The organism is Psychrobacter sp. WY6 (assembly GCF_018448495.1).
Taxonomy (GTDB): Bacteria; Pseudomonadota; Gammaproteobacteria; order Pseudomonadales; family Moraxellaceae; genus Psychrobacter.
The window spans coordinates 2,076,172-2,133,842 of sequence record NZ_CP049902.1; the positions used below are offsets into that span (position 1 = coordinate 2,076,172).

Annotated in this window: 41 protein-coding genes and 11 pseudogenes (2 of these 52 only partly in view); 16 read left to right on the forward strand and 36 right to left on the reverse strand. The window is 43.3% G+C overall.

What is annotated here, in order from left to right:
- Nucleotides 1-516 carry the 3' end of an amidophosphoribosyltransferase gene (gene purF / locus G7Y90_RS10370; protein WP_055124190.1) on the forward strand. 1,020 nt of this gene lie to the left of the window's left edge, so 516 of the gene's 1,536 nt are visible here — the last part of the coding sequence; its start codon lies off the left edge, out of view; it ends in the stop codon at nt 514-516.
- A 169-nt stretch (nt 517-685) separates the two neighbouring features.
- On the opposite strand, the gene G7Y90_RS10375 is transcribed toward purF, so the two are convergent.
- The 8 genes and pseudogenes from G7Y90_RS10375 to yajC form a co-directional block, all read right to left on the reverse strand.
- A complete protein-coding gene (locus G7Y90_RS10375; protein WP_087815638.1) occupies nt 686-1,051 on the reverse strand; it encodes an AzlD domain-containing protein in 366 nt (121 codons plus the stop codon).
- Entirely contained in the window at nt 1,041-1,772 is a 732-nt protein-coding gene (locus tag G7Y90_RS10380; protein ID WP_227675918.1) for an AzlC family ABC transporter permease, read from the reverse strand. Before G7Y90_RS10380 ends, G7Y90_RS10375 begins: the two co-directional genes overlap by 11 nt.
- 253 nt (nt 1,773-2,025) lie before the next feature.
- Nucleotides 2,026-2,475: an MATE family efflux transporter gene (locus G7Y90_RS10385; RefSeq protein ID WP_250162338.1), complete on the reverse strand. Its 450-nt coding sequence runs from the start codon at nt 2,473-2,475 to the stop codon at nt 2,026-2,028.
- Nucleotides 2,476-2,507: 32 nt separating this feature from the next.
- Nucleotides 2,508-2,723, reverse strand: coding sequence for a hypothetical protein (locus G7Y90_RS10390; protein WP_250162339.1), 216 nt, complete (start codon nt 2,721-2,723; stop codon nt 2,508-2,510).
- Nucleotides 2,724-2,725: 2 nt separating this feature from the next.
- Nucleotides 2,726-3,322 (reverse strand): MATE family efflux transporter, encoded by a 597-nt coding sequence (locus G7Y90_RS10395; protein WP_250162340.1) that lies wholly within the window; start codon nt 3,320-3,322, stop codon nt 2,726-2,728.
- Nucleotides 3,323-3,639: 317 nt separating this feature from the next.
- A pseudogene (gene secF, locus G7Y90_RS10400) lies at nt 3,640-4,902 on the reverse strand (protein translocase subunit SecF).
- Nucleotides 4,903-4,911: 9 nt separating this feature from the next.
- Entirely contained in the window at nt 4,912-6,789 is a 1,878-nt protein-coding gene (gene secD / locus G7Y90_RS10405) for a protein translocase subunit SecD (protein ID WP_055124186.1), read from the reverse strand.
- Nucleotides 6,790-7,373: 584 nt separating this feature from the next.
- The gene (gene yajC / locus G7Y90_RS10410; protein ID WP_045446152.1) at nt 7,374-7,703 is read right to left on the reverse strand and encodes a preprotein translocase subunit YajC; all 330 of its coding nucleotides are present in this window, start codon (nt 7,701-7,703) and stop codon (nt 7,374-7,376) included.
- Nucleotides 7,704-8,238: 535 nt separating this feature from the next.
- Here yajC and G7Y90_RS10415 point away from each other — a divergent pair.
- The 3 genes and pseudogenes from G7Y90_RS10415 to G7Y90_RS10425 all read left to right on the forward strand — a co-directional run bounded on the left by G7Y90_RS10415 (nt 8,239) and on the right by G7Y90_RS10425 (nt 13,793).
- Nucleotides 8,239-9,522 (forward strand): CNNM domain-containing protein, encoded by a 1,284-nt coding sequence (locus G7Y90_RS10415; protein ID WP_087815657.1) that lies wholly within the window; start codon nt 8,239-8,241, stop codon nt 9,520-9,522.
- A gap of 409 nt (nt 9,523-9,931) precedes the next feature.
- Nucleotides 9,932-10,342: a hypothetical protein gene (locus G7Y90_RS10420; protein WP_250162341.1), complete on the forward strand. Its 411-nt coding sequence runs from the start codon at nt 9,932-9,934 to the stop codon at nt 10,340-10,342.
- Nucleotides 10,343-10,794: 452 nt separating this feature from the next.
- Nucleotides 10,795-13,793, forward strand: a pseudogene (locus G7Y90_RS10425) (LysM peptidoglycan-binding domain-containing protein).
- Between the two features lie 127 nt (nt 13,794-13,920).
- Here G7Y90_RS10425 and G7Y90_RS10430 read toward each other — a convergent pair.
- Nucleotides 13,921-15,129 (reverse strand): transglycosylase SLT domain-containing protein, encoded by a 1,209-nt coding sequence (locus tag G7Y90_RS10430; protein ID WP_201501400.1) that lies wholly within the window; start codon nt 15,127-15,129, stop codon nt 13,921-13,923.
- Nucleotides 15,130-16,183: 1,054 nt separating this feature from the next.
- Nucleotides 16,184-17,017 carry a Nif3-like dinuclear metal center hexameric protein gene (locus G7Y90_RS10435; protein ID WP_087815627.1) on the reverse strand — a complete coding sequence of 278 codons (834 nt, stop codon included), beginning with the start codon at nt 17,015-17,017 and terminating at the stop codon, nt 16,184-16,186.
- A gap of 315 nt (nt 17,018-17,332) precedes the next feature.
- On the opposite strand from G7Y90_RS10435, the gene G7Y90_RS10440 reads away from it, so the two are divergent.
- On the forward strand, nt 17,333-18,658 hold the full coding sequence (locus G7Y90_RS10440) for a S1C family serine protease (protein ID WP_250162342.1): 1,326 nt from the start codon (nt 17,333-17,335) through the stop codon (nt 18,656-18,658).
- 141 nt (nt 18,659-18,799) lie between these two features.
- Here G7Y90_RS10440 and yfaE read toward each other — a convergent pair whose 3' ends face one another.
- The 18 genes and pseudogenes from yfaE to G7Y90_RS10545 form a co-directional block, all read right to left on the reverse strand.
- Nucleotides 18,800-19,066: a class I ribonucleotide reductase maintenance protein YfaE gene (yfaE, locus tag G7Y90_RS10445; RefSeq protein WP_045446158.1), complete on the reverse strand. Its 267-nt coding sequence runs from the start codon at nt 19,064-19,066 to the stop codon at nt 18,800-18,802.
- Between the two features lie 67 nt (nt 19,067-19,133).
- The gene (nrdB, locus tag G7Y90_RS10450) at nt 19,134-20,285 is read right to left on the reverse strand and encodes a class Ia ribonucleoside-diphosphate reductase subunit beta (protein WP_250162343.1); all 1,152 of its coding nucleotides are present in this window, start codon (nt 20,283-20,285) and stop codon (nt 19,134-19,136) included.
- 77 nt (nt 20,286-20,362) lie between these two features.
- Entirely contained in the window at nt 20,363-20,746 is a 384-nt protein-coding gene (locus G7Y90_RS10455; protein ID WP_087815623.1) for a hypothetical protein, read from the reverse strand.
- Nucleotides 20,747-20,785: 39 nt separating this feature from the next.
- Nucleotides 20,786-21,072: pseudogene (locus G7Y90_RS10460) on the reverse strand (type II toxin-antitoxin system RelE family toxin).
- Complete coding sequence (locus G7Y90_RS10465; RefSeq protein WP_109591377.1) at nt 21,062-21,313, reverse strand: type II toxin-antitoxin system Phd/YefM family antitoxin; 252 nt, start codon at nt 21,311-21,313, stop codon at nt 21,062-21,064. Before G7Y90_RS10465 ends, G7Y90_RS10460 begins: the two are co-directional and overlap by 11 nt.
- A 154-nt stretch (nt 21,314-21,467) precedes the next feature.
- Nucleotides 21,468-21,605, reverse strand: coding sequence for a hypothetical protein (locus G7Y90_RS10470; protein WP_250162345.1), 138 nt, complete (start codon nt 21,603-21,605; stop codon nt 21,468-21,470).
- A 795-nt stretch (nt 21,606-22,400) separates the two neighbouring features.
- Complete coding sequence (locus G7Y90_RS10475) at nt 22,401-22,682, reverse strand: hypothetical protein (protein ID WP_250162346.1); 282 nt, start codon at nt 22,680-22,682, stop codon at nt 22,401-22,403.
- 11 nt (nt 22,683-22,693) lie between these two features.
- A pseudogene (gene nrdA / locus G7Y90_RS10480) lies at nt 22,694-24,965 on the reverse strand (class 1a ribonucleoside-diphosphate reductase subunit alpha).
- Between the two features lie 537 nt (nt 24,966-25,502).
- Nucleotides 25,503-25,823, reverse strand: coding sequence for a YbeD family protein (locus tag G7Y90_RS10485; protein WP_045446256.1), 321 nt, complete (start codon nt 25,821-25,823; stop codon nt 25,503-25,505).
- Between the two features lie 256 nt (nt 25,824-26,079).
- Complete coding sequence (locus G7Y90_RS10490) at nt 26,080-26,271, reverse strand: hypothetical protein (protein ID WP_250162347.1); 192 nt, start codon at nt 26,269-26,271, stop codon at nt 26,080-26,082.
- On the reverse strand, nt 26,237-26,776 hold the full coding sequence (locus G7Y90_RS10495) for a class I SAM-dependent DNA methyltransferase (RefSeq protein ID WP_250162348.1): 540 nt from the start codon (nt 26,774-26,776) through the stop codon (nt 26,237-26,239). Before G7Y90_RS10495 ends, G7Y90_RS10490 begins: the two co-directional genes overlap by 35 nt.
- A 112-nt stretch (nt 26,777-26,888) precedes the next feature.
- Nucleotides 26,889-27,536, reverse strand: coding sequence for a thiaminase II (gene tenA, locus G7Y90_RS10500; RefSeq protein ID WP_087815180.1), 648 nt, complete (start codon nt 27,534-27,536; stop codon nt 26,889-26,891).
- Nucleotides 27,537-28,159: 623 nt separating this feature from the next.
- Complete coding sequence (locus G7Y90_RS10505; protein ID WP_349773335.1) at nt 28,160-29,107, reverse strand: bestrophin family protein; 948 nt, start codon at nt 29,105-29,107, stop codon at nt 28,160-28,162.
- Between the two features lie 204 nt (nt 29,108-29,311).
- Complete coding sequence (gene map / locus G7Y90_RS10510) at nt 29,312-30,085, reverse strand: type I methionyl aminopeptidase (RefSeq protein ID WP_201559801.1); 774 nt, start codon at nt 30,083-30,085, stop codon at nt 29,312-29,314.
- Nucleotides 30,078-30,284, reverse strand: coding sequence for a ParD-like family protein (locus G7Y90_RS10515; RefSeq protein ID WP_045446174.1), 207 nt, complete (start codon nt 30,282-30,284; stop codon nt 30,078-30,080). The genes map and G7Y90_RS10515 overlap by 8 nt, the downstream gene beginning before the upstream one ends.
- A gap of 178 nt (nt 30,285-30,462) precedes the next feature.
- A pseudogene (gene rpoD / locus G7Y90_RS18490) lies at nt 30,463-32,370 on the reverse strand (RNA polymerase sigma factor RpoD).
- 532 nt (nt 32,371-32,902) lie between these two features.
- Complete coding sequence (locus tag G7Y90_RS10540) at nt 32,903-35,065, reverse strand: DNA primase (RefSeq protein ID WP_201559802.1); 2,163 nt, start codon at nt 35,063-35,065, stop codon at nt 32,903-32,905.
- A gap of 207 nt (nt 35,066-35,272) precedes the next feature.
- On the reverse strand, nt 35,273-36,472 hold the full coding sequence (locus G7Y90_RS10545) for an outer membrane protein assembly factor BamD (RefSeq protein ID WP_087815188.1): 1,200 nt from the start codon (nt 36,470-36,472) through the stop codon (nt 35,273-35,275).
- A 779-nt stretch (nt 36,473-37,251) separates the two neighbouring features.
- Between G7Y90_RS10545 and G7Y90_RS10550 the strand changes: the two genes are divergently transcribed.
- The 4 genes from G7Y90_RS10550 (at nt 37,252) to G7Y90_RS10560 (ending at nt 40,246) form a co-directional block, all read left to right on the forward strand.
- The gene (locus tag G7Y90_RS10550) at nt 37,252-38,490 is read left to right on the forward strand and encodes an RluA family pseudouridine synthase (protein WP_201559803.1); all 1,239 of its coding nucleotides are present in this window, start codon (nt 37,252-37,254) and stop codon (nt 38,488-38,490) included.
- A gap of 106 nt (nt 38,491-38,596) precedes the next feature.
- Entirely contained in the window at nt 38,597-39,295 is a 699-nt protein-coding gene (locus tag G7Y90_RS10555) for a purine nucleoside phosphorylase YfiH/LACC1 family protein (protein WP_284143723.1), read from the forward strand.
- A gap of 70 nt (nt 39,296-39,365) precedes the next feature.
- Nucleotides 39,366-39,557: a laccase domain-containing protein gene (locus G7Y90_RS17950; protein WP_284143724.1), complete on the forward strand. Its 192-nt coding sequence runs from the start codon at nt 39,366-39,368 to the stop codon at nt 39,555-39,557.
- Between the two features lie 86 nt (nt 39,558-39,643).
- A complete protein-coding gene (locus tag G7Y90_RS10560) occupies nt 39,644-40,246 on the forward strand; it encodes a flavodoxin family protein (RefSeq protein WP_201559805.1) in 603 nt (200 codons plus the stop codon).
- 103 nt (nt 40,247-40,349) lie between these two features.
- On the opposite strand, the gene G7Y90_RS10565 is transcribed toward G7Y90_RS10560, so the two are convergent.
- On the reverse strand, nt 40,350-40,535 hold the full coding sequence (locus tag G7Y90_RS10565) for a hypothetical protein (RefSeq protein ID WP_193009190.1): 186 nt from the start codon (nt 40,533-40,535) through the stop codon (nt 40,350-40,352).
- 638 nt (nt 40,536-41,173) lie between these two features.
- Here G7Y90_RS10565 and G7Y90_RS10570 point away from each other — a divergent pair.
- The 3 genes and pseudogenes from G7Y90_RS10570 (at nt 41,174) to G7Y90_RS10585 (ending at nt 45,145) form a co-directional block, all read left to right on the forward strand.
- The gene (locus G7Y90_RS10570) at nt 41,174-42,643 is read left to right on the forward strand and encodes a cytochrome c (RefSeq protein ID WP_201559806.1); all 1,470 of its coding nucleotides are present in this window, start codon (nt 41,174-41,176) and stop codon (nt 42,641-42,643) included.
- Nucleotides 42,644-42,808: 165 nt separating this feature from the next.
- Nucleotides 42,809-44,409: pseudogene (locus tag G7Y90_RS18495) on the forward strand (flavin monoamine oxidase family protein).
- Between the two features lie 103 nt (nt 44,410-44,512).
- On the forward strand, nt 44,513-45,145 hold the full coding sequence (locus tag G7Y90_RS10585) for a c-type cytochrome (protein ID WP_201559835.1): 633 nt from the start codon (nt 44,513-44,515) through the stop codon (nt 45,143-45,145).
- A gap of 144 nt (nt 45,146-45,289) precedes the next feature.
- Here the strand turns inward: G7Y90_RS10585 and G7Y90_RS10590 are convergent, their stop codons facing one another.
- From G7Y90_RS10590 to tolQ, 5 genes and pseudogenes are all read right to left on the reverse strand, one after another.
- A complete protein-coding gene (locus G7Y90_RS10590) occupies nt 45,290-45,757 on the reverse strand; it encodes a beta-propeller domain-containing protein (RefSeq protein ID WP_250162355.1) in 468 nt (155 codons plus the stop codon).
- Nucleotides 45,754-46,590 (reverse strand): beta-propeller domain-containing protein, encoded by an 837-nt coding sequence (locus G7Y90_RS10595; protein ID WP_250162356.1) that lies wholly within the window; start codon nt 46,588-46,590, stop codon nt 45,754-45,756. Before G7Y90_RS10595 ends, G7Y90_RS10590 begins: the two co-directional genes overlap by 4 nt.
- Nucleotides 46,591-47,125: 535 nt before the next feature.
- The gene (locus G7Y90_RS10600; RefSeq protein ID WP_250162357.1) at nt 47,126-47,578 is read right to left on the reverse strand and encodes a hypothetical protein; all 453 of its coding nucleotides are present in this window, start codon (nt 47,576-47,578) and stop codon (nt 47,126-47,128) included.
- Nucleotides 47,579-47,708: 130 nt separating this feature from the next.
- A pseudogene (tolR, locus tag G7Y90_RS10605) lies at nt 47,709-48,166 on the reverse strand (protein TolR).
- A 4-nt stretch (nt 48,167-48,170) separates the two neighbouring features.
- A pseudogene (gene tolQ, locus G7Y90_RS10610) lies at nt 48,171-48,910 on the reverse strand (protein TolQ).
- Nucleotides 48,911-49,355: 445 nt separating this feature from the next.
- On the opposite strand from tolQ, the pseudogene G7Y90_RS10615 reads away from it, so the two are divergent.
- From G7Y90_RS10615 to G7Y90_RS10625, 3 genes and pseudogenes are all read left to right on the forward strand, one after another.
- Nucleotides 49,356-50,648, forward strand: a pseudogene (locus tag G7Y90_RS10615) (NCS2 family permease).
- 742 nt (nt 50,649-51,390) lie between these two features.
- Complete coding sequence (gene putA / locus G7Y90_RS10620) at nt 51,391-54,651, forward strand: bifunctional proline dehydrogenase/L-glutamate gamma-semialdehyde dehydrogenase PutA (RefSeq protein WP_250162358.1); 3,261 nt, start codon at nt 51,391-51,393, stop codon at nt 54,649-54,651.
- Nucleotides 54,652-54,662: 11 nt separating this feature from the next.
- Nucleotides 54,663-55,355, forward strand: a complete 693-nt coding sequence (locus G7Y90_RS10625; protein ID WP_045446201.1) for a 1-pyrroline-5-carboxylate dehydrogenase — start codon at nt 54,663-54,665, stop codon at nt 55,353-55,355.
- A 174-nt stretch (nt 55,356-55,529) separates the two neighbouring features.
- On the opposite strand, the pseudogene G7Y90_RS10630 reads toward G7Y90_RS10625, so the two are convergent.
- Nucleotides 55,530-56,696 (reverse strand): annotated as a pseudogene (locus G7Y90_RS10630) (JmjC domain-containing protein).
- A gap of 150 nt (nt 56,697-56,846) precedes the next feature.
- Here G7Y90_RS10630 and G7Y90_RS10635 point away from each other — a divergent pair.
- Nucleotides 56,847-57,038: an NF038104 family lipoprotein gene (locus tag G7Y90_RS10635; RefSeq protein ID WP_250162359.1), complete on the forward strand. Its 192-nt coding sequence runs from the start codon at nt 56,847-56,849 to the stop codon at nt 57,036-57,038.
- Between the two features lie 125 nt (nt 57,039-57,163).
- On the opposite strand, the pseudogene purB reads toward G7Y90_RS10635, so the two are convergent.
- A pseudogene (gene purB / locus G7Y90_RS10640) lies at nt 57,164-57,671 on the reverse strand (adenylosuccinate lyase); it runs 883 nt beyond the window's last position.

The following is a 57,671-nucleotide window of genomic DNA, read 5'->3' on the forward strand; positions in this document are numbered from 1 at the left end:
CAACAACGTAAAAAATCAGTTCGTCAAAAACTCAGCGCCGTACCACTTGAGTTCAAAGGTAAAAACGTCCTGTTGGTTGATGATTCTATCGTTCGTGGTACCACTTGCCATGAAATCATCCAAATGGCACGCGATGCTGGTGCGAATAAAGTGTTTTTTGCTAGTGCCGCGCCACCGGTTAAATATCCAAACGTCTATGGTATCGATATGCCAGTACGCAGTGAGCTTATTGCCTCAGGTCATACGGTAGAAGAAGTACGCGATATCATCGGTGCGGATAGATTGATTTTCCAAGATTTGGACGACTTGATTGATGCGGTAAAAGATACCAAGTACAGCAAAGTTGAAGGTTTTGATTGTGCCGTATTTAATGGTTGCTACATCACTGGGCAGATCAATGAAGCGTATCTTGAGCATCTACAAGAGCAGCGCAATGACACTGCCAAGACGGGCAAAAAAGGCGTACAGATAGTGGCTGATACCCCAGTTGATATGATGGGCGTCGAAGAGCTTTAAGCTATCAATTTCTTAAAAGTATCAGTTTTTTGCAGCACTTTTAGAAAGTAAAAGGCTGGATTCTCATAAGAATCCAGCCTTTTTTTATTTTAAATATAGTTCAATTACAGGGTTTAAAATTATTCATATGAACTATAAGCTGTTATCCATTCACGTGTTTATCAATTTTCTAGTAGCCACTTAAAAAATTAGTAAATACCCATAGTAAGCCATTAATGGCGGCGATGCCAACGACCATACTGACCAACAGCTGACGGCTGATATGATAAACGAACAACACCAAAATAAGGGCACCAATTTGCGCCATCAATAAATGCAGTTCAGCACTATCTAGCCCAGTCGTTGCTGATAAATTTTGATAAGAAAGGCTGGTCAAAATAAGTAATACCATGACTGATAGCGGCAAGCTCTCATTGAGCCGATGCAGCCAAGGTGTGTCTAACAACTTTCTGGGTATTAAGGCGGGTAGCGCACGGGTAATAAAGGTCACGGCGGCCATCGCAAAGGTTGCGAAAATAAGGTAACTACTGGTCATTGTTGGCTCCTGTCATATTGCGCTGCGTCCAAAACCCACGAGCTAAAATCAATAGCATACAAATGGTGATAGCTACCAATAACAACCAATTGCTAGTAAATAAGGAGGCCACCGCTAAAGAAATGATAGCAATAGCAATGGGGAAATAACGTTTGATACTTTGGAACTGCTCATAAGCTAAGATTGCAAACAGACAGACTAAGGCAAAATCCAAATGTGGTACCAAATCGCTCAGAGTACTGCCGATCATGACACCAACCGTGCTCGCCAGTACCCACCAGCTTTGATTAAATAAGCTCAATGGTAGTATCAACGCTTGTCTTGACTCATTAGGTAAACTGGTCATAACAGAGAAAGTTTCATCAGTCAGGGCAAATAGGCAATAGGTTTTGGCAAGCTTATGTTCTGGTAGGTATTGCAATAATGGCATACCATAAAATACATGACGTAGATTAATAGCGGCAATATTGGTTGCGATGCTACCAATCGGTAAACCAGCGCTCAGCATCGGCAAACAAGCATATTGAGCGGCGCCCGCATACAGTACAACACTCAACATAATCGTTGCCCACACAGGGATACCGGCAACTTGTGCCAGCACACCAAAGGCGATACCCGCAGGTAAATAGCCCATCGCCACAGGTAGGCTTTTTTTGAACCCCGCCGCCCAGTCGTAGCTGGTCTCATGCTGTTGATGTAATTCTTTTGAATGAGTAGTCACATGACATCCTAATTTTTGCTGTTTTTTGGTTATTATTAATATTTTACTGAAAGATTAATGTTAGAAAACTGGTTTTAAAATGAAGCCTAGTGCGAGCAATGGCAAAACACCCTAGAAAAAATACACTTAATCGAAGAACATTACACAGACGGCTGGAGCTTTTCATAGCTGGCTGTTTGATGAGCCCGGTACAAAGCCACCCAAAATAATCAGCCGAAGTAATAACAACACCACACGCTTAGCCAAATACCAGTCATATCCCACGTTGGTAGAGCACCCAGCTAAGTGGAAAAAAGATAGCGGCGAGTATCAATGCTGCGTTACGAATCACATTACCGGCAGTTAAGCCAAAAAATATACCATCTAGCCAATAGGCACCAACGCCAACGAGAGGTAGTAATACCGCATAAAGATGGTACTCATATGCCAACGTAAAAACGGACTCGATATTGGTCATAAATTGCAAATATGTTGGCATTGCCAGCCACCATATTGCACTCAACGTTATCGCTAGACCATAACTGACGATACCGGTGCGCTTGACGATAATACGAAAACGTGGCCAATCCCGTCGTCCTGCTGCTTGACCGCTTAACGTCTCAGCCGATACTGCCACGCCATCAAGAGCAAAGGCTGAGATACTTAATACTTGAAGCAAAATAGCATTGGCGGCTAGGATGACGTCACCACTTTGAGCCGACAAGCGGGTAATCCAAGCGAAACTCAACGTCAAGATTAGAGTACGGATAAAATATCTTTATTTAATGAAAATAGCCTAAGCATTTTTTCTTTAGAAAAATGTTGCTTGTCGGCAGTGAATAAGGCTTGCCAAGATATTTGCAAATGCTGACGGCTGAGCCACAATGCTAGTATCACGCCTAGCCAAAAGGCAATAGTGGTTCCTAACGCCACCCCAACCAAGCCCATCTGCATGCCGTAGACAAAAAACAAGGTTAGAATGATTTTAGCATAGCGATAAAGCCTTGCTGGTAAAGCATGTAGCGAGTCTTACCTTGACCAGCAAACCAGCCAATAAAGGCAAAGTTCATTAGCTCAGCGATGACGCCCCAAAAGCGTACATCCAAATAAGTCTTTGCCGCTTGCCCACTTTCAGGGTTAGCCGATAGGGCTTGCAAGCCAAAATCTATCAACCAAGGCTTTGCCAGTAACAGAATGCTACCGATAGCAAACGCTAATAACAAGGCACGTTGCAAGATTGATAGTAGGGGTGATGGGGTTGACGATTTTGTGGTATGAGTAGAATTATCAACATGATTGACCGATTGTCCGAGCGCTTGAGCCGATAGCCCAGAAGACGCATATTGCAAAAAGTTAAAACTCACGAGCAATAAAGACAATAACTGTATCGCCAAGCCCATCCCAGCAAGTTTAGCCGTGTCATTCATGTTACCCACGATCGCGGTATCGATGACGCTTTGTAGTGGCATGGCTAGGTTGGCCAATAACACGGGCAACGCAATAGCAACGATGCGCGCATATCGAGTATCAATCGGTGGCATAGCACTAGGTGGCGAGGTGGTCATTGGCATTTTTGGCTCGTTTATCGCTGAAAAACAAGAAGGGCGGAGTTAGTGTCATTAACGCTATGACATTACCGTATAGTCAATTCATTATAAAGGCGTTACGGCGTAACTTAACTTTACTTGAAGTATGGCTTATATATTTGTACTTTGTTGCCTGGACTCTGTTTTAAATGGAGTTAGCTCTAGCAAGTGTGATATTCAAGGCAAAAATAGCTACAAAGACAAAAGCACCTAGACTCATTATTCACGAGTCAGGTGCTTTTCTTGATGCTTGCTTAAATACTATCTTAGCTAGCGATTAGCTTGAGAAAGTATAAAATTTATTAAGCATTGTCTTGTTCAAACATTTTTGGATCATTGAAAGTGACAATTTCTTCTTCAAACTCAGGTTTTACTTTCACAATAAAGTCATCGCGTGATAGACCCATACGTAATGGAATCGAGCTTGCAATATACGTTGATGAGTAAGTACCGGCAAGCAGACCAATGAAGAGCGCTACTGAGAACCAGAACAGTCCATCGCCGCCTAAGAATAGCATGGCAAGTACGACGAGTAAAACAGTGGAAATGGTCATAATGGTACGGCGCAACGTTTCGGTCAAAGACAGGTCAACGGTCTGGCGAGGTGTGATACCACGGACACGACGAAAATTCTCACGAATACGGTCATACACAACAATTGTATCATTGATAGAATAACCAACCAGTGCCAAGACGGCCGCCAAGACGGTTAAGTCAAATGGGAAACCAAATAACGCAAAAACACCAATGGTCACGATAGCATCATGAAACAGCGATAATACCGCACCAAGAGCGAGTTTAAATTGGAAACGTAAGGCAACATAGCCCAACATACAGACCAATGCTAATACCAGTGACATGACTGAGTTTAGATAAATTTCATTACCAACTTGGCTGCCAATAATATTAACGTTACTGATTTCAACATTATTATTAGGCAGGGTTAATGCTTTAGTCAGGCTACTATTTAGGCCGTCTACGTTATCAGACTGTGGTGGCAAGCGTACGAGGAGTTCTTCTCGCGTACCAAGATATTGTACCACGGCATCATCAAAGCCATTATCGGCGGCAATGCTTGTACGACTTCAACTTGCTCAACAGGCTGCTCGTAACGCACATCTGCGGACACACCACCCGTAAAATCAAGTCCTAAGTTTAGACCGTTTACTGCAATTGCAATGATACTACCAATAACCATCAATAGAGATAAAAGTGCCATTGGCTTTTCTATCTTCATAAACGGAATAATACGCTGGTTGCCAACGGCTTTGATACCGCCTTCAGCGATTGCAGCCGCATCATCAGCGGCATCACCCGATTCTACATCAGGATTGGCTGCTTGGGTGGTCAGTGCTTGACTGTCTTTACCCGCATCCTTACTGCCGCTCAGAGCTTTGCCTTTTTTTGATTTAGCGGTAGTTGGGTTATTGGCTTTGGTATTACTACCTTTCCCATCACGGCGTGGTTTTTTACGGCGGTGTGTGCTTGCCTCAACATTTGAGCCACTTGAAATCTCGATCTGGATTATTCTGCTGTTCTAAAGGATTGTTCTTATCAATCGTCATAATGTTCTCCTAACCGATGCTCAAACGTTTGATAGATTTACGCTTACCATAAGCAATCTGTACCAGCGCACGTGTCACCATAATAGCGGTAAACAGTGAACTGACAATACCAATAGCCAATGTAACCGCAAAGCCTTTAATCGGACCCGTGCCAATTGCAAATAGAATAAAAGCAATCAATAGGGTGGTGATGTTGGCATCGAAAATACTACTAAAGGCTCGATCAAAACCTGCCACGATGGCGGATTTGGGCCGTACCCCGTTTGCTAGCTCTTCACGTATTCGCTCAAAGATCAGTACGTTGGCATCGACGGCCATACCGATGGTCAAAACGATACCAGCAATACCAGGCAAGGTAAGTGATGAGCCTAAGATTGACATAATAGCAATGATGATAATAACGTTCACGGCCAGCGCCACGTTGGCAATCACACCAAATAGACGATAGAATATAATCATAAACGCAAACACTAATAGATAACCGACTTGCGTAGAGAATAGACCTTTATCAATATTGTCTTGACCTAATGATGGACCAATGGTGCGTTCTTCTACAAAGTACATCGGTGCGGCAAGTGCGCCTGAGCGTAGTAGTAGTGCAAGCTCGGCAGCTTCAGCGCTACTATCTAGACCAGTAATACGGAAGGATGAGCCAAGGACCGCTTGAATATTGGCACGGTTAATGACTTTGGTCTCAGCATAAGGCGTTCTAACTTCGACAGTTTCGCCAGTTTCTGGATCTTCTTCGTAAGTGATTCTTTGCTTGTTTTCGATGAACAATACAGCCATCTGTTTGCCAACGGCGGTACGAGTGGCATTTTGCATGAGCTTACCACCAGCACTATCTAAAGTAATGCTGACTTCAGGAGAGCCGCTTTCATCCACACCAGTTTGAGCATTAGTGACTTTATCACCCGTGACAATCGCTTGACGTTCAAGCAGTACCGGCGGACCATCAAGCGTCTCAAACGGGAAAGCTTCGGTACCCGCTGGAGGGATGCCGCCCGTATAGTTTTCGCTGTCTTCAGCAACCATACGGAACTCAAGGTTTGCAGTGCGCCCTAAGACACGTTTTGCCTCAGCAGTATCTTGTACGCCAGGAAGCTCGACGACGATACGGCTAGCACCTTGAGACTGTACTAAAGCTTCAGTCACACCAAGCTCAGCAATACGATTGCGAAGGGTGGTCAAGTTTTGATTGACCGCATAGCTATTGATTTCATCAAGCGTTGCATCGTTGTACGCTAAAATCAGTGCAGGACCTTGCTCATCAATAGAGGATTGCAAGCTAAAGGTATTGCCCATTGAGCCTTGCAGAACATTCTGTGCACGGTTACGAGCATCTGTATCAGCGAAATGTAATACCACACTTCGATCTTCTGTCTTAATGCCTTTGATCGCAATTCGCTCAGCACGTAGCTCGCGACGCATGTCACGACTGGCACTGGTCAAACGCTGTTCAAGCGCCTTGTCCATATCGACTTCTAGTACAAAACGCACACCGCCACGCAAATCAAGGCCGAGTTTCATCGGTTTTGCCCCGATATCACGTAGCCACTGCGGCGTCGTTTGCGCCAAGTTAAGCGCGACGACATAGTCTTCGCCCAAGTTTTGACGCAGTACTTCCTGAGCTTTGAGCTGATCGACTGGATTGTCAAGACGTACCAGTGCACTGTTGCCCTCAAAGGTTCCATCATGGTTATTGATGCCAGCCTCTTCAAGCAAGCTTTGAGACTCAGTCAAGATACCTTCAGACAGCTGTGTACCTGCAGCGGCGCTTGTAATCTGCACGGCAGGTTCATCAGGATAGAGGTTAGGAGCAGCATATAGACCGGCAATGATTAGCACGACGGCAATAAGTAAGTATTTCCAAGCGGGATATTGCATAATCACTTCTTTAGGTTGATAAACGACTGGCGACGTAGGCCACAAGTTAGCAGATGGGAAGTTAGCGATAGCAATGGTTGAGTGCTGTATCTAGCAGTCGTCATCATGCACCATTGCGATCATCCGCGATGATAGTAAAACAGTAGAGCAAATAATACAGACGTATCTTTATATAGTCATCAAAAATATATAGTCAGCAAAATATCACTGATAAAATCAATAAAGACAGCATGGTCAAAAGCATAAACATAAATTGTCTATACTCTATGAGACTGTTTTTACATCATTGCTCTATAGCGAAAAATGACCGTAAATAAGGTACGGTCATTCTTAGGCACTGTATTAATCACTATATTTATTAACGAAAGATTAGGGCGTGTCCTCAATTCAATCGATTATCCTCTAAATGGGCTAAAAATGGCTAAATTTTGCCAAACATCGTCAAATAGCTTATTAATATCTCGATATTATTTGCGCTACTTTCCTTGTTTGACGGCAATTTATTTCATTTTTACCCCTATTTTTAAAATGAGGACACGCCCTAGTAATCATTAATAAAACGCGACTAATATTTCAATCAATCATTAAACGCTTTCGATTGTGCCAGCAGGTAACACTGAAATAACAGAAGCACGTTGTACTTTGACATCAGTATTATTGTTTAGGCTGACCACTGCATAGTCACCTTCAATGGCTTTGATACGACCCATCAAACCACCAGCAAAAATGATTTCGCTACCGACAGTCAATGCATTGACCATGGCACGATGTTCTTTGGTACGCTTAGACTGTGGACGAATGACTAAGAAGTAAAAAATCGCAAAAAAAGCAACAGGCAATAGTATTTGACTAAATAGTGACATCGCACCAGCAGCTTCTGGTGCAGCATGGGCAGCTTGGATAAATAACAACATAATTTCTCTCAGTAAGTCATAGATAATAATAAATTAAACGCATAGTAACAAAAAATCCCAGACTTGGTAACTGTTAATCATAGGCTGAGTATGTTTTTCTTAAGGTAATGGCATGCTAGCGGTCATTACTTTTTGCGGCAATATTTTGCCACCTCATATAAGTGACGCCAAAGCGCTGAGAGTATAACAAAATTCAAGCAGCGAATGGATGCTAGGTAGTAGTAGCGTAGCAAAAGGTATGATCAAGGATACCAAAAAACAAAGACTTAACAATAGCGTCTTATTGTGAAATGACATCATCAATGCTACTATCAAATGGCAATAATTCCCTGCATTTAGCGCACAGTTTATTAGTATATATATATCCTATTATCTGCTGCTAAATCAGTTTTGAGCAGCGAGTTACCATCGTTTTAGCAGATAACTAATAGCTAATTAATCATGTTTGTTTTTAATGATTTAGTATCGTTTGCTCATTATATTTTATCCCTTTTACTTTTTTCTGTTTAGGTTACCTAACTTGTTTACCACTTTTATGTTTGTACCTCGTTTGTGTCGTCCGCGCGCTTGTAAAGAAGCGTCTGCTAAACCTCCTCCGACATCACGCTATTCAAAGCGTCTTAGTCGTACCAATTCAATTGCTGGATTATCAGCACTGACGGCGATGCTGCTATTGCCATATCCAGCTTTTGCCGCTGATGCTTTAGCAGAGCCGACCGCGATCAGTGTGCTATTACTCATACTTTTTGTGGTTGTCGCTATCGGTATCTCGTTTGTCTGTTCATTGGCTGAGTCTGCATTACTGAGCATGACGCCGTCTTATATCGCTGATGTTCAAGAAAGCAATCCGAAAAAAGCAAATATGCTAAGACGCTTAAAGGTTGATAATATCGATCAGTCATTGGCGGCTATTTTGACTTTGAATACAGTGGCTCATACATTAGGTTCTATCGGTGCTGGTGCCCAAGCCACGATTGTGTTTGGTAGTGCTTGGTTTGGACTGTTTTCTGCCATTATGACCTTGGCGATTTTGTTTTTATCTGAAATTATTCCAAAAACGCTTGGGACACTATACTGGCGTCAACTAAGCGGTATGGTCGCTTACTTCGTGCGAGGCATTATCCTGCTGTTGTATCCACTTATTTGGATCTCAGAAAAGTTAACCAAATTGCTAGTACGTGGCAAAGAACCCCAAGCATTCAGTCGTCGTGAATTTGCGGCACTTGCCAGTATCGGTGAAGAGTCAGGACAGATTGACCCATTAGAATCGCGCATTATTCGCAATTTACTAGCATTTGGTGCGATCAAAGTCGAAGATATCATGACCCCGCGTTCGGTGATGTTGGCGTTTGAAGAAAACAAAACAGTCGCTGAATTATTGGTTGATCGCCCAAAATTGACGTTTTCACGACTGCCAATTTATGATGGTGACTTGGATAACATCACAGGTTTTGTATTAAAAACAGACATGTTATTAGCAAAAGTAAACCATGCGATGCACAAGCCGTTGACTCAGTTTAAACGTGACATTACTTTTGTTTTTTCAAAAATGAAACTGTTTGATTTGTTAGAGCTGATGCTAAAAAACCGTATACATATTGCGATTACAGTCGGTGAGTATGGTGAAGTCAAAGGTTTGGTTACTTTAGAAGATGTGTTTGAGACGCTATTGGGACTTGAGATTGTGGATGAAATAGACCGCGTCGAAGACATGCAAGCACTGGCTCGACAAATGATGGACAGACGAGTAGAGCGATTGGGCATGAAGCTTAGTGATGATGAACAACAATACGAAGATAATAGTACGGACGCTAAGTAAGCTTCCATTTGGCTTATTAAATTGAGATTGGATTGACAGAAAGCGACCTAAAATTAGAGCGAAAACTGAGCTGTGTACTGCGTAAGTGGTTCAGTTAATATATCTAGTATTTATGATAACGATGGGCAGTGACTCATATTTCCAGAAATAATTGTGCCATATGGTTGGTATTTTAGTATTCGCAATAATTACACAGGGTGTCACATAGCTGTGAGAATTGAATGATAGTCTCACTCTATGGTAAAAGTACGCTGTCATCATTAATAAGTAGGTGATGATTAAACAGATATTTTTCACAAGTAGAATGAAGAGGGCACACGCTAGCCAGTGCTCGCTTCATTTATCATGATGTTAATGAGTAATAAACGACTACTATATTTAATCAATAAAAAACGTTAGTCATCAAAAGATGGCAACAACGATAACAGCATTGCTAAGGATTATGATGAAACGATTATGGGGAAAAGGGCTTTTGGCATTATTGCTAAAAAGTGCCAGCGTGGCGGCGGTAGTGACCGTTGTAAGTACTGTGAGTATCAGTGCACAAGCGGCAGCCATGACCGAAGCTTTGGTGCAGAACTATATAGCAGCAATGAAGTCATCAGCGAATAGCCAAAATGTCAATCAGGTCGCGCGTCTTGTCTCTGACGATGCACTGATTTCATTATCTAGAAAAGGTAAGTCTACCAGTTTAGATAAAGATGCTTATTTAAAGTTGTTGCAAATAGTTGGAATAACACCTCTAATTACCGTTATGATATTTCTGTGGAAACATCGTTATTACGGGCGATCAGGCCAAAGCCAATGTCACGACCAATGAGAGCTGGGTAAAAGATGGTAAAAATGTCTCATTTGTCACTACCTCAAGAGTGACGCTGACGTTATCGACTGGTAATGCGGTGCTGCTACGTGCCGTATCACAAGTAACGATTAATTAATCGTTACTCGACTAATAACTCAGTACTGGCTAGTCAGCAATTAGACATTATCAACAATTAGGTATTAATGGATAAGCATTGATTAAGAAACGTCTTTATCAGTGGATAATCAAAGACAATAGTGCATTAATCAGGCTCTTCGAAAGCTAAGCATTCCATCATAGCCATACAAATTCACAGGGTTGAACAACTAAATGGTTGATTTTTCGTGAGAGGTCTAAAAATTGACTCAATGATGATTATTTTATATTAGACTGGTCTTTGCTTCACATTGCATACTATACTAGCAAGCAACTTATCTATCACTTTCTGTCGTTAGGAAACTTCCAATATCATGTCTACTGTGCTATCAAAAATCTCGCTCATTTATTGCGTTGCCATTGACGCTTGCGGTATCAACTTTACTTATCAGTGCTTGTAGCAATACGTCAGCGGTAAAAAAGGGTGCGACCAATAGCTCATCTGTTATTACTAAACGCCCAGCTACTAAAGCGCCTGCAGCAAGCAGCAGTACGGACTATTCAACGGCATATTTAGATGCAGATAGCTTGGATGAGTTAGCCGATTTACTCGAAGCCACTGACATGACTATGGTGGAAGGCAACAAACTTGCTATTCAGCAGTATGGTGATTTATGGAGTCGCTTACGTGCTGGCTATCGTATGAATGGCGGTCAGCCGACTTATAATCAGCGTATCGAAGGGCAAAAAAGCTGGTTTACCAGTCGACAAGACTATTTAAACCGTTTGACTGCACGTGCTAGTCGCTATATCTATCACACCGTACGAGAAGCTGAGCGTCGTAATATCCCGACAGAGCTGGCTTTGTTACCTGTTATTGAGAGCTCTTACGATCCAAGCGGTACCAGTAGTGCGGCAGCAGCAGGCTTATGGCAGTTCATTCCAAGCACGGGTCGTATTTATGGTTTGAATCAAAGCAGTACCTATGATGGTCGCCGTGATGTCATCGAATCAACTCGCGCCGCTTATGACTTTTTGACCGCACTACATAACCAGTTTGGCAGTTGGGAGTTAGCATTGGCTGCTTATAATGCGGGTCCTGGTCGCGTGCAAAAGGCCATTGATGCTAATAGAGCTCAGGGTTTACCGACAGATTATTGGTCTCTGAGATTGCCTACTGAAACGATGAATTACGTGCCGCGTTTCTTGGCGGTAGCGGAAATTGTTGCCAAGCCTGAGCAATATGGTGTCTACTTGCCAGCCATCGCCAACCGTCAGCATTTCCGTAGTGTGCCAGTGAATTATGGCGTGAGCTTGGCTGAAGTTGCGCAAATGACAGGCGTGAGTTACGACGAATTAGAAAGGTTAAATACGGCCTTAACATCAGGGCGTGTTGATTCTTCTGGTCCCCAGCGTTTATTATTCCTAATGATGTGAGTCTTAATACCGATGTTAAATTGAGCTCATTGAGAGGCAATGGTACGGGCAATATACTGGCATCGAGTAATACAAGCACACCAAGTAGCACGACCACGACGCCAAGCTATAATAACAAACCCTATACTGGCTCTTCATTACCATCTACAGGTAGCGCCTTGGCTGATTATGCTGCAAGCGCTAGTGTGCCGCAGCAAACGACCAGTTATAATCACCGTCAGCCACACCGACTAGCAGCTCTGTCTACAGTAATAATGCCTCGGTGCGTACTGAGCCACCATTGAGTACGGCAGAAACCAACAAGATCAATGCTGAGCTAAAAAGCAGTAACAGTCTACCGACCACCTCTGCTCAAATTACACAGAATAATACGATTGTCCAAGAACCACCACTGAGCAAAGAAGAGCGTGATTTTATTGCCAATCAAATTCGCAGTAACACGCCTGAAACCAATGTGATCAATGCTGATGGTAATATTAATTTATCCGCCGTACAGACACAGCAGTCTATTCTAGAAGCCAGTGGCGAAGAGAAAAAGCTTAGCTTTGCAAAAACATCAGTAAGCAAGCCAAAACCCCAAGGTGCACGTACCACTTATACTGTCAAGCGTGGCGATACCTTATCTAATATTGCCAGTCGTGCGGGTGTCAGTTGGCGCGATATCGCTGAATGGAATCAAATAGATGCCAGCTCTAAGCTGCTATCAGGCAGTACCTTATACTTATACAATGCAAAAACCATCGAACCGTTGAGCACAGCTAACAATACCGCGGCAAGTCAACCAGAGAGCTATGTAGTACAGAGTGGCGATACGCTGATTGGTACTGCTAACCGCTTTGGTCTATCGGTGACTCAGTTGGCAACCTACAATAATTTGAGTAGTAGAGCGGATTTACTACGTGGTCAAAAGCTATGGCTGATACCAGGTAAGGTGACTGCGCCAGTGACTACACCTGCCGCTCCCTCGACCAAGCCAAGTAAATCAAGCACCGCTACTAAGAACTATAAGGTAAAAGCGGGCGATGGCTTGATTGCTCTCGCACGTCAGTTCAATGTTTCAACTGATACACTTGCCAGCCTCAATAATATGAGCACTACAAGCTCACTATATGTTGGTCAAACGCTAAAAGTACCTGCAAGTGTTGATTTCGATGCAGCAAACATCTCAAGCTCTAGTAGCCGTAACAGTAGCTCAAGTTCGGTGGCAACCACCAATTACAAAGTAAAATCTGGCGATACTTTGATCGGCATTGCCAATAGCGTGGGTATCAGTCCAGCTGAGCTTGCGGCGGTGAATAGCAACTTTGATGCAAAAGCACGCTTACAACGTGGTCAAACCATCAAAGTACCCGTGTCTAAAGGATTGGTTGATCGTCAGCTAAATGATAAAACTGTCAGTTATAAAGTAAAATCAGGCGATACGTTAACAGGCGTGGCGCAACGTTATAATATTGGTCTTAGTGACTTGGCAACAGCGAACAACCTGAAAACCAACTCTAATTTGATACTCGGTCGTACGATTACGATTCCTGCCAGTGGCAGCGTTGTAGCGACCTCTAGTAGCAATAACCAAAGCAGTAGTTCGGCTAGTAGCACTGCCGCGACTAGCACAGCGAGCAGTGGCAAAAAATTGGGCAACACCGAGAGCTATAAAGTTAAATCTGGTGATGGTTTGATTGCTTTGGCACGTCAATTTGGTGTTTCGATAGACGACTTGGCTGCGACCAACGATCTCGCGACCAATGCCCAATTACAGCGTGGGCAAACGCTTAAAGTACCAAAGCTCACAGTGAGCTACACCGTTGGGTCAGGAGACAGTTTGATTGGCTTAGCACGTAAATATGGCGTCTCTACGCAAGAATTGGCTGAGATGAATAATATCGCGGCGGATACGATGCTACAGCGCGGTCAGCGCCTGACCGTACCTAATCGTTAAGAGTAAGTTGCTTAGTGAAATAATAGCCAAGTAAATACGATTAAGACAGATCATTCTGCATAAAAAAGCTGCTCTTTATAAGAGCAGCTTTTTTTATCTATAAAATTCAATTCTCAAAATATTTCAACTAGACAGTTTGAGTTTTGATAGTCTCAAGATAACTTCTAATATTGCTAACATAATGCATTGCTTGACCATAACGACTATTGGCAGCTTTATTATCAGCTAAGTACGCATAAACGTTCGCCCAGCTTTTATCATCAATACCTTGATCTCGCAGTTTACGCTGAATACTCTTTACTGCATTTGGTCCCATGTTGTAGCCGGCAAGCGCAAACCAAATACGATCTGTCTTTGGCACATCAGCAAAGTCAGCTTTCATTTGCTCTAAATAACGCGCGCCGCCGCCGATACTTTGGTAGGGATCGACGCGATCTGAGACGCCCATTGCTTTGGCTGTATTATTGGTCAACATCATGAGACCACGCACACCCGTTGGCGATACGGCATTGGCATCAAGGTGTGATTCTTGATAACCCATGGCCACCAATAATTCCCAATCATGATTATAATTGCGTGCTTGCTCTTCAAAAGACGATTGATAATCAGGCAGTTTTTCGGTCAACGTTTTTTGGAAATGATCTTGGCTATAGGCGTCTTTTAGCAAGTTTTGATTGTAAAAGGCAGCAAGTTTTTGTGTGTTTTTCAGCTTAATGCTGTCACATAAAAAGTAACTGGCTTTTTGTGATAATGGGTCATTGGATGAATTGAACGTCCAACTGACTTTTGGATGTAAACCATTCTTTGTTAAGCTGGCGTCATAGCCGCAACTGATGTTGATAGACGATAAGTTAAACTTGCTCTTTAGCTGTGTACTGGCCGTTGTTAATGCCATGTCTACCTCGCCCGATCTCAGCGCCTTTAGGGCAGTTTCTTCATTGGCATACGCTTTTAGGTCGATATCAACGCCAAGCTCGTCAGCATAAGTACGCACCAAATCAAAACCAAAGCCATGTTGAAAACCGTCAGTCGCAAAATAAGTGCTGTCACCGGGGACGGCAGCGATAGTTAACGTGCTTTCTAGCATAACGTTATCATAGGCTGGCACTGGCGCACGCATCGTCGTCAGACTCTCAGCAGGTAAAGAGAGAAGGGCGATACTAGAAACTTGCGCAAGCTTTTTGGTTCTAGAAAAACGACTCGATGTCGTCGGGGTAACGGATGAAACGATGTTACTTTTAGTGTTCGGTAGGCGTTTAGATGGACGCAGTAAATAAGAAATACGGCGTCTAGCCCCTTGCGCAGATACTTTCACACGATAAGTAATACGCTGCATGGATGTCTCCTGATTTTAGCCATCCTGCTTACCGTAAAACGCTTATGAATGTATGCTTATAAAGTAGTCATACATCGATGTTGCATTTTAGACAACCACGCACTTCTTAATAAGATAAGTGCGTCGTCATCTTGTTTAATAATAGTGCCGCTAATGAATTTTTATCAGATGTAGCGGTGCAGTTTTTAATTAGCTGGTTATCTACTGGCGTATTCAGTGTATCAGGTAAGAGGGCTAAAAAATCTCTCAAAATATCAATATAAAACATCGATATAAAGTATCAATACAAAATGATGAACGCACAACACCGCGAAGGATATAAATCGGATGATTCCTTCATCGATGCATAGATAGGGCTAAGAATAAAACAACTATATATTAAACATAGGTAAGGTCATGAACTAAGTTATTGAGACAAAACATAAAATGAGCGGGGTGCTTATGCACTCAGCTTTTCTATGCTGATATTAATGACCATGTCCTCTTTAAATCATTTGTAATAGAGTCAACAGTGATTAATTTTTTGTCCAGCAATAAGGGTAAGCAAGTCGCTATTTTCATTACTAATAAAAAAATGATAGAAAATTTACTACCAATCAGCGGTTGCTAACCCAGTATCGCGACACTTAAATCAAGACATACCATGCTGCTGAAAATATATCACGCACAGTGTGTCTATTAGTAAACCGTCCAAAACCTCGCTATCTATATGACCTCAATAGCTATACAACATAGTAAGATTTTAGGCGGTTATACTCATTTAAGTACCATAACCGGAAGCTGTAATAAATGGGAAGCCTCATGACAAGACATTCTTTCTTCGGATATTAATATGCGGATATTCCTTGGATTATTCAAGTGTGGTTAAGAAATTAGCGATAAAACTTAACAATTGGGCTATAGACGGTTAAAAAGGCCATTGTTATTGATACACTATTGAAAATTGCAGCAGCAAAAATTGTGCATACTGGACGACAATACTGATTGTTATTAGCCTTGTTTTCCGAAAATTATTCTAAATTTAGATAGCTATGAGTAGAGTTGAGGACACAGTTTAAGCAGGATTATCAATATCTACAAAGGTCACGGGTATACTAAATGCTTGAGAAACTATGTGACCGAGTGCTTGAATACCGCCGCGTTCTGTCGCGTGATGTCCACAAGCGAAATAATCAATGCCCAGCTCACGGGCAATATGGGTGGTACGTTCTGATATTTCGCCAGAGATAAAGGCGTCACAGCCCATCAATGCAGCTTGCTCGATCATATCCTGTGCGCCGCCCGTACAAATGCCCACGTGTTCGATAATTCTGTTATTATCGATATGAGCGCTTGTACTATTCGGTGCGCTATAATTGGCAGAGATATGCAATGGCAATCGTCCTAGTGTCTGAGTAATGTGAGCAATGAGGCTTTGAGCATTCTGCGGGGTACAAGTGGCGATATTACCCACTGGATGCGACTCACTAGGGTATAAAGCGCCGATAACGGTCATGTTTAATGCGTCAGCCAACTTGGCATTATTACCAATGACAGGATGGGCATCGAGCGGCAGATGATAACCAATCAAAGAGATACCATGCTGCATAAGTTTACGGATACGCTGACCTTTCATACCAGTGATGGGGGCAGGTTCGCCTTTCCAAAAATAACCATGATGCACCATAATGGCGTCTGCATTGTCAGCAATCGCCGCATCAATCAACGCCTCACAAGCCGTCACACCAGTGATGATTCGTTTGATAGGTCGACCCCCATCTACTTGTAAACCATTAGGGGCATAATCTTTAAAAGCATCTGCTAATAAATAGTCATCACAGAATGTGGTCAGCGCTTGAACGGTAATGGCGGTGTTTGAGGGCTCGCTTGAGATATTGTGTGTGGTCATGGTATTCCCTTATAATTGATTCAGTGGGGCAAGCATTTATGGCTAACATGTGGCTTTTGATAATGAGTATTTTAACATGTAGCTACAGTAGGATAGACAATCCTACTCACTGAAATGGTACACGATACGTTACAACTGGGTAGTATTGGCGGTTATAATTTATACATGTAAGCTTGCCGTATAGATAGTGCAAAAAAACAACCATCTAGTGGGCTGTGAACGTTTGATAAATGCCGCTCAATGCATCCTAATATACACCATGCTTCTTACCTTATTTATCTTCGTCTGTTTGTATCAAATTTATAGAGGTTTTATATGTCGTCATCTCGGAACACCAGCAGCAAGGCGTCTGTATTAAAATGGTTACCTTGGGTTTTATTGCTAGTCGTGATTGCCGCATTTATTTGGTTGTTTGCGAGTATGAAGACGGCATCAGAGCAAGCATGGGAGCCGCCCAGAACCACACCTGCTGAGCAGCAAGCGTCAGCACCTGTTTCTGATACACCCGCAGCGATTTCTTCTTATCATAATGCGGTTGCTCGCGCCTCACAATCAGTCGTGAATATCTACACCACGCAAACGATGGCAGAGCATCCTTATATGAATGATCCTGTGTTGCGCCGCTTTTTTGAGTTCCATGGTGCACCGTCAGAAGAGCAGGGCAATACCAATTTAGGCTCTGGGGTGATTGTCTCAGATGGCTATATCGTGACCAATGCCCATGTGATCGAAAAAGCTGATGAAATTACGGTCGCCTTTAATGATGGTCGTAAGAGCCGCGCTAGAATCGTTGGTACAGATCCAGACAGTGATTTGGCAGTGATTAAAGTAGATATGACCGGTTTGGCACCACTTGGTTTCCGTAAAGAACCTATCCGAGTTGGCGATGTCGCATTAGCGATTGGTAATCCTTTCGGTGTCGGTCAAACGGTAACGCAAGGGATTATCTCGGCGACAGGACGTACTGGGCTTGGGGTCAACAAGTTTGAAGACTTTATTCAGACCGATGCAGCGATTAACCCAGGTAATTCGGGCGGCGCACTCGTTGACGCTTTTGGTGAATTAATTGGTATTAATACGGCCATTTACTCACGCTCTGGCGGCTCTATGGGTATCGGTTTTGCTATTCCTACCGCTATCGTTGAGCAAGTGATGAACGCCATTATCAAAGATGGTAAGGTGAGCCGTGGTTGGTTGGGGATTGAGATACAGTCACAGCTACGTGACCCAACGCAGCTTGAAACCTCGACTGGGGTAGAAGTGCTTAATGTCGTTCCTAAGAGTCCTGCTGCTAAGAGTGGTCTGCGTATCGGCGATATTATTTTGACGATTGACGGCGTTGAGATGACGGATGCCAATACCTTGATTCAGTATGTCGCTCGTAAAGCACCGAATACCACGCTGAATGCGCAAATATTACGCCGTGGTAAAAATGCGCAAGTCAAAATACTGTTAGAAGAGCGTCCAGCACAAGAGCCGATGGAACGTCCGGTTGTGATTCTTGATGAAAATGTTGGTGGTATAGAAGATCCAAATCTACAAGGTGAGAGACAAGACGTACCGATGATGTCAGAAGCCGAGCGTGACCGTATGCGTGAAGAGCTGTTGCAGCTGTTTGAAAGAGATGGTGCACCCTTATAAGGTCACTCTTCATCACCTAAAACTTAAGCAAAATAAGCTTAATCAAAATGGCTTGAACAATTTATAGACAGTAAAAAAGCGCGTTATCTTGAAGATAACGCGCTTTTTGTTTCGACTTTTTTAGCACTATTTTGGTTAATATTACTCTATAGTAGGCTCGTGATTAATGTAAATCACCCCCTGCACACGACAACAGCAGGGTAGGATCTCGTCTTCATCAATCATGGCAAGGGGCGCAAACGGATAGTCAATGACGTGTGAGCTGGCGATACGCTTGATGCGGCAACTGCCACAATAGCCTTCCTTACATTGATAATTGATATCATGTCCGGTGCGTAGCAATCCATCAAGCAAGCTTTCGTCATCATGCAAGTAAAATTGCTTTTTACTCGTCATTACCCAAGTCATAGTCTTATCCTGTTTGTTTCCCTATCATTCTGTACTTTCTAAACAATAATCTTTCAAAAACTATTTTTTAAATGAACACATAAGCTCTAAAGTTCAAATCATCAAAATCACTGTCTGATAAATATGAATCAATTTGACCAACCAAGTATGAGCTGATTTCCGTCTCTTGCGGGGCAACTTGTACGTTGTCAGATGACAACCATGTGTTAATCCACGGGATTGGGTTTGATTTAGAATTCGGGAATGCGACTGGCAAGCCAACCGCTTCCATACGTAAATTGGTGATGTATTCAATATATTGGCAAAGAATGTCTTTATTGAGACCAATCATTGAGCCGTCTTTGAATAGATAGCCTGCCCATTCTTTTTCTTGCTCAGCCGCTTTACGGAATATCTCGATGCTTTCTTCATAGCACTCTTTGGCAATGTCGACCATCTCAGGATCATCACGACCGATGCGCATGAGGTTAAGAATATGCTGAGTGCCCGTTAAATGTAGCGCCTCATCACGAGCAATCAATTTAATAATCTTGGCATTACCTTCCATTAGCTTACGCTCAGCAAAGGCAAATGAGCAAGCGAATGACACATAAAAGCGAATGGCTTCTAAGACGTTGACTGCCATCAAGCACAAGTAAAGCTGCTTTTTCAGCGATTTTAAATCGACAGTAATTTGCTTACCATTGATCGTGTGCGTGCCTGCACCGTATAGGTTATATAGCGATGAGTTATAATATAAGTCATCGTAGTACTTGGCGATGTCTGCGGCGCGCTCTAGGATATGATCGTTTTGCATGATGTCATCAAAGACGATAGCAGGGTCATTGATAATATTGCGAATGATATGGGTATAGCTGCGCGAGTGAATGGTCTCAGAAAACGTCCACGTCTCAATCCACGTCTCAAGCTCAGGAATCGATACCAATGGCAGTAGTACGACGTTTGGGCTGCGACCTTGGATAGAGTCGAGTAGCGTTTGATACTTTAGGTTACTGATAAAAATATGCTGTTCGTGTGAGGACAAATTGCCATAGTCCATACGATCACGTGATACATCGACTTCTTCTGGACGCCAAAAGAACGACAGTTGCTTTTCAATCAATTGCTCAAAGATAGGGTGCTTTTGTTGGTCGTAACGCGCCACGTTGACCGGATTACCAAAAAACATCGGCTCTGTTAGCGCATTGTTTGGCGTTTGGGAAAAAATCGAATAAGTCATGAGACTGCCTTTATCATTGATATGGTTATTAAGTTATAGGGTTTTGACTAGATTTGGTTTGATTGGATGGGATTGTATTACAAGTGCTCTAAAGATATCTGTTCTGGCGTCTGTCCATCATTCATATACGCTTTAAATATCTCACTTAGCTCACTATCGTCCAAACCTTCCAATTCATCGATCGCACTCTTACGCAGCGCACTCAAGCCATCATCATCTGATAGTTGATGCATTTCTTTCTGTACGTCTTTTTTAGTCGTTCTCTTTATTGGTTTTTTCAATACTTTTGTGGTGACTTTCTTTAATGCTTCTGGTTTTGCTGCTGTGCCTTCGCCTAATTGCTCACGGACGTCTGCGATGTCGACTTCCACTTGTACGATATGCGAGTCACCATCGTTTAGGTCTGAAAATACGTTAGGGATAAACAAACCACCGTCTTTGATGATTGCGGTATATTGCACTCTATGACCTCCGTTATTTTTATTCTGTCTGTGTTTTAATTAGGGGTGGCGTGTCGCAAGCGCATCATATACTTTGTTTTTTCTCTTTTGCCGACTGCTAATACATAAACCACCACCACATCATCTTTTACGGTATATACCAGACGATAGCCTACGGTGCGTAGTTTGATTTTATAAGTATCGGTACGTCCCGATAGTTTTGACGCAGGCACATGAGGATTTGACAATCGCTGCTGTAACTTTTTCTTAAACTGCTGCTGAATATTTGGCGCTATCTTTTTCCACTCTTTTAATGCCAAAGGATGAAACTCAAGATTATAAGTCATCCAAAGTTACCTTTATCGGTATCTGCCCATCATTCAATCGTGCACTAACGGTTTGGCTTAATGCCATGTCGTCCATCGCTTCCATCATGCGCTCAAAAACGTCTGTTGAGACTAAGTAAGCCACTGGTTTATTGTGGTTTAAAATAGCAATGGACTCGCCGTCTGACTGTTTAATCAGTGCCGACGGGTTAGTCTTTAACTCTGAAATACTCGCTGTCTGTGTCGCAAATATCGGTTGCATGATTCATTCTCCATTAAAATTAAGCTCTAAATATAGGGCTAATTTTAGCACGAAAATTAGGTCTTATTTGTTAATCTATATATTTTGTAGGGTGCGCCTCGCGCACCTTTAAATATAATTTACATATCATCGGTGCGCTGGGCGCACCCTACAACTACTTTGAGCCTTTATTAAATGAACTTAATAATCCTGTCAATTGTTCAAGACCATCAAAAGTTGCTGGCATTTGGTCTTCAGTAGCCACGATAGGAGCAAAAATAACACTCTCGAACCTTTCAAAGCTTTCTTTCATTCCTTCTCTTAGTCCCTTAGTGTCAGAATCGTAGTTATGTATAAACTGACAGAGAGTGAGACGTAAATCTATTTGCAGTATTTGTGATTTGATAGATCTAACGTTAACCAATGATATTTTAAAAAAATAAAGAAGTATGAAAAGGAACAAAACCGTTGAGATAGTAACTATGACAAATATTGGGTTCTCAAAGCTATTAGCACTTAAGTAATAAGCTGACCAGATAGATTTTGAGACTATAAGTAAAACTATTACAGCCATCAGACCATAATATATAACCTTGACTATTCAATTCTTTTTTCTTCTGTTTTCTAAGTGTTCTGAAGCCATTTGACAAGCCAACAAAGTTATATTCACTTTTTTGGTTGTTTAAGGTTTCCTGTATTTCTCTAATGTCCTGTTTCAATAGAATATTTTTTCTATTTTCTTCCTCAATTAGATCTTGATGTTCATGCAAATTATTAATAGTTTGGATGACTGAACTATCGAGGCGTCGATTCAAATGTCTTGAGAATACTTCTTGTGGAATGATATACCATAAATAACAGAGTTTATTTAAACTATCATATGTCAGTGTATAAGAGTAAGACTGTAAGCTTGTTACTGCCTGCTCAAAAAAAGATCTATGTGTTTCAAAAGTAGTTATCAATGAAGCTTCATATATGTCTGCTAGTAATACTATATATATCGACTCTATGACTTTTCTAACTAAACTAGCTCGAGGTTTCTCTTGCTTAGAAAAATCATACAGATTTTTATTGTCTTCCGCTAAGGCGTTATCATTCAGTGCAACACCTATTTTTCCCAGTTATGATACTTGAGATCAATACTATCTAAAATAGATAGATTTTTTTTGTTCTTACTATCTAATATACTGAGTACAGCTTTAACTAGGTCATTTGTTTCTGTGCTTAAATCTAAATATTCAGAATGTTTGTGTATCTGGTTTTCAAACTTTCGCTTTAGGTTTTCAAATTGAGGGCTTTTATAAGGAAAGATCATAGTTATCTCGATATTAGTAGATAAATATATGATAACAGCGTACAGCGGATTTAGCTCAAAAGCTAAACCCGCCATCCATCAATAGCCTAAATCTTACATGCACCGCCAGCACAATCATCTTCCATATCCGCTTGGGCATCGTTCGCACCATCACGGGTGTTGTGAATACAACGTCTTCACGCCAAGCTTATACGCGTTTAGTAAATCCTTAAGCAATATCTTCATTGGTACACGACCGCCTTCATAACGAACGGGATCGTAGTTGGTATTGGCAGAGATACTTTGATCGACGAATTTCTGCATGACAGCGACCAGCCGTAGGTAACCGTCATTGTTTGGCATTTGCCATAGTAGCTCATACTGATTTTTTAGCTTATCAATCTCAGGCACGACTTGCTTTAGGATGCCGTCCTTTGACGCTTTGATAGACACCAAACCACGTGGTGGCTCGATACCGTTGGTCGCGTTGGCGATCTGACTAGAGGTCTCAGACGGCATCAAGGCGGTTAGGGTAGAGTTGCGCAGACCGTGAGTGGTGATTTCAGTACGTAGGGTTTCCCAATCGAGATGTAGCGGCTCTTGGCAGATTTTATCCAAATCTTTTTTGTACGTATCAATCGGCAAGATACCTTGCGAGTACGTCGTCTCATTGAACGCAGGGCAAGCGCCTTGCTCTTTTGCCAATTTGTTTGACGCTTTCAAGAGATAAAATTGCAACGCTTCAAATGTTTGATGGGTGAGACCCAATGCTGAGTCGTCTGAATAGCGCACGCCATTCTTAGCAAGGTAATACGCATAGTTAATAACGCCCACACCGAGTGTACGACGACGCATGCTGCCATTTTGAGCCGCTTTAACTGGATAGTCTTGATAATCAAGCAGGGCATCAAGCGCACGGACGATTAGCTCAGCTGGTTCTTCGATGTCGCTGACGTTGTCGACTTTACCCAAGTTGACCGCTGATAGCGTACAAAGCGCGATTTCGCCTTCTTCGTCATTGATATTATCAAGTGGCTTGGTCGGTAGGGCAATTTCCATACATAGGTTTGACTGACGAATCGGCGCAACCGTTGGGTCAAATGGGCTATGCGTATTGCAATGATCGACGTTTTGGATGTAGATACGACCCGTGCTCGCACGTTCTTGCATCATTAGGCTGAACAAATCAGCGGCTGGGATTTGACGGCTACGAATGCTTGGGTCATTTTCGTACTTGGTGTATAGCTCTTCGAATTTGTCTTGATCTTCAAAGAACGCATCATACAAGCCCGGCGTGTCACCTGGTGAGAATAGCGAGATGTCTTGACCTTTGATGAGGCGCGTGTACATCGTTTTATTTAGCTGTACGCCGTAATCCATATGACGCACACGTTGTCTTCCACCCGCGTTGTTTTTAAGTACCAATAATGACTCAACTTCTAAATGCCACAATGGGTAAAACAACGTCGCTGCACCGCCACGGACGCCGCCTTGTGAGCAGCATTTAACAGCTGTCTGAAACAGTTTATAGAATGGGATACAACCGGTATGCTGTGCTTCGCCGCCACGAATAGGGCTACCAAGGGCGCGGATGCGACCCGCGTTGATGCCGATACCAGCACGCTGTGACACATAGCGTACGATGGCGCTGGTGGTCGCGTTGATAGAATCTAGGCTATCACCACATTCGATCAATACGCATGAGCTAAACTGACGCGATGGGGTACGCACTCCTGCCATAATAGGTGTTGGTAGCGAGATTTTGAATTGCGACGTCGCATCGTAAAAACGCTTTACGTAGTCCAAACGATCTGATTTGTCATAACGGCTAAACAAACACATACCAACCAGCATGTACAAGAACTGCGGGCTTTCAAAGACGGTCTTGTTGACACGGTCTTGGACGAGGTATTTACCTGCCATTTGCTCAACAGCGGCATAAGCAAGGTTCATATCGCGCCAGTGATCAAGATATGCTTCTAATTCATCAAACTCAGCACGGCTATAATCAGCTAGGATATGCTGATCGTATTTACCAGCGTCGGTCAGTTTTTTGACATGATCATAAAGGTGCGGCGGGGTGAATTTATTGTAAGCAATTTTACGCAGATGGAAAATCGCCAAACGCGCAGCCAAATACTGATAATCAGGCGTATCTTCAGAGATAAGATCTGCTGCTGACTTGATGATGGTCTCGTGAATATCGCGAGTCTTGATACCTTCATAAAACTGAATGTGCGACTTTAGCTCAACTTGCGACACAGACACATTATCCAAATTGTGAGCTGCCCACTCGATTACCTTATGAATTTTATCCAAATCAATAAGCTCTAATCGTCCGTCACGTTTGGTCACTTTGATTTTGTCGATGTGTGTCATGTTGCCCTCTTAAGTTGATAACTTGGTAATTATTTATAATGTTGCTTATAGTGATGCTGCACAGTCAGTAAACGGCAGGCATTCTTTATAATGCTACGATGCTTGCGCCGCGATAGGTGTTTTTTTAGGCAAAAATCTACCGCTACTCATAGTGACAATTAAATTCACTGAGTACTACATATAGCGTGTTTGTTAGTAGGTAGGCACAATATAGCGGGAAAATTTTGAAAATACTATATTGATTTTAGCATCAAACTATGTTGCTGTGAGGTTGTGCTGTGTCCGAATTTTAGCAAAGGACGATGGGGTAAGGGTTAGACGCGATTGACTCAAATAATAAGTTTTTTGTAAAAATCGTAGGATCATTTGCTTTTCATTCGCGAGTAAATGACCCACCAATAAGGGGATATAGAACAATAATCATGAGGGCGCAGATTGTACAGCAAACCACAAAAAATCGCCACCCGTATGTGATTAATAGCGAGTGACGATTTCGACGGAAAAGCAGCTGGCTTTTTTTAAACGACAATTATCTGTTTATACGACCAAACGGACTGTTTTGGCAGCGTCGAGTGAGGCATACAGTACATTGACCTGATCGGCTGCTGTAAGATATAGATTGACCCGTGCTGAATGGAAGCGACCCGTTTTAGACGGTTTCACTTCTATCGAGGCCAAATCGAAATCAGGGAACTGACTGCCCAAAATAAGCTTCACTTCATTGAGTAAGTTCTCACGCTCGCCTTCATGACCAATGATGCTAAGTGGATAGTTCATTGGAAAGTCCCAGAGCTCAGGATTTTGAATATCCGTCCTTTTGCCTGTGATCACACCTTGATTGGGCGTTAGGTTGGTCATTTTTACTGATTTTTCATTTGCTGGTGCTTGGTTGTTGTTTTGATTGGTGCTGTCTTTTGGATCGTCAGTCATGATGTGTGCCTCGCTTTATTAAATGTTAGCTATTAGCATAAGAGCTTTATTCACCATTTATAGTGGCACTAAACTTATAATTCAAGTGCTAAAATGGCAATGACAGTATGCTATGGATCACTGTGATCTGTCATAAATTTTGCTCAGTCATCCATGATAATCAAATGTTAATACACATATCAGCTCATTTTTTATAAGCACAAACAGCGACATAATCCCCACGGTCATAGCCTTCGATGACTTCTTGCACCTTGTCATTGGCATACATAGGATGGGTCAGTAAGGTCTGCGCATACTCAAAATCGACGAAACCATTGGCTTGCATCAGCGCGATTTTTTCATCAGGTGCGCCAATTTGCTGATTTAACCAGCTCAATAGGATAGGGATCAGCAGGAGAGATATGCGCAAGTAGCGGATGCTCCCAAGTATTTAATGAGCTGGCCAAATTATATAAGCTGGCAAAACCGCTTTCTTTTGGCACATCGATAACAATCAATTTGCCGCCGGTTTTTAAGGCATCAAATGCCTTTTTAATACAGATATCCAAATCGTTGATGTAGCTGACACTGCCGTTAAACATGATGATATCAAACTTATTTGGCTCAATATCGCAAGTCTCGGCAGGACTAATATCCACTTGTAAGCCGCGCTTTTTAGCGATTTCAGCCATGTCTTTAGAAGGCTCAATGCCGTGCCTGATATGGATATCATAATCCTGCGCCAATAGTGACTCAAACAGTCCACTACCGCAGCCGATAGACAATATCTCACTATCCTTATCTAAGAAATGCGCGACCAGCTTTAGCTCACTGGTCAGTAAGTTTTGGTTGTCAAAAAACCAGCTGTCATACGCGCTTGCATGTTCATCAAATGCTGCCATGATGTTTCTCCTTGAGTGTGTCCATTATTATGTTTAGGGTTAAGTTAAATTTTATTTATAATAAATATGGTATATAAAAGTATTTGCCATAAAGCTAGCACTTTGCATAGGGCTAGGACAGATCAAGCGCTTGTTGCCAAAAATTCACTTCCATACGTGAAGCAGTATTAAATAACTGTTGGAATTTGTCTGCCTGAGCGGGGTTAGCCTGTGCTAGTAGCGTATTAATCTGCGCTTCATTCTGCGCGGTAATCGCTTGAAATTCGTCACTGGCAAAGACATCAATCCATGGCTGGTAAGGATTGTCCGCGACAAAACCTTGTTCTTTAATGCGTTTGCCAATTTCGCCATAGCCCATCAAACAAGGAGCAATTGCCGCATAAAGCTCAGCTAATGAGCCTGACATGGCAGCGTCCAATAGGTAGCGGCTATAGGCAATAGTCACGGCAGATTCAGAAGCGCTTTCTACTTCTTTAAGTGGGATGTCCCACTCATGACATAAATCGAGATACATGCCAATTTCCATATCTAGCATGGCATTGATGCCTGCTTGACCGACTCGCATTTGTGCCAGCGTATCACTCCTATACACGCTCAACGCCATCACACGGGTATAGTGAATAAGATATAAATAGTCTTGCACAAGATAGTGACGAAAGCTGTCAGGGGCGAGCGTACCTGCTGTTAGCTGTTTGACAAAATCATGCTGAATGTAGTCATCCCATGTGGGGCAATGGTGGCGTAATGTTTGGTAGTTCATAGTGTTCACTTACTGTTATAAAATGCGAGTAAGCAAAGAGTAGGAGGTGATCAGTGAGCAGGCACAAAAAAACCTTACCAGATTATATGAATAAACTGGCAAGGCTTGCTTAGCAATGTATGCTTAAGAGGTGTGCTATAAAATGTCACGCTTGTTTCCGTCAGTGCTAACTGCATCAGGTTCGCGGGTAACTCTCAGCCATGATTTTGAATTGTAGTTAAAGCATCAAAAATCAAAGCACCCCGACAAGGTTTATTTTTCAGAAATAAATAAAGTTTATATAAGTTTAAACTGCTCGTACTTAAGCAATCGGCTCTATGGTAGACGAATTCAGTTATCATTAGCAAGTGATGCGCAAAAAACCATGAATAAAGGTTGTCTTACAAGCGTAAATAGGCAAGTTTTTACCTTTTATTAAGCTGATCAAGTACCACGAGAATGGTGAAAGAAATCACTATTTTCAAATGTTTTTTATTCATAAACGCTCTACGATTGCCTATATTATTTAGCTACCCGACGGTAGGATATTAAAAAATATCTTATAAATTAAGGCAACATGTTTATGGGACACTGTCTCATTTAGCATTGATTAATTTATGCTTTATAATCATTCAGCTAAGAGGCTATGGCAAATAGCCATTGATAGGAGTGATCTCAGGCGGAATATCTGCCTCTTCTAGTGCTTCTCGCAGATTAATCTCGATAGTACGCGACAATGCAGTCAGGGGTAGTTTGTTGGCGGCTAAGCCGAAAGGCTCTTCTAGCTCTTCACTGAGGGCATCCAAACCAAAAAAGGTATAAGCGATCACGGCACAAATCAGTGGGGTCACCCAACCGAGCGAGGCCACCAAGCCAAAAGGCAACATGATGCAATACAGATAGGTCGTGCGATGGACCAGCAGCATATAAGCAAACGGCAGCGGTGTATTATGAATGCGCTCGCAGGCCGCCAATACAATGGTCATAGACGTCAGGCGCTCGTCCATGTTCTGTATGACTTGCTCTGACACCAGTCCTTGACGCCGAATGTCGCCGAGCTGCTTACCCATGAGGCGCATGATGTAATCAGGTAGGTTGCGCGCTTGGCGCATACTATCATGGTGTTTCGATGCGACAAAAGGCTCGACATCATGCCAAGGTGACGAGCCGCGCAGGCGATGGCGCACAGCATGCGCAAAAGCAATGGTCAGGTAAACCATCGTTCGCCCAGTCTCGTGCCCATTCTCGGTATCAGTATCTATAAAAGAAAGCACTTGACGGGTTAAGCTACGCGCATCATATACCAACTGACCCCAAAGCCCTCGAGCTTCCCACCAGCGTTGATAACTGGCATTGTTGCGAAATCCAAGAAATAGCGACAACGCGATTCCTAGCAAGGTAAAAGGAGCCATACCATAATAAGGAAAAGAGTCAGGAAGCCAGTGCTGAATAATTGTTATAAGTGTGCTGAGAAGCGCGATCAGCAAAATTTGCGGATAAATTTTTGGAATGACAGAGCCGTGCAGGGTAAAAAGTATCTTGAGAGCGTTTGGGGTTTGCCGGACAATCATGGTGTTTCCTATCGATGGCATGTATAAAAAAGCGATGGCAAGGGTATCAATCAGCGTATACTCAAATCATCGCGACCTATGATATCAGTAGTTACCAATATGGCAATAATAAGATGATACTTAAATACTTAAATACTTAAATACTTAAATACTTAAATACTTAAATACTTAAATACTTGAATCACTCTTGTATTACGCAGCAGCAAGGAAAACTGTAAGCACGCTCTAACGGGTCTCTTCTTCACGCAGCGTCAGCACTTCATAACCATCGGCAGTCACCGCGATGGTATGCTCCCATTGGGCAGAAAGCTTTTTGTCTGCAGTCACCACCGTCCAGCCGTCTTTTTTCATTTTTACTTTGGCTTTGCCTTGATTAATCATTGGCTCAATAGTAAAGGTCATACCTTGTTTTAGAACCAAGCCTGCACCTGCGCGACCATAATGTAAAACTTCAGGCTGTTCGTGCATTTCGCGACCGATACCATGCCCGCAGTATTCTCTAACGACAGAGTAACCGTGCTGTTCGGCATGGCTTTGAATGGCATGCCCAACATCACCGAGCGTTGCACCCGGTTTGACAACACGGATACCTGCCCACATGGCCTCATAAGTGTTATCGACGAGGCATTTTGTTAAGGGCATCACATCGCCAATCATATACATTTTGCTAGAGTCGGCAATAAAACCGCCTTTTTCTAAAGTAATGTCCACATTGATGATATCGCCTGATTTTAGGACTTGGTTGCTTGAGGGTACACCATGACAAACTACTTGATTGACAGAAGTATTGAGCACGTATTGGTAGCCGTATTGACCTTTGCTGGCAGGTCGTGATTGTAAAACATCCACAATATAGCGCTCAGCCAAATCATTGACAGTCATTGTGGAGATGCCAGCGACCATGTGCGTATCTAAGTAAGCAAAAACCGATGCCAATAAGCGTCCAGACTCACGCATGATGGCCAACTCTTCAGTAGTTTTTAGCGCGATTTTAGCCATCGATAAGATTTCCTATATTAACATCTGCTCGTTTTAACTGCTCGCTGATGATATCGGTATAAGATGCGTGAGGATTGGCCTCGGCCAACATACCTATCTTTATCCAATACTCTGCCTGCGCGTTAATCGAACGTACCATTACCGCACTGGCTTTACGAAGCTCTTCGTGTAGCGCATCATCAATTTTAACAATACCCATTGTTTTACCTAGTATATGAAATGTATACGAATCATACATATTGTATAGTTCCATTGCAAGCTCGTTCTTGTATTCCTCGATGAAGACATGTAGTTATAGCATTCGAGCCATCAAATCGATGACCCAAAAAAGCCGAGATAAACTCGGCTTTTTTATTGGTGCTTAGTTTGCTTTATGATTAATCATTCTCTAAGAAAGAACGCAGATGCTCAGAGCGTGACGGATGACGCAATTTACGCAGTGCTTTTGCCTCAATCTGACGAATACGCTCACGTGTTACATCAAACTGCTTACCCACTTCTTCCAAGGTATGGTCGGTTGGCATGTCGATACCAAAGCGCATTTTTAGTACGCGTGCTTCACGCTCAGTCAGATTGCCCAATACATCACGAGTCGCTTCACGCAGACCAGCTGCGGTCGCATCATCAACAGGGCTTGAGATCGTACCATCTTCGATGAAATCACCTAGATGCGAGTCTTCATCATCACCGATGGGTGTCTCCATAGAGATAGGCTCTTTGGCGATTTTCAGTACTTTACGGACTTTAACTTCGTCCATCTCTAAGCGTTCACCTAACTCCTCAGGCGTTGGCTCGCGTCCCATTTCTTGTAGCAACTGAGAAACACGATTTATTTTGTTAATGGTCTCGATCATGTGTACAGGAATACGGATGGTACGCGCTTGGTCAGCGATAGAGCGGGTAATTGCCTGACGAATCCACCATGTCGCATAGGTCGAGAACTTATAACCACGGCGATATTCAAATTTATCGACTGCTTTCATTAGACCGATGTTACCTTCTTGGATTAGATCTAAGAACTGTAGACCACGGTTGGTATATTTCTTCGCGATAGAAATAACCAAACGCAGGTTAGCTTCGACCATTTCTTTTTTGGCGCGGCGAGCTTTTGCTTCACCGACTGCCATACGGCGCGCCACGTCTTTCATGTCGTGGATTTTCATGTCGAGCTGTTGCTCGTAGTCACGAATGCGACGTTGCAATAAAATAACATCATCAGTGACTTTTCTAGCGTACCAGCAAATGCAGGCTTACCTTTGATGCGCTCAATCAGCCAATCAACGTTGGTTTCGTTGCTAGGGAAAGTCTTACGGAACTCTTCACGTGGCATACGACCACGGCGAATGACCAAACGCATAATCTGACGCTCTTGCTTACGTACATCATCATAGACATCATGCATGATGGCCATGACTTGGTCTGACAAGCGATTGTTTAGCTTAAGCATCATAAAGCGTTCGGCAAGTAGGGCATAAGCAGTATCTGCTTCTGTGCTACCACGGCCATAATCTAGCAAGGCTTGCTTGGCTTTAATAAATAAGTGTTCGATTTCTTCTAGACGCAGACGTACTTCTTCAGGATCGATACCGCTGGTTTCTTCTTCAGCTTCCTCTTCAACGTCGTCTTCATCCTCGTCCTCATCATCAAGCGCCGCTGCTTTGGCTTTTGCTTTGATCACAGGTGGATTTTTTTTCTTCTTTTATGCGTTCACGTTCTTCTTTTGCTGCCTCTTTCGCTTCTTGGGCAGCGATTTTGTCTGCTTCGGTCTCAGGATCTAAAAAGCCAGTAATGACGTCAGAAAGCTTTTTTCGCCATCTTGTACTTTTTGATACTCATCAAGGACGAACTGTACGGTGCCCGGCCAGTAAGACATCGCATGCTGTACGTCACGAATGCCTTCTTCGATACGCTTGGCAATAGCAATCTCACCTTCACGGGTTAATAGATCAACCGTACCCATTTCACGCATACATACGTACAGGGTCAGTGGTGCGACCCGGCTCAGTCTCAACAGAGGCCAATACCGCCGCTGCCTCATCCGCTGCCATGTCATCATCGCTTGAATCGTCGTTCATCAAGATGTCATCGGCATCAGGCGCAGATTCAAAGATTTTGATACCAACGTCGGTCAGCATTTGCACAATATCTTCGATCTGATCGCTTTCGGTAATAGAGTCGGGCAGTTGGTCATTCACCTCAGCATAGGTGAGATAGCCTTGCTCTTTACCCATTTGGATTAAGGTGGCCAGTTGAGATGTGGACTTAGAAACTGACTTATCGTTCATAAATACTCGCTTACTTGCATCGGACATTTTTATATTGTGACGCGCTATCGCTCGTTCAGTGCGTTGATGTAATCAATCGATTCATCAAAATATGGCGTAGAGGTTGTCAATAATATCAAAAATGAGTTGATATGAATAAAGGCTCAAAATACTACAATTACAATGCTAAAAAACTGCTAGAAATTGGTCGCGCTAAAAACTCTTCAAGATAACATTATCTAAAAAATAATATATAAAGATAACGGTACCTAAAAACGGATACTTCAAAATAATATCTAAAATTTGTGCTTAATGAGGCGGATTTATCGCCATCTATTAAATCGGGCTATAAATAGTTAGCGACACAGTTTAACACACACCAGCGTAATCAAGCACGAGGTAGTGATATCTACCGACCGTTTTTTGCTGATTATTTTATATCAGCCAAATGATTAAATGGTAATACATGCTATTGGGCATAATCATTAGTAGTGGGGGCAGCCGCTATACTTTTAAAGGGTTAGAGATTTTTTAGCAAAAATAATGGCAAACGTTAAGATTTGACGGTAACCATCTGCGCTGACTGCTCAGCTTGCTGCGCGCGTAACCAGTCATTTAATAACTGCGACTGCTTACGGACAATCGCCAGCTTGATATGATCAGGATTTTTGATGAGCTCTTGCATCTTTTTTTGCAGATGTAACTTGAGCAACTGCATCACCAAGTTTTCGATCAACTCATCCAAGCTCAAAATATTTCTGCCAATTAATGTCTTATAAAATCCGCCCCAGCTACGGCTAAGTGTCTCTTGGGTGATTGGTTTGACATTAGACAATATAAAGTGTGCGGCGGCGTTGGCATCTTTGGGTAAATGATTCAGGCAGCGTTTGATGGTGCTAACGATATCCAGCAAGGCGATATCTTGCAAATCTTCCCAAGCCAGCGGACGCAAGATGTCAGGCGCGGCTTTTTGCTTGATGTGTGCTGGCAGCTGTAAATCATTAATACCTGCCTGCTGCCAAATGGCTTCGATAGGGTCTTCAATTAAGGCACGTGGCTGAAACAAAAAACAAAGCTGCAATTGCTGACTGATGGTCATGTCACCATCAAAATCTAGCAGCGCATCTTTGGCTTCGATATTTTGGCTACGTTTACCACCCAGCTTCTGATAGACGTCATTGTTCAGCAAATAGCGAAAGCTACTGCCTTTAGGTAATGCAGTGGTCAAGGCACGTACTTGCGACATGAGCTTGGCTTTGCCTTCTGCTAAGGTTAAATCGTAACGCTCGCTTAAATAGGCAAAAATATACTGTGACAATGGCATGGCATTCGCGATTTGCTCACGCATGGCATCGCCACCCTGACTTTTAATAAACGTATCAGGATCATGATTGTTGGGTAGGGTCAAAAACCGCAACTCTTTGTCATCGGCAAGCACGGGTAGCGCAACTTCAAGGGTGCGCCAAGCGGCTTTTTGCCCAGCGCTATCGCCATCAAAGCTCAACGTTAGGGTTGGGTTCAGCGTCAGTAATCGTGATATTTGACTTTCATTTATCGCCGTACCCATGGAAGCAATAGCGCCATAGATACCCGCTTGGTAAAGGGCGATCACATCCATATAGCCTTCGACCACCAGCCAGCTGTCGGCACGTTGTTGGCGTGATTCGTAATAGCCATACAGCACATGCTGTTTATGAAAAACGGGCGAGTCAGAGGAGTTGATATATTTAGGTTTTACTTCATCATCGAGCGCCCGTCCACCGAAGCCAATGGTGCGTCCTTGATTGTCTCGAATCGGGAAAATGACCCGATCACGGAGTAGATCATAATCACGTCCAGACTCGGACTGGCGCACTAAGCCTAACGCTTTGAGCCCTTCAATATCCTGCGGAAACTGATGCTCAAGATGCTGCCAACCAAATGGCGCATAGCCCAAACCAAACGTTTCAAAGATATCTTCAGTGATACCGCGTGATAAAAAGTAATGTTTGGCATGTGGATGAAGGGTGAGATTGTGCTGATAAAACTGCTGGATTTGCTCTAACAGCTCATACAGATTACCGTCTTTATCGGAAACGCTATGATCATCGTACAATGCCGCAGCGTCAGTATCGCCACCTGTCAACCATGCTGGTGGATAGCTATTATCATCTTGGTAGTCTGTGCCATAAGAATCTTCTGGATAAGACGCTGAGTCGTAAGCATCTAGCGGTGGATACTCATCGTAGCCGTTGCTACTATCGTGATAAACGGGTTGATCGGTATCGCCGTACTGGTTTTGTTGCTGAATAGCCGAAGTAGCGTTAATAGAAGGCGCATCAATTGTTTGAGCAGGACTTTTAGCGTCGATAGTCGGACTAGGTATTGACGGTGGTGCAATCGGTTTTGGTGCACGGCGCTGGTAGCTGACGTTTTGTTGCTCTTCTTTTGGGACTTCGATGCCCGTCTGCTTTGATAGCTCATTGACCGCTTCAATGAACGTTAAATTTTCATAATCGCGTAAAAAACTGATGGCATTACCGCCGACGCTACAGCCAAAGCAGTGATAGATGTTTTTTTGTGGATTGACATAAAAAGAGGGCGACTTTTCGCCATGAAATGGACAGCAGCCTTTAAACTCACTACCAGCACGTTTAAGCGTCGTATGACGCCCAATGATACTGATTAAGTCAGCTTGGCTATTTAATTGGTCGAGAATGTGATTTGGAATACTCATGCAAAAAACAGTTTACCATAGGTGTATTATCTTAAGCATAGGCAATATTGGGCACAAACAATATTGGGCATAGATAATGAAACAGAAACAGAAAAAATAAGGCCAACTCTGTTGTTGACCTTTTTTTTTCATGATGTGCGTTGATGTACTAAAAAGAAGAGACGTTCTCTTAATTAAAAGAGAGACGTTGCCTCAAATTTAGCGCATTTATTCATCATTCATATCGACATCTGCTGGCAGGATATCAATCCCTTGAACAGGCAATGTCGTACGGCGTACAGGATTGGTGTTTTGCGGATCGACATTGGCTTCTCTTGCCGTAGAGCCAGTGCTCGATTGGCTAGTAATGCGCTCAGCGGATGCTTCAGGCAGACCTAAGCCGACATTGATGCCAGTATTAGCGCGCACAGGTGAAGTACCTTGCGCTGCACTGGCTGCTGCATTATCGCTTGGCAGTCTTAATTGACTGGCGTTACGAATAACCTGAGTTTTGGTCGCGCCGTTATAGTCGCCTGTCGCAACTGATGAAGTATCTTTGTTAAAACGACTTAACTGTCCAAAAGTCAATTTGTTGATGAAAGAACGCTCACGTTTGGTGTCGAGTTTAACGCGTCCATCGGCACTTAACATGTTGGGATAATTAATCTGCAATAGAGTTTTGTATTCTGCTGCCAAATCAGACATACCCAATTTATCATAGCTATAAGCTAAGACCGCGATTGCGTCTGGGATGGATTCACTAAGTGGATAGTATTGAAACACCCATTTGGCACGGTTAACAGCAGCGACATAAGCTTCGCGCTCGATATACCAGTTGGCTGCACTCATCTCACTTTCAGCAAACTGATTGTAAATGAAAGTCATGCGCTGAGCGGCATCTGGCGCGTAAGGGCTGTTAGGGTACTTGTTAATAAGCTCTTGAAAGTTAGCGAAGGCAATACGTAAATAGGCGGTATCACGCTCAGCTTGATTGAGCTTAAACAGTTTCAGGCCTTCTGATGAGCCTTGCATATTGGCGACGCCGCGCACATAGTAAGCGTAGCTGACTTGCGGATTAGAAGGATATAGGTTAATGAATTGCTCAGCGCTGGCAGCTGCCATTTCATACTTACCACTGGCATATTGTGCGTACATCATGTCGAGTAATGCTTGCTCAGCGTATTGTCCAGTAGGATAAAAAGTGCGCAGATTGGTCAAATCTTCGATGGCTTGTGTATAGCGGCCTTTATCAATCTGGGTAATGGCGTCGTTATAATAGTTCTGCTCTGATTTTTCGGCAGTTTCTACTGCATCGACGTCTTTACCGCCAGTCAGGTTTTTGAAAGTCTGACAGCCCACTAAGTTTACGCTTAGCGCAAGTAGGGTTATTGAGGACAGTTTGATAAACGTATTGCCAACAGCTTGCATACTTCTTCTCCGACACAAGACGTATAATAGCAGCGACGCTATCATACTAGATATTAGGTTAATGATAAAAAACGATGCGTAGGCATCAATAGTGGTCTGTCATCTACTATGTCAATCATCGGACATACCAGTTATCGTTATTAAAAAACGCTTGATGGCATAGGGTTTATATCAAACCAAATGCTTTTAATAAAAATTCGATAAGCATACAGTGGCATAGCATACAGCAAAATATGGCTATACTTTATAGAATAACGTTTGCTTCGTCTATTTTTTCGCCATCTATATTGTACTTAATCCAATCGTGCTCATCGGATTTGAGTCAGTATCGTACAGTTATTAGTCTACTGCAACGCATATACGATATGCTGCTGCTCGCAATGAGCTGTACACTAGCGCATGTCAGTTTGGCATTTTAACATGAGCTGCTGTCACGAGCGATATCGAATGTCGCTGACACTGACAAATATACAGTAAATTACAGCAATGTCATATTTTAGAGAGTTAAGTACGACGCTGAGGCTCGCTGCGGTATAATCAAAAAATGACAGATAACACACAGCTTCTATAGGGCTTAGGCGCTTGGCGTGATACACTAGCACGGTATTGCCTCCGCTTTTTTCGACGACGATCGCTTTTATGATAAGCGATTGATAGCGAATGGCCTTTTGTTTTTTATAGCGTTACGCTTAACACTTTATTAGAAATTTTCTCAAAAGCTACCTTTCAAAACCATGTCAGGCGCTTTGCCATATAAATCTGCTATGAATAATAATGCTATGACTACCCATTTACCACCGAATCAATCACGACAGACTGATTCATCAGCACAAGAGTCACCGATGCCAAATGACGTTTTAAATAATAGTGAATTACCTGACAATAATCAGTCGATGCTTGATGAGCAAATCCATAGCGATCATGTTTTAGAAGAAGCTATGTTAAAAGATAGTGATGTGCTTGACGACGATATGATAGATAGCAGCGATGAAGATGCTGACGACATTGTTGATATCGACGATGATGAAGCGTCAGCCGCCGGTCAAGTGGTGCCAGTGATTATTAATATGACGCATACGGTTATAGAAGACGAAGCTGGTTTACGTATTGATAAATTGGCTTCAAAAATATTTACCGATTTCTCACGTGTTCAATTACAAGGTTGGATCAGTGATGGCAGCCTGCTGTATAACGGTGGCGTGCAAAAACCAAAAATTCGTGTCAGAGCGGGTGATGTGCTGCAGTTAACCACCACATTAGAGCAGCATAGTGAAGATCAACCAGAAAATATAGACATCGATGTGGTCTATGAAGATGATGACGTATTGGTCATTAATAAACCTGTTGGCATGGTAGTGCATCCTGGTGCGGGCAACCAAACCGGCACCTTGGTCAATGCACTGCTGTATCATTATCCGCAGCAGCACCATCTGCCGCGTGCAGGTCTGGTGCACCGTATTGATAAAGATACCTCAGGGCTATTGTTGATTGGTAAAACCAAGCCAGCACAGCTTGCGCTGATGGAGCAACTAAAGGATAAGTCGGTATATCGTCATTATCAATGTGTGGTAGCGGGGGATGCAGCGAGTCTATCGCGCCATCGCCGTATTGACGCCCCAATCGGTCGTCACCGCAACCAGCGTACTAAAATGACGGTAATGACGGCAGGACGCGAAGCTGTGACTCATTTACTGAATGTGACCGCGCTTAATGGCAATTATTGCCTGTTGGATGTAGGTCTTGAAACGGGACGCACTCACCAAATTCGTGTGCATTTAAGTCATGTTACTTATCCGATAGTGGGTGATCGTGTCTATGGTGGTCGTCGTCAATTGCGGGCAGGACTGACAGAAGCACAACGTCAAGCGATTAATAATTTTCCACGTCAAGCCTTGCATGCCTACACACTGGGTTTCGTACATCCAACGACAGGTGAAGATATTGAAGTCACCACACCACTGCCTGAAGATATGCAGCAGTTAATGGCTGTGCTAAGTGATGGCTATGATGACGAGTAGACCGCTCCTTGCAGGCGAGAGCGTAAAGTCGCTTGTAAAAAACAGAGCCTAGTAGTAAATAGCGATCCGCGACATAAAAATGACTCATTAAGACGGTAAATCAGCCATGACTCATCAGTTTCCTATGACATTGCTCGCACAGATTGATGATGTGGCTGTTTTTCAAACGGCTGCCTTTTCAAGCGATGATGTTGACTCACAAGACCAGCCCACAGAACAGTTGGTACGAAAGCAACGTCAAGCGAATTACGGTGAGCTAAATTTAGGTTTGCATGTCAATGACGATGCTGCAAAAGTACTGAGCAATCGCATGCGTTTATTATCTGCTATCAATGAGCAGCTTGCACCCTTATCGTCGACATGCAAACACGTACCCATCAAACGCTTACACTGGGTTAACCAAGTTCACGGTAAGCAAATTCATGATATTGATGGCACGGCGCTAGGTATGACGCCAATGTCTGCTGACGCGATGGTCAGTCGGCAACAAGGGCTTGGGCTGGCGATAATGACGGCTGACTGTGTGCCGATAGTCTTATATCAGCCAGCTAGTGGTCAAATAGCAGCGATTCACGCGGGTTGGCAAGGTCTGGCTTGCGGGGTTATTCAAGCGACTGTGCAATGCTTTACGCAATCGGGACAAATCAAAGCTTGGATTGGTGTTTGTATCAGTCAAGACAGCTATGAAGTTGGCGCTCAAGTTCGCAATCAATTATTAAAAGGTTGCACAGAAAATAAGTTATTGAACACAGCAAGTATTGAACATTTTGATTCGTTATATGTCATAGATTCTGTGGCTACTTAAAGGTGATAGCGAGACTCAACATGTACAGGATACGATTGATAAGCTGTCAAGCTGTGACAAAGTTGACGCAATGAAAATCAAGCTAAACTTACCAAAGTTGGCAGCGGATCAGCTTAGTGCGGCGGGCGTTATAGTAGATGACACCTTATCTAGCAGCTGTAGTTATACTGATGACCACTATTATTCTTATCGGCGTCAAACGCATTTGCAGCAGCCTGCTACAGGTCGAATGGCGCTGGTCATTGTACGTGTCGCTGCGTAGGATTACGCTATTTGCTGTTGCGTGCGATTAACTGTTGAGTTTATATTGTTTTTATTTAACCATTTATAGCCATTATTAGAGTTTGTATGAATACACCTGCCAAATCGTCCATTACTGATAGCATACCGACTGTATCTATTGCTGTTATTTATCATAGCAACTACGGTCATACCAAGCGCGTCGCTGAAGCGATCGTTAAAGGGGCGCATCAGCAATTGCCAGCAGCACAGGCCAAAGCCGTTGATGTCCACAAGGTTGACTGGGATTATTTGGATCAGGCGGATTTGCTGGTTTTCGGTAGTGCCGTATATATGGGTAGTGTCACTGCTGAATTTAAGACTTTTATGGATGAAACCTCAAAGCGCTGGTATCATCGTAAATGGGAAGGCAAGTGGGCAGCCGCTTTTGCCAACTCTGGTGGGCTGAGCGGTGATAAGCTGGCGGTATTACAGCAGATTTCTTTGTATGCGATGCAGCATGGCATGAACTGGATTGGATTACCGCTGATGCCGACAGGTCATGAGGCTCATGATTTAAACCGTTTATCTAGCTTTTTGGGCTTGATGACCCAGTCGCTTGATGGTCCTCCTGAGGAAACGCCAGGACGGGGAGATATTGATACGGCTATTTGGTTCGGCGATCATTTGGCCAAGACAATTATCAAGCATCAGCCAGCGTCGCGCCCTTGAAATGAATGGCTATTGAATCATTCAAGGTAATTTATTAAACATTAAAGGCAGATATCAAACCGATATCTGCCTTTTTTCTGCTTATTTTATGAGTGTGATGGCACTATTTTTGATTTTTTGTACTGGTATTATTTTGAACTTGCACAGTGGTGGCAGGCGTATTTTTGACCAAGATGCTATTGGTAGGGGTGGTATTCACAGGGATAGGGCTGTCGACAAACTGAAATGATTGGCAGCCTGTCATTAACAGGGCTGATGTAAGTATATAAGCAAGGATTGGTAACTTCATAGTGGTGTCTCAGGCGGCGATCGGCAATGTGGAAATAGCGCCTATCATAAACAAAATATGGTGCGGTGCAATAGTTTGTTTCGTAGCATTAAAAATCTGACTGGTAAAAAAAGCGAGTGCTAACTTAAGTCTATGTATCTATTATGTACAACTAAAATCGATGATGACAAAAAATGAAGCGCATATATGACAATTATCTATAATGATAGGTTTTTTATAAAAGATATGCACCCAAAAAATAGAACTTTAGTTACTGATTTTAAAGGTTATTTAAATTACCTATTATTACAATATAAAAAAATATATTACGTTATCAAAAACTGATAATGACAATGCGGTTCTTTACGTTTTGTAAAAATTTGAGATCAATACGTTACTCATTAAGTAATAGTAGCGAAATAGTCTTACATTAGTAGAGTGAGTAGACATCATTTAGTAACCATGCTTAGTAACTACGCTTATGAAATTACTTTTGTCACGCTATTTTACTGGATGATTTGCTACCTCACTTAATGGACTATCAATTGAGTATAACAAGTCGTCACTCATTAAGGCTTGCTCAATATAAAATGTTTCATCTCAATCATTCATCTAATAAATAATTACAACACCCTAGGTGCCCGCTATATGAGGATATTATGAAGCCACTTTCTGTGATGTTATCGATGCTCGTCATTGGTATGACCTCCAGCGCTGCGATGGCTGAAGGCGCAAGCGTCGTCAATACCAGCCTAGCCAATGCTAGCTTGCCTAATGCCAGTTTACCTAATATTAGTCCAGCCAATAGCGAGCTTGTCAATCGCGGTGCTTACATTGCCCGTGCGGCCGATTGCATGGCATGTCATGGCGAAGATTATACTGGCGGTACAGCGATCGAAACGCCGATGGGAGATATCTACTCAACCAATATTACCCCGTCTAAACGTTATGGTATCGGTGATTATACCGAAAAGGATTTAAAGGCTGCGTTGCAAAAAGGTCGTACGCCAAGCCATATGCTTTACCCTGCCATGCCATATCCTTCTTATAGTGGCATGAAAGAAGAAGATATCAGTGCGTTGTTTGCTTATCTGCAAACCGTACCTGCTGTCGATGAAGCACCGAAATATAAAACTGACCTGCCATTTCCCTTTAACATTCGCAGCTTAATGATTGGCTGGAATTTTCTCAATGTCCCGTCTACTGAAAACCGTGATGGTCTCACCGAGACGCAGCAACGTGGTGAATATATTGTCAATAACTTAGAGCACTGCGGCACTTGCCATACCCCGCGTAATAGCACTATGGGTTTCAATAAAAAAATGTATCTATCAGGTGCTCAGCTTGGTCATTGGCATGCACCAAATATCACGTCTGACGAGTCGAGCGGTATCGGTAGTTGGAGTGAACAAGATATCGTCACTTATCTGCGTACTGGTGAGCTTGACCAGCGTGCCTATGCGGGTGGTCCTATGGGCGAGGCGGTTGCACATAGTACGCGCTACTTAAAAAATGAAGATTTGAATGCCATTGCTTCTTATCTAAAAGCGGTGCCTGCTATCCAAACAGATGATAAGGTCGCAGCCGTTGATGTCTCGCGTTTACCAACACCCATTAGCGAATCTATCACTCATGATTTACTGGCGCAAAAAGATTATTTAGCCCAAGCCAAAGCACAGGTGAGTAATGGCAGCAATTCACCAGAATCGCTATATTTGGCAGCCTGTGGTAGCTGTCACGGCGTTGACGGTTATGGTCAGCCTGATGCGCGTTACGCTCCTATCGTTGGACTCAGCAGTATTCGCCGTGAGAAACCTGATGCGCTGGTCAATATGATCCTTCATGGGGTAGAAGGCGCGACTAACACATCACCTATCATGCCAGGGTTCTCAGATGAGCTAAATAGCGAGCAAATCGCTGGTATTACCAATTATGTGCGTGTGAATTTTGGTGGTCTCAACAGTAGTGAGGTGAGTGCTAATGATGTTGATCGTATCGCAACGACAGGTACTGACAAGCCCTTCTTAATCAAATATGCGGGCTTACTGGCAGTAATCGGCATCATCGTGGCTATTATTATCATTGTGTTTATTATACGAGCAATCTTGCGGTCTAGGCGCCGTCTTTAATTCATTGATTCTATAAAGACGATTTACATATTTATTATAGGACAAGATCTACAGGCAATATGGTAAGGCACAACAGCTCGAAAAACAGACTTAGAACTAAGTCGAGCTGATTAATAATATATATGCCTACCGTCTTGCAGGAACGTCTACTTTAAGGACATTATTATGAAAGACATGCTTCAATCACCAACGCGGCGCCAACTGCTCTCGATGATTGGTAAAACCGCAGGCGCAACAGCGATGTATCAGGCGATGACGACGTTAGGATTTGCGTCAGAGTCGAGTTTTAAAGAGACCATGGATCTGAAGGGTGCACCTCCGGGCGCTAGTATTGTCATTCTTGGTGCGGGTCTTGGCGGGCTGACCGCGGCTTATGAGTTACGTAAAGCAGGCTACGATGTCAAAGTACTTGAATATCAAAATCGTGGCGGCGGTCGTAGCTGGACATTGAACAGCGGTGATAAATATACCGAGCTTGGCGGCGAAGAAGTCACCTGTGATTTTGAAGAGGGCAATTACTTTAATGGTGGACCGTGGCGTCTGCCAAGCCATCATTATGCCGTCTTCCATTATTGCAAACAGTTCGGCGTTGAGATGCAGCCCTTTATTCAAACCAATGATCGTGCTTATCTGCATCGCAGTACTCATTTCGACGGCGTGCCGCAGCGCTTGGGTGATGTGAAAAACGACATCCAAGGTCATGTCGCGGAGCTGCTATCGAAATCAGTCAACGTTGGTGGTCTTGATCGCTCGGTCAATACTGAGGACAAAGAAAAGTTATTAGAAGGCTTAAAAGGTTGGGGTGTGCTGGATAAAGATTATCGTTACCGCGCCAGTAATGAGACCAGTAAACATCGCGGCTTTAGTGTGTTTCCGGGTGGTGGCTTGATGCCTGATGCAACGCCATCAAAACCTTTGCCGATCAGTGAGATACTAGATTCAGGTATGTGGGCAGATATTTATGGCAACCATATGACTTATGGTCATCAACCGACGATGTTTCAGCCAGTAGGTGGTATGGGGAAAATTGGTGATGCGTTCACCCGTGAATGCCGCGATTGATTGAGTTTAATGCAAAGGTCACTAAAATTCATCAAGATGACAGTGGCGTCACTGTCGATTATGTAGACAGCAACAGCCCAGATGGTGCCACCAAGACCATTCGTGCAGACTGGTGCGTGTGCAATATTCCATTAACTATATTGACGCAGATGGATATTAATGTCTCAAAACCAATGAAGCAGGCGATGGCCGCTGTGCCTTATGAAACCTCTTATAAAGTCGGCTTAGAGTTCAACCGCCGTTTTTGGGAAGAAGATGAATGGATATTTGGTGGTCTGACTTATACCGACATGCCCATTGCGCAAATTGCTTATCCTTCACAAAATATGTTTAAAGATGGTACTGGCGTGCTACTCGGTGCGTATGGTTATGGTCCGACGTCTTATAAGTTTAATAGCTTAACGCCGCAAGAACGTATTAATGTTGCGCTTGCTTATGGTAAATACATCCATCCTCAGTATCCAAAAGAATTCCGTGCAGGGACATCAGTTGTCTGGCACCGCATCCCATGGACGCTCGGCTGTTACGGTATTTGGAATGAGTCGACCCGTCGTCAACATTACGATACCTTGTGCAGTATTGATAATCGTATTGTGCTGGCGGGCGAACATTGCTCACACATTCCGGCATGGCAAGAAGGCGCTATTTTATCTGGTATGGATGCCGCAAAGCGCCTACATAAAAAAGCAAAAATGCTGGTTTAATAACGCTTGGGTTATATAAATAACTATAAGATTCAGAGGCTATCATGGACAATGCAATTGTGAAGAAGGCAATCGTGGAGAAAGCAATCTTGAAGAAAAAGTCATGAAAAACATGACACTCAAACTGCTGACGGTGATGCTGCTGAGTGGGATAAGCAGTGCAGCACTGTTGGGCTGTAGTCAACGGTCAGATGATGAAGTGACGGTTTCCAGTGTACAAGATCAGGACTCCCTAACAACCAATGACTATCAAGCAAGCCGAAATACGGGTGCGTGGGGCGGCGTTTATATGAGCCGTGAGGAGCTTACTGCACCTGCTATCAATATTGTCGACGACAGCTCATTGCCCAATATGGAAGACGACCCAAGTATTACTGAATGGGATGCAAAGTTTGAAGGCACAAATGGCTTTGTGACGACAGATGGCAAAAAGCTGTATCACGACTCTTGTGCGGCTTGTCACATGCACAAAGGCGAGGGTGCTTACGGTGCAGGCTATTATCCGCCACTGGCGAATAACAGTAAGATGCAATCAAAGTATTACATCATCGATATCTTGATTAATGGCTTTCGTGGCATGCCCTCATTCCATGGAATGATGAACGATGCGCAGATGGCGGCGGTTACTCAATATGTGGTCAGTGACTTAAATGGTTTTACCGATACCGTGACTGCTGAAGATGTGGCAAAACTGCGGCATTCCAATCCATCAGCGGGTGATCCGAGTGATGATTAATCGTGTTTACTATTTTAGTCAATAATTGTCCAATACATGCTAGTGGCAAAATGATTTAACCGTGCTTCGCAATATAAAAAAGCGCCTAATTATTTATTAGGCGCTTTTTTTGTGAGCAAGACTTTATGAATTAAGAAAGAGGGTTTATTTAGGACTAGATGACCAGACTGGTGAGCGAATAGTGCCTTGACCCGACTTACCAAACGACTCACCACCATTCAATGATTTGATGGTTAATACACCTTTGCCGCCTTGCTTTGAGGCATAAACGACACGCTTACCATTAGGCGAAAAGCTAGGCGCTTCATCGATACCCGTATTGCCCAAGTTAGTAGTAACAGCGCCGCCGCTATTCATGATCGCCGCTGAGCGACCACTTAAAAAGGCAATTTGTGAGCCATCGTTACTAAATTGCGGGCTAGTGGCATAACCGCTACTTGATACCTTAGTAGTACGTCCTGAACCAAACTCATAACGATAAATCTGTGGTTTGTTAAATCCAGTTTTGTCTGATACAAAAACAAAGGATTTGCCATCAGGCGCATAACTTGGTTGAACTTCGCTGCTTGGCCAATTGATAAGCCTTCTAGGTTGACCACCACTGGCACTCATCTCATAAATATCTGCGCTACCTTCAAAGCTACTAGAGAATAATATCTTGCTGCCATCAGGAGAGAATGATGGACTGAGATTGCTGCCAGGGAGGGGGTTAACGGGGTTGCACCGCCACCGCTCACACTTTGTACATAAATAACGGGATAAGATTTATCACGTTGTACGGAATAAGCAATACGATTGCCATCTGGCGACCATGTTGGTGAAAAGATAGAACCGGTTACTTCAGTAATGGTTTTGGCATTTTCGCCATCGGCATCCATCACTTTTAAACGTGAGACTTTTTCTTTACCAGCACCAATCTCTTCAATGTAAGCAATACGCCCTGAAAAGTCCCCTGGCGTACCAGTAATTAGCTCATATACTTTATCAGCGATGACGTGACCAGCATAGCGCATGCTTTCTTTATTATTGTCAGCCGTTAAGCTTTGTTTGCCTTCGATTACTCTACCAGATTTAACGTCAATCACTTCGTAATCGGTTACTATTTTACCGCGATTGCTGCGAGTACTGCCGACCACTAAATAAGGAATCCCCATGCTTTGCCATACCGGCAATGTGCCTGCCAGCTCGCTGCTACTGCGCGGCTGCTGTGGTAGATCTTTGCTAGTCACTTTTAGCTCTGTTTTGCTTAAATCATTTAGAATAATCGGCGATAATACAGAATCACCAGCAAATGGCACAAACGCGACTTGGTTTTGTTGAACGGGAATTTCGAAACTATCCTGTAGTACGACTATTTCTTTGGCAAACAAACTAGTAGAAGCAAGTAAACATGATGCGCTAATACACAGAGTTGTCAGCTTTTTTTTGTAAATATAATTGTACAATTTATTCTCCTAAAATTAATAAAGAATCTTGATACTTTTAAAATTTAAGAAATGAGATTTTTATATACTGAGTTTTATTTAGTTGTTCCAATATATTCTATGCTAAAAGTAGGGTATTTAGGATCGTCAGGACCAATGGGTAATTTTCTGGTAACCCTAGCTGCATCTTCTAGTGCTTTGTTATATTTTGGGTTACTTCCTGATGCATTGTAACCAGTTATAATACCACTGCTATCAACAGTAATAGTCAGAGTTGCTAAGACAGTTTGCCCCTTAGCTCCTTCTGGTGATATAAGATTCTTTTTGATTAGTGCTTTTATATCACTATCGCTAGCACCAGTAGAACCAGAGGTACTGCTACTACCACCATTAGATGTTGTTGAGTTGCCGTCTGCTTCTAGATCATATCTCTGACCTGCGCTACCAGAATCACCTGTATTAATCTTTAAATTTTTATCAGTCGCAGTCGGGCGTGTAATCTTTGGCGGGTTATTTTGTTTATTACGGAAATCGCCCAGCTGTTTTTGTTCTTCTATTAGCTGCTCTTTTTTTTTTGCTCCACCTGACCATGCTCTTCTGTCACCGACTCATCTAATTGTGCTGCCCACTCTGCCATTCGACGTTCGTAGTCTTGGTTTTGCTCAAGTAAGCGTTGATGCTGCTCTTCACTCATCAGCATTGGTTGACTGGCAGGATCGTTAGAGCGCGTAAAGACAGGCACACGCTGCGAGTTTGGCTGACTGGCGCTATCGCTAAAACTTTCTGATGATGAGGTGCTCGATGCACTGCTTGTGCTAGTTTCAGCTTGCATCGCGCTAGCTGCCGCTGCACGATTGGCAAGGATTTGACCTTGCATTTCAGCCAATTGCTCAGGGGAGACCATGACCGTCTCAATACTTTCCACAGTGTCGGTTTTAGTATGTTGATAAGTATAAACGAGTATCCCAATCACGAGACCATGTGCCAGCACGCTAAGTAGCGTAGGCAATGTTAGCCCATTGCCTTCAGGTTGGGTCGGTACGTACGACGGACAGGTTATGCATGGTAAAGATACTCAAGGACGAGGTTCATCAAATTATCTACTTTATTATAGCAAGCTGAGCGAGGAATAGGATTTATTACAATGATGGTGTGGGCAAGGGTGCGCCTGTTAATAATCCCACCTTTTGAATGCCTGCTTGTTGTAAGGTGGCCATGAGTGTCATGATAGCGCCATATTGGTTGTTTTGATCGGCATTAATCATCACTTGTACGGGCTGAGCACCTACATTGCTGCTTTGGTTTTGCAGATTGGCGAGCGTATCAATCAGCTCTGTTTCACTAATCGGCAGGTCGACATTGTCTTCATAACTGATAAAAATATCGCCACTATCGGTCAAGGACACAATGACGGGTAGTTGGCTTTGGCTCATGGTATTGGTTTGCTCTTTTGGCAAGTCAACATCGACGCCCGTAATCAGCATGGGTGCTGTGACCATAAATATGACGAGCAGCACCAACATCACATCGATATAAGGAACGACATTCATCTCCGCATTTAGCGCTTTTTTTCACGGCGATAGGGACTCTGTTTCATGATTTCATAGTCCTTGTGCCTGATTGGCTGTAGATGTCGTTTCTCTCGTAGCGATATTGTCTCTACCAACAGTGCTTTCTGCACTTGTCTCGCGCTGGAGCATGCCCGTCATTTCATCACAAAATAAAGCACGTGAATCGTACAAGCGACTAGATTGGCGGTAAAGTGGTTATAAGCTAGTACGGCAGGAATCGCTGCAAACAAGCCCATAGCGGTTGCGATTAGTGCTTCGGCAATACCAGGTGCGACAGAGGCGAGGGTTGCTTGTTCCGTTTGTGACAACCCTAAAAAGGCGTTCATGATGCCCCAAACTGTACCGAACAATCCAACATAAGGCGCGACTGAGCCAATGCTCGCTAGCGTAGTCAGTCCTGATTCTAATAGTTGCTGCTGACGTCCTAAACCGACTCGTAGCTTGCGCTCAACACCATCGATGATGTCATCTTTGGGTTGGCGCTTTTTATGCATTCTTAAGTATTCAGAAAATCCCACATAAAATATTTGCTCAAGTCCTTGGCGTTCAGGCGAGCCTTGCACGCCTTGGTAAAGCTTGGCTAAGTCTTCACCTGACCAAAACCAAGTTTCAAACTGTTGATCGAAATTTTTGGCCGTACCAAGCCGCGCGCTCATACGAAAGATAATTACCCAGCTGACTAAAGACGCCAATAACAATAATGCCATCACAATCTGCACCAAGAGACTGGCTTGGGTAATAAGGTCGATAATATTTAATGATTCAGGCATGTATGGGACTCATGGATAATTAATAATAGCTGGTATGGCGCGACACGCAGACCAGATAGGATCTTTAATAACGAAAATATAATATGACAGTCATGATGCATATTGCTATCAGCCGCCTAGTGTACTGCTAAATGTCGAAAAGGTCATTTGTTAAAGTGTTAAATACCAAATAATTAACAGCTGTTTGTACAATTCATAGTATAAGGTTAATTTATATGTGGATGTCTGAAATATTATCTGGCTGTTATGTCTTAATTGACTGAAAAGGTGGGTTTGTACCCATAAGGCACTGGTAATGATTGAATTTGTACCGCAACTTCTCTAAAATGTTGCACCTTGTTACCGCTGTCTTTTGATAATGACGTCGCCATCCATTGGCTGACGTCATATTTATTTTAGGCATCAATAAATTTGTTCTTTCACTAGCAAGCTGGGCGCGACACTTATGAATGCAATTGAACGCTATTTTGGGATTAATGGTGAAAACACCACAGTCAAAACGGAAATCCTTGCCGGTATAACCACCTTTTTGACCATGGCTTATATCATCTTTGTCAACCCCAACGTATTGGCGGAAGCTGGTATGGATAAAGGGGCGGTATTTGTTGCCACCTGTTTAGCAGCGGCAATAGGCTGCTTTATTATGGGTATCTATGCCAGACTGCCGGTGGCACTCGCACCAGGTATGGGTTTGAACGCCTTTTTTACTTACGGCGTTGTATTGGGTATGGGCTACGCTTGGCAAACTGCGCTAGGTGCTGTTTCTTATCGGGTTGCTTGTTTATCATTTTGAGTTTGTTTAAGATTCGCGAATGGGTTATCAATGCCATTCCAAACAGCCTTAAGCAGGGTATTGTGGCAGGTATTGGTGCTTTCTTAGCATTTATTGCGCTACAGAGCTCAGGTATCATTGTCGGTCGTGATGCGACATTGGTGATGCTGGGTGATATGACCTCATTTGCACCTATGATGGCTGCTTTGGGTTTTTTTTATTATTGGTTTGGTCTATAAAAAAGTCCCAGGTGCCGTAACGATTGGTATCTTGGTTATCACCGTGATTAGCTTGTTGACAGGCCATACACAGTTTGCTGGCATCATGTCTGCGCCGCCATCTATCACACCAACATTGATGGAGCTTGATATTGCCGGTGCGTTTGACGTTGGTATGATCAGCGTTATTTTTGCCTTCTTATTCGTCGATTTATTTGATACGACAGGTAGTTTGGTTGGTATTGCCAATAAAGCGGGTTTAATTGATAAAGACGGCAATATTCCTAATATGGACAAAGCGCTACTGGCGGATTCTACTGCTACGGTCGCTGGTGCAATGTTGGGTACGTCATCGACTACCAGTTATATTGAGAGTGCTTCTGGAGTAGCATCAGGTGGTCGTACAGGTCTGATGGCAGTGACGGTTGGCGTATTGTTTGTACTGAGTATTTTCTTTGCACCATTGGCTGGTATGATTCCTGCTTACGCCACAGCTGGCGCGATTTTCTATGTGTCGGTACTGATGTTATTTACCCTAAAAGAAATCAACTGGGAAGATTTGACAGAAGCGGCTCCTGTAGCGGTTGTTCTGTTATTGACCCCGCTGACGTACTCTATCGCTGATGGTATTGCGCTTGGTTTTATCACTTTTACCGCGGTAAAACTGATGACCGGTAAATTCTCTGAAATTACGATCCCAGTTTGGGTATTGACGGTTATTTTGCTGACCAAGTTGGTGGTTTTATAAGTTTTACTAGGATGCGGTGAGCGTTTGATACTAATTTACTGCTTTCGATATTATTTTACTGCTTTTGAGTTTTGTTACGTTAAATTCCTCTTTATTCGGAAACGATAAAGGGGTTTTTTTTGATTTAAAATGGCTCAAATTTCCCTAAATTTATTCAAGTGTTTGATTTAATAAAATAATTAATCGCCAATAGTAAATAGAAAAGTATAACCAGTGCGTCATAAGGGATAAAGTGCTGTGTTAACTGATTGTTTTTTAGAAATATATTAATTTGTGAAAATAAGCAATATCGTTAGTTTGAAATTTTTTTTCATGATATTATAGCCGAGTTAAGCGCATCACCTCAATCAACGCCGTAAGGTTTTTCTTACAGTGAATTAGCAGCATCCAAGGTGGCAGATTTTTTGCTAAAGCGATTTTTTCGTTTTAATAGCGATATCTGATCATCACACTCCTTTCACTACAAACAAGAAGAAGGCACTAATGCCGCTTAGCTGTTCGTTGTTGCCTTTGTATTGTTAACGTAGCCCGTTTAACAGTCGAACGACCTACTTAACCGCTTCCAGCCTACGCTGGATTTTCTCGTTTTGTGATGGCGCCGTTTGGACTTTTGATTATTGTTATAAGTATCTATCGATAGCTATCATCTAAATGAATGATGGTGATGGCTAGTTATACCAGACGATCAGACTTCCTAAAGCACTATTTATGATGGTTTTTAAACGATAGTTATGGAGTTGTTATGAACCCAGTAGACCAGTTTACCCCGCAAGAGCCGATTTTGTTTAATCCTGTCGATTTGCTATCGCCAGACTACATTACCCAGTCGGCAGAAACTCTGCACGCCCGTATTTCGCCGTTGTATAGCGTCGATGAAGAGCGCTGGTTGTCCAAATTATTGCCACTGGCTGAACCCAGCACAGAAGAACGTGACGCCGCTGCTGAGCAAACGCGCCAGCTGGTTGAGCATGTACGTAATGATGGCAAAGCGGTCAAGATGGTCGACTCATTACTGCTTGAGTATAGTCTTGATACCCAAGAAGGTATCTTGCTGATGAGCTTAGCAGAAGCCTTGATTCGAGTGCCAGACAATTATACTGCTGATGCCTTGATTCATGACAAAATGAGTGTGGCTGATTGGAAAAAGCACATCAAAAATGACAACGGTTTTATGGTCAATGCCTCGACATGGGGCATGATGATGACAGGTCGTGTCGTCAGTATTGATAGTAGCACCACAGCATCAGGCTTTTTGGATCGCATGACTAAAAAGATGGGTGAGCCTGTTATTCGTAGTGCCATGCAAAAAGCCATGCGGATCATGGGTCATCAGTTTGTATTGGGCGAGACCATCGAGGACGCCAATAAAAATAGCCAGCCTTATCGTAATAAAGGCTATACCTATTCGTTTGATATGCTCGGTGAAGCGGCTATTGCGCATAAAGACGCTGAAAAATACTTCAATGACTACCTGCATGCGATCAGAGCCACTGCCAGTATCAAAGTCAAAGAAGGCATGCCTAAGCCATCAGTATCTATCAAGCTGTCAGCATTGCACCCTCGCTATGAAGCCACGCAAGAAGCCCAAGTCATGGGTTTATTACGTCAACGCTGCTTGCTGCTCATCGAAGCGGCACGTGAAGTCAACGTTGACCTTAGTATCGATGCCGAAGAAGCCGACCGCCTTGAAATTTCTTTAAAACTGTTTGAGTCTTTGTACCGTGACAATTTGACGGCTGACTGGGATGGTCTTGGCTTGGTCGTGCAAGGTTACTCTAAGCGTGCCATTGCTATTTTGGTGTGGCTGGCTCGCCTATCGACTGAGGTGGGAGATCGTATTCCAGTACGTCTGGTAAAGGGTGCCTATTGGGATACTGAGATCAAGCTTGCCCAGCAAAAAGGTCTGTCAGGCTATCCTGTCTGGACACGTAAAGAAGGCACGGATACTGCTTATCTTGCCTGTGCGCGTTTCTTGTTATCAGATCATCTGCGAGGCTTGATTTGGCCACAGTTTGCGACACACAATGCGCACACCCTAGCGTCAATTATGACCATGAGTAAGCATAGAGACTTTGAGTTTCAGCGTCTACATGGTATGGGCGATGCGCTTTATGATCATATCTTACAAGCGTATAAAATTCCGGTACGTATCTATGCCCCAGTTGGCGCGCATAAAGACTTGCTGCCGTACTTGGTACGTCGCTTGCTCGAAAACGGTGCCAACAGCTCGTTTGTCCATCAGCTGCTAGACAAGTCTTATCCGATTGAGAAGCTAACAGTACATCCTTATGACAAGCTACTGGCTAATGCGACGTTACACAATCCAGAGATTCCGTTGCCGTTAGAGATTTATGGTGCGCGCCGTGCCAGTTTTGGTCCTAATATATTCGTAGAGTCACAATGGCCCTTTAAATCTGCTATCGATAGCCATCTGCATAAAACTTGGTCAGCGACGTCAATCGTCAATGGCAAAGCAATTGATGAATATGAAGTAGAAGGCATAACGCATAAGCTTGAGACTCAAACCGTACGTGCACCTTGGAACCACGAAGTAAGTGCTGGTGAAGTCACTTATGCCAATGCTGAAATAGCTGGTCAAGCGATCGATGCGGCAGTGGCAGGGCAAAGTGTCTGGCAAGCAGTATCAGCTGCTAAGCGTGCTGAAATATTGCGTAAGATAGCTGATCTCTATGAAGAAAACTACGCTGAGCTAATGGCGCTATGCCAAATCGAAGCGGGCAAAACCCTTCAAGACGGTATTGATGAAATTAAAGAAGCGGTTGATTTCTGCCGTTTTTATGCCGATGAAGCAGAGCGTTTAGACGACGTCGTGCATGAATTTACCGATTTGGCTGGCAAGCAATCTCGTCAAGTTTATAAAGCACGTGGCACCTTTGTCTGTATTAGCCCATGGAACTTCCCATTGGCTATCTATACGGGTCAAATCGTAGCGGCGCTAGCAGCAGGTAATACGGTGGTGGCGAAACCTGCCGAACAAACCAGCTTGATTGCCCATTTTGGTGCTCAGCTAATGTACCAAGCAGGCGTACCAACACAAGCCTTACAGTTAGTGATCGGTGCTGGCGATGTTGGTGGTGCATTGACAGCGGCTGACAATATAGCAGGTGTGATATTTACGGGTTCAACCCAAACGGCTCAACGTATTAACCAAAGCCTAAATGATCATGCCCAAGCCAGTGGTGAGCTACCTGTTTTTATCGCCGAAACTGGTGGTCAGAATGCTATGATTGTTGATTCAACGGCATTGCCAGAACAAGTGGTTAGAGACGCTGTCTTATCTGCATTTGGTTCAGCAGGTCAGCGTTGCTCAGCTTGCCGTATATTGTGCGTGCAAGAAGAAATGGCTGATAATTTAATTGAGCTATTACAAGGTAATATGGCTGAGCTATCGGTCGGCAATCCTTTATATGCTGCTACAGATGTGGGTCCAGTGATTGATGCGGATGCCAAACGTAGTCTTGAAGCGCATATCGAGCGTATGGACGCTGAGCCAACGGCGACTATCTTGGCACAGACGCCAATGAGCTCAAGCTCAGTTGTCAGTCAAGAACAGTCTACCTTTGTATTGCCAACAGCGATCGAAGTGAAAAGTATCGACGTGATAGGTGGCGAGCATTTTGGTCCAATTTTGCACGTACTGCGCTATCAAGCACGTGATCTGAATAAGCTGATTGATGCCATCAACGCGACAGGCTTTGGTTTGACCTTGGGTATTCATAGCCGTATCGAAAATACCGTTGAGCACATCGAGCGCCGTGCATTTGTAGGTAATACTTATATCAACCGCAACCAAATCGGTGCCGTCGTAAACGTACAACCATTCGGGGGTTGTGGTCTGTCTGGCACGGGTCCTAAAGCTGGTGGCCCGCATTATGTCGCACGTTTGATGCAGCTTAGCTCAGAGTCAAATAGCAGTAATCAGACAACTGCTAATACTACTAATACCACTACCCAAACCACCACTCAAACAGAACTCGCATAAGGAGTAGCAACATGGCGACTGAATTCAAAAAAAATCATGCCCAGGTTTGTGAATCTTGGCGATTACTTGGCGCAGTGAATCGCGCAACATATCTGCAAGCGGCTATTCCAAAGTTGGCATTGCTGACTGGTGATGCCAATAAAGCAAAGCGTTTGTTCAATCATCTATTGAGCGCCGCGCCTAGCTTGGATGAGGTGCATCGCATGACTGGTGCAACTGGTGAATCCAATGATCTATATGTCACTGGTCGTGGTAAAACCATGGTTATTGGTGGTGAATCTGCTAGAGCCATGGCGGTATTAGGACAGTTGGTAGCCGCACTATTGACAGGTAATGAAGTCATTCTGCATTGCCCAAGCCAAGATGAGATGTGCAATGAAGCTGCCAAGATACTATACGATACAGGTATCAGCGAAGATGTATTGAGTGTGGCGAATGACTCGCAAACCGTCACGCTTTTATATATCGATCGTCTGGCACAGGTTGCAGTCTCTGGCAATCGAAGCGAAGTGCAGACTATCAGTCAAGAGCTTGCCAATACCGATGGTATCTTAACGCAAGTCATCAGCGTCACCGATATGGAAGGCTTGTCAGAGATGCTAACGCCTGATTATTTGCATCGTTTTGTCACTGAGCGTGTCAAAACAATCAATACCACAGCGATCGGTGGTAATGCTAGCTTGCTTGAACTTGGTACAGAATAACCGTATTAATTACAAACCCGCTTCTCTCTTATATCCGTTTTGATAAGTGCGAAGCAGTGTTTGGTATAGCTATAAATACCGAATACGATTTATAAGAAAAAACCGCTATCTGAATAATTGTCAGATAGCGGTTTTTTTATTTGCGTTATTTGATTCATGTCTGATTAATAGATGTTATTCAGCAATATCAATCCATACCCAACCGTTCTCTAGCCATTCGCTCAAATCATCTGCATCAACATCGGTGACATCTTGACTATTTAGGTGTTCGCCATTAGCCAAACGCACCAATACCGCTACTGCGGTCTCGTCAAGCCCGTCAATGCGCTGACCATTGGCATATAGCATAATGCCATCATTAGTCTGGCTATAGAGCAAACGATTGCTATAATCCGCTTGCAAGGTGGCACCTTCTGCTAGAGCTTGCATGAGCTCATCCGTATCCAATGTATCCTCTGGCATCAGCGCATCATACTGGCGTTTGCTGACGACTTCAGAAACTGCTTGACGAATGATATCATTACCACGCTCAGACTGTAGCATTTGTAATAGCTGATCTTTGATCGCATTGATGCTGCTCGCTTGCAATTCACCTGACGCTTGCAGCGCTTGTGGCAGCAGTATTGGGATAAATAAATCGCTATCGTTGGTGGCAATATCAGCCAAGCTGTCGATGATTTGCATCAAGTTGGGACGACGGCAGCCAAATGAAAGGTTAAGCAATCGTCTTGTGCCACACCAAAATGTGATAGCTTCGGTGGTACGTAAAGCACGTCACCGCTTCTAATATCTCAAAGATAATCTCGCCCATATCATCAAACAATCGAATCGGTTCATCAGCGACAAACTCGGTATTTTTATCACAGAATTTGCCCAGTTGCCAACGTCTAGTGCCGTAGCCTTGCGCAAGAAAACACATCATAATCGTCATAGTGTTTGCCGACTGAGCCAGCTTTTGGCGCATAAGAAACCATGATGTCATCACGTTGCCATTGTGGAATAAAGTCAAAGGCTTGCCACAATTGACCAAGCTCAGGTGACCACTGTTCCATATTCTGCACCAGTACGGTCCATTGCTCAGGTAAGTTATCGAAATCAGTTTCAGTCAATGGGCTTTTTTTAAGTTGCCACTGCGCCTGACCTTCTTTTTTACTTGCTGCTTGAGTCAGCAGGCGCGCTGCGGCATTCTTCTAGGGCTAGACCGAGCATGTCGTCAGGTTCAAACATGCCAATTAGTTGTGGTAAGCCTTGTTTAATTAAGAGTGGCTTTTTTTGCCAGTATTCGCTTAAAAATTGCTCAGGCGTGATAGAGTCGGGTAAACAAAGCGGTATAGAAGTCATGGGTAGATCCGTGTGTTTAAGTAGAAAGGATATCAAGGTAAGCAGAATATAAAACTAGAACAGTGCTTTATAGCTGACGTGTATTGGTTATGATTAGCGTCTAGCTGATGGTCAAAATATAGCCATCAATGCATTATCCGTAGGAAATTTATGAAAAAATTACAGTTTATCGTCATCGCGAGTATGTTTATGCTGCAAGCTTGTGTGCATAAAATCGTCACTGTACCTGTAAAAGTCGCCTACAAAACCACTAAAGGCGTCGTCAAAGGTACTGTTGCTGTTACTAAAGCCATCATACCGGGCGATAGTAGTGACAAAAAAGACAAAGACGATAAAGAATAAAAACCTCACCCATTAACTATGTATTTAAAAAATCATAGTGTTTAGAGTAAGGTTTTTTTAAAAAGATATAAATGAATGCTCGTTTATATCTTTTTTACATTTTATAAAGATAAGATTGTTACCAGTTAAATCTTAGCAATCCACTCTTTAATCGTGCTTGCTTGCTCCGCCGCATTACCGATATAAGTGGCTGGCGTCATCTCACGTAGGCGCGCTTTATCCGCATCACTAACGGCAGATAGCTCATCGCTTTCAACGAATGTCAGCATGGCTTCGCGAGTCATGGCATTGCCACGAGTCAGAGCTTTAAGCTTCTCATATGGGTTCTCAACACGATAGCGACGCATGACGGTTTGAATCGGCTCTGCCAATACTTCTTGTGCATTATCCAAATCGTCATTTAAGCGCTGGGCATTCAATTCAAGTTTGCTGACACCTTTTAAACAAGCATCATAAGCAATCATGCTTTGTGCCAGACCAACACCGATATTACGAAGTACGGTAGAGTCTGATAAATCACGCTGCATACGCGAAATTGGCAGTTTTTCACCCAAATGAGCCAGCATGGCGTTCGCAACGCCCAAGTTGCCTTCAGAGTTTTCAAAATCAATCGGGTTGACTTTATGCGGCATG

What these genes read in the sequence shown, in the direction of transcription:
- G7Y90_RS10395 (WP_250162340.1), bottom strand. Translation starts at nt 3,322, where the DNA reads ATGCCAATGACCACCTCGCCACCTAGTGCTATGCCACCGATTGATACT.
- G7Y90_RS10475 (WP_250162346.1), bottom strand. Translation starts at nt 22,682, where the DNA reads ATGGCGGGTTTAGCTTTTGAGCTAAATCCGCTGTACGCTGTTATCATA.
- yfaE (WP_045446158.1), bottom strand. Translation starts at nt 19,066, where the DNA reads ATGACTTGGGTAATGACGAGTAAAAAGCAATTTTACTTGCATGATGAC.
- G7Y90_RS10465 (WP_109591377.1), bottom strand. Translation starts at nt 21,313, where the DNA reads ATGCAACCGATATTTGCGACACAGACAGCGAGTATTTCAGAGTTAAAG.
- G7Y90_RS10560 (WP_201559805.1), top strand. Translation starts at nt 39,644, where the DNA reads ATGAATACACCTGCCAAATCGTCCATTACTGATAGCATACCGACTGTA.
- secD (WP_055124186.1), bottom strand. Translation starts at nt 6,789, where the DNA reads ATGCAATATCCCGCTTGGAAATACTTACTTATTGCCGTCGTGCTAATC.
- G7Y90_RS10435 (WP_087815627.1), bottom strand. Translation starts at nt 17,017, where the DNA reads ATGACCACACACAATATCTCAAGCGAGCCCTCAAACACCGCCATTACC.
- G7Y90_RS10545 (WP_087815188.1), bottom strand. Translation starts at nt 36,472, where the DNA reads ATGCAAGCTGTTGGCAATACGTTTATCAAACTGTCCTCAATAACCCTA.
- yajC (WP_045446152.1), bottom strand. Translation starts at nt 7,703, where the DNA reads ATGTTGTTATTTATCCAAGCTGCCCATGCTGCACCAGAAGCTGCTGGT.
- G7Y90_RS10555 (WP_284143723.1), top strand. Translation starts at nt 38,597, where the DNA reads ATGACTCATCAGTTTCCTATGACATTGCTCGCACAGATTGATGATGTG.
- G7Y90_RS10375 (WP_087815638.1), bottom strand. Translation starts at nt 1,051, where the DNA reads ATGACCAGTAGTTACCTTATTTTCGCAACCTTTGCGATGGCCGCCGTG.
- G7Y90_RS10570 (WP_201559806.1), top strand. Translation starts at nt 41,174, where the DNA reads ATGAAGCCACTTTCTGTGATGTTATCGATGCTCGTCATTGGTATGACC.
- G7Y90_RS10515 (WP_045446174.1), bottom strand. Translation starts at nt 30,284, where the DNA reads ATGGGTATTGTTAAAATTGATGATGCGCTACACGAAGAGCTTCGTAAA.
- G7Y90_RS10430 (WP_201501400.1), bottom strand. Translation starts at nt 15,129, where the DNA reads ATGCAGCGTATTACTTATCGTGTGAAAGTATCTGCGCAAGGGGCTAGA.
- G7Y90_RS10540 (WP_201559802.1), bottom strand. Translation starts at nt 35,065, where the DNA reads ATGAGTATTCCAAATCACATTCTCGACCAATTAAATAGCCAAGCTGAC.
- G7Y90_RS10485 (WP_045446256.1), bottom strand. Translation starts at nt 25,823, where the DNA reads ATGACCAACCTAACGCCCAATCAAGGTGTGATCACAGGCAAAAGGACG.
- tenA (WP_087815180.1), bottom strand. Translation starts at nt 27,536, where the DNA reads ATGAACTACCAAACATTACGCCACCATTGCCCCACATGGGATGACTAC.
- G7Y90_RS10505 (WP_349773335.1), bottom strand. Translation starts at nt 29,107, where the DNA reads ATGCCATCGATAGGAAACACCATGATTGTCCGGCAAACCCCAAACGCT.
- G7Y90_RS10590 (WP_250162355.1), bottom strand. Translation starts at nt 45,757, where the DNA reads ATGAGTGCCAGTGGTGGTCAACCTAGAAGGCTTATCAATTGGCCAAGC.
- G7Y90_RS10440 (WP_250162342.1), top strand. Translation starts at nt 17,333, where the DNA reads ATGTCGTCATCTCGGAACACCAGCAGCAAGGCGTCTGTATTAAAATGG.
- G7Y90_RS17950 (WP_284143724.1), top strand. Translation starts at nt 39,366, where the DNA reads ATGAAAATCAAGCTAAACTTACCAAAGTTGGCAGCGGATCAGCTTAGT.
- putA (WP_250162358.1), top strand. Translation starts at nt 51,391, where the DNA reads ATGAACCCAGTAGACCAGTTTACCCCGCAAGAGCCGATTTTGTTTAAT.
- G7Y90_RS10625 (WP_045446201.1), top strand. Translation starts at nt 54,663, where the DNA reads ATGGCGACTGAATTCAAAAAAAATCATGCCCAGGTTTGTGAATCTTGG.
- G7Y90_RS10420 (WP_250162341.1), top strand. Translation starts at nt 9,932, where the DNA reads ATGGCAACAACGATAACAGCATTGCTAAGGATTATGATGAAACGATTA.
- G7Y90_RS10585 (WP_201559835.1), top strand. Translation starts at nt 44,513, where the DNA reads ATGAAAAACATGACACTCAAACTGCTGACGGTGATGCTGCTGAGTGGG.
- G7Y90_RS10470 (WP_250162345.1), bottom strand. Translation starts at nt 21,605, where the DNA reads ATGAAAGAAAGCTTTGAAAGGTTCGAGAGTGTTATTTTTGCTCCTATC.
- G7Y90_RS10415 (WP_087815657.1), top strand. Translation starts at nt 8,239, where the DNA reads ATGTTTGTACCTCGTTTGTGTCGTCCGCGCGCTTGTAAAGAAGCGTCT.
- nrdB (WP_250162343.1), bottom strand. Translation starts at nt 20,285, where the DNA reads ATGACTTATTCGATTTTTTCCCAAACGCCAAACAATGCGCTAACAGAG.
- G7Y90_RS10635 (WP_250162359.1), top strand. Translation starts at nt 56,847, where the DNA reads ATGAAAAAATTACAGTTTATCGTCATCGCGAGTATGTTTATGCTGCAA.
- map (WP_201559801.1), bottom strand. Translation starts at nt 30,085, where the DNA reads ATGGCTAAAATCGCGCTAAAAACTACTGAAGAGTTGGCCATCATGCGT.
- G7Y90_RS10495 (WP_250162348.1), bottom strand. Translation starts at nt 26,776, where the DNA reads ATGGCAGCATTTGATGAACATGCAAGCGCGTATGACAGCTGGTTTTTT.
- G7Y90_RS10550 (WP_201559803.1), top strand. Translation starts at nt 37,252, where the DNA reads ATGACTACCCATTTACCACCGAATCAATCACGACAGACTGATTCATCA.
- G7Y90_RS10565 (WP_193009190.1), bottom strand. Translation starts at nt 40,535, where the DNA reads ATGAAGTTACCAATCCTTGCTTATATACTTACATCAGCCCTGTTAATG.